The sequence below is a fragment of the Stenotrophomonas sp. STEN021 genome, from assembly GCF_056760175.1.
This window is the reverse complement of record NZ_JBRREH010000039.1, coordinates 1-41,617: the sequence shown is the minus strand read 5'-3', so window position 1 is coordinate 41,617 and position 41,617 is coordinate 1. Positions and strand designations below refer to the sequence as shown.

Genomic DNA, 41,617 nt, shown 5'->3' with positions numbered 1-41,617 from the left:
GCACTACTGGGTTTGCTTGTGAAGCTGCTGCCGAGCATGGCTCGGCACTACTGGGTTTGCTTGTGAAGCTGCTGCCGAGCATGGCTCGGCACTACATTCGCGATATCAGGAACCCTCATGCGCATCGATATCTGGTCTGACGTGGTCTGCCCTTGGTGCTGGATCGGCAAGCATCGCTTCCAGCGCGGTCTGGAACTGCTGGGCGCCAACGCGCCCGAGATCGAGGTGCGCTGGCATCCGTTCCTGCTTGATCCGAATGCGGACACCACGCCGGTGCCGTTGCTGGACGCCTACGCGGCCAAGTTCGGTGGCGCCGAGCGTACCAAACAGATGCTGGCCCAGACCCAGGGCGCGGCCCAGGCTGAAGGCCTGCCGATGGATTTCAGCAAGGGTCAGGTCAAGGTCAGCACACTGCTGGCGCACCGCCTGATGTGGTTGGCTGGCCAGTACGGGGTACAGGAGCAGGTTGGTGAGGCACTGTTCCGGGCGCATTTCGCCGAAGGCCACAATCTGGCTGATCCGCAGGTGTTGATTGCTGCCGCCGCGGCGGGCGAGATCCCGGCCGAGCGGGTGCAGGCGATGCTGGCTTCGGACGAAGGTCTGGCGCAGGTGCAGGCCGGCATCGGCCAGGCGCAGGCGCTGGGCATCCAGTCGGTGCCGACCTTCGTCATCAATGGCCAGTACGCAGTGCAGGGCGGGCAGCCGCCAGAGGTATTCGCCGACGTGCTGCGGAAGATTGCCGCAGAACAAGCGCCGTCAGGCCCTGCCAGCCAGGATGAACAGGCCTGCGGCCCGGACGGTTGCAGCGTCTGAACGCAGGCTCTGACGCGGCGGGCGCCATCTGCGACAATATTCCGCTACGCCGCGGTCTGCGGTGGATTGGAGTCCTTGCATGCTTTTGATCGGCGTTGCCGGCACCGAACTGACTGCCCAGGAGCGTGACTGGCTGCAGCACGACGCCGTGGCCGGGGTGGTGCTGTTCAAGCGCAACTTCGCCTCGCGTGCGCAGGTGGTCGAACTGACCACGGCTATCCGTGCTGCCACCACGCGCCCTCTGCTGATCACTGTCGACCAGGAAGGCGGGCGCGTGCAGCGCTTCCGCGAGGGCTATGCCGATCTGCCGCCGCTGCAAGGCTTCGGTGAGCTGTATGCGAGCGACCCGGACGGCGCCCTGGCGCTGGCCGAGCAGCACGCTTGGCTGATGGCCAGTGAAATCCGTGCCAGCGGCCTGGACCTGAGCTTCGCGCCGGTGGTGGATGTGGGCCATGGCAACCTGGCCATTGGCAACCGTGCCTTTGGCGAAGACCCGCAGGTCGTCGCCGCCTTGACCGCTGCCTATGTGCGCGGCATGCACTCGGTCGGGATGGCTGCCACGCTGAAGCATTTCCCCGGCCATGGCACGGTCCGCGAGGATACGCATGTGGACACCGCGGTGGACCCGCGGCCCCTGGCTGAAATTGAAGCGCATGACCTGATACCGTTCCGGGCCGGCATCGCCGCTGGCGCTGACGCGGTAATGATGGCGCACGTCATCTACCCGCAGGTGGCGCCGGAACCGGCAGGCTACTCGTCGCGCTGGATCAACCAGATCCTGCGCGAGCAGATGGGCTTCCGCGGCGTGGTGTTCTCCGACGACATCGGCATGGCGGCCTCGTTCGCCGCCGGTGGGGTCAAGGCCCGCGTCGATGCACACCTGGATGCCGGCTGCGACGTGGTGCTGGTCTGCCACCCGGAACTGGTCGAAGAATCACTGCAGGCCGTAGCCGGCCGCAGCTTGAATACCGCCGCCCTGTTGAGCCTGATCGGCCGCGGGGCGATGGGCTGGGGCGGCCTGCTGGCCGATGCCCGCCACGCCGATACTCGTAATCATCTGTTTGAAAACCTTGGAAGAACCGCCTGATGTCCAAACTCACTCTTGAACAAGCCGTGGCCCAGGCCGACCTGCTGGTCGACCGTCCCACCATCGACACCGCCATCGCCGGCATCGCCGACGCCATCGCGCGTGACTACAAGGGCGAAGTGCCGGTGTTCATCTCGATCATGAACGGCGCGCTGCCGTTCGCCGGCCAGCTGGCATTGGAGCTGGGCGCGCGCGGCCAGGACGCGCAGTTCGACTACATGCAGGCCTCGCGCTACCACGGCGAGAACGGTGGCGACCTGGTCTGGAAGCACCGCCCGGTGTCGGCCCTGTTCGGCCGCCGGGTGATCCTGGTCGACGACATCCTGGACGAAGGCTTCACCCTGCAGGGTGTGCGCGAATGGTGCCTGGAGCAGGGCGCGACCGACGTGCGCATCGCCGTGCTGACGGTGAAGAAGCACGACCGCTGCCTGCCGGGCGTGAAGGCCGACTACTCCGGCATCGAACTGCCCGACCGCTTCGTGTTCGGCTTCGGCATGGACGTCAACGAGTCGCTGCGTTCGCTGCCGGCGATCTATGCAATGAAGCAGTAATACCGGCGGCCGACGCTTTGCCGTCGGCTTTCGGTTTGATCGCGGCAGGGCCACGCCAAGGGCGTGGCTTGCGCGTGTCCAATGAGAACATCAGGAATGAGCATGGAACCTATCGCCCTGGCCGTTATTGGCGGCACCGGTGTGTACAAGCTGGCCGCGCTGGACGATGTCCAGACCCACGAGGTTGAAACCGCCTACGGCGCCCCCTCCGGTCCGGTCCGGGTTGGCCTGTTGAACGGCCAGCGCGTGGCATTCCTGGCCCGGCATGGCGAAGGCCATTCGATCCCGCCGCACAAGATCAACTACCGCGCCAATCTGGCCGCGCTCAAGCAGCTGGGCGCAACCCGGGTGCTGGCCTTGAACACCGTGGGGGGCATTGGTGATGACTTCGGCCCGCGCGTACTGGCCTGCCCGGACCAGCTGATCGACTACACCTGGGGTCGGATTTCCACGCTCAGTGAGGAGGAGGGCAGCGAGGTCCTGCATGTCGATTTTGGTCATCCGTACACCCCGTCGTTTCGCGCCAAGGTGCTGGCGGCGGCCAAGGCCAAGGGCGTGGTGATGCAGGACGGCGGCTGCTACGGCGCCACCCAGGGCCCGCGCCTGGAAACCAATGCCGAAATCGCCCGGATGCGCCGTGATGGCTGCGATCTGGTTGGCATGACCGGCATGCCCGAGGCCGGGCTGGCGCGCGAATTGGGGCTGGAGTACGCCTGTCTGGCGATCGTCGCCAACTGGGCGGCTGGCTGCGGCGATGCCGAGGAGATCACCATGGCCGAGGTTTTGGCCAATGTGGAGGCAGCTTCGTCCGGTTTGCCGACTTTGGTGGGTGAATTGGCCCGGGGGTGATTGTCATCCCGGCTTAAGGTTTGCATACTCCGCCAGTGCGCTTCATTCAGCGTGCATCAATCCATTCATCGAACAAGGTCTCGCATCACCATGCCGAACGGTACCGTCAAGTGGTTCAACGACGCCAAGGGATTTGGCTTCATCTCACCGGAGGACGGCAGCGCCGATGTCTTCGCGCACTTCTCCGCGATCAATTCCAAGGGCTTCCGCAGCCTGCAGGAAGGCCAGCGCGTCAGCTATGACGTGACCCAGGGCCCGAAGGGTGCCCAGGCTTCGAACATCACGCCGGCCGAGTGATCCACCCGGTTGTGCGGAAGAACCCCGCTTCGGCGGGGTTTTTTTTTAGCAATGGCAGTCGGCCCAGGGAGGGACTGCAATGAGCAAGACACTGGATATCGCCATCGTCGGCTATGGCACGGCCGGTCAGGCGTTGGCGGTACTGCTGTCGCGTGACGGGCACCGGGTGCAGGTGTTCGAGCAGGCTGCAACGCCGGGGCCGGTGGGCGCGGGGTTCCTGCTGCAGCCCAGTGGCTTGCAGGCGCTATGGCAGATGCAGCTGATGCCGCAGGTGCTTGAGCACGGCGCGGTAGTGCGCCGTCTGTACGGCGAAACCCCTTGCGGACGCGCGGTGATGGACATGACCTACACGGGGCTGGATGCGCGCCTGTGTGGCGTGGGCATGCAGCGCGGGGCGCTGTTCTCACTGCTGGATGCGGCCTGGGATGCTGGCCCGTCGCTGCACGTGGACAGCCGCATCAGTGCCATCGACGAATCCTTGCAGCGCGTGCAGGACCAGCACGGGCGCTGGCACGGCCCGTTTGATCTGGTGATCGCTACCGATGGTTCGGGTTCCGGATTGCGCGCGCAGGTGCAGGGCGCCAAGCTGGATCGCGTCTACCCCTGGGGCGCGCTGTGGTGCCTGCTGCCACGCGGTGATTGGCAGCATGGTGACGAGTTGCGCCAGCGCTATGTTGCCGCCCGCAAGATGATTGGCCTGTTGCCGGTGGGCAGCCGCCCGGGCGATGGCGAACAGCGGCTGAGCTTCTTCTGGAGCCTGCCGCGTGATGGCTTCCAGGCTTGGGAACGTGATGGGCTGGAACCGTGGCTGGATGAGATCGCCACACTGTGGCCCGAAGCACGCGAGCGCCTTGCCGGAGTTACGCTGCAGGCGCAACTGGCCCGCGCCAGCTACCGCGATGCGGTGATGCAGCGCTGGTACCGCGGACGGCTGGTGTTGGCTGGTGACGCGGCGCACTCGATGAGCCCGCAGCTGGGGCAGGGCGTCAACATGGCACTGATGGATGCGGTGGCGCTGCGCGATGCCCTGCGTGGCGAGCAGAACCTCGAAGCGGCACTTGCGCGTTACCAGCACCAGCGCAAAGCGCATGTGTGGCTGTATCAGCTCTGGAGCCGCTGGTTGACGCCGATTTTCCAATCCGACCACGATTGGATCGCCCATGGCAGGGACCTGCTGTTCAAGCCAATGGGGCGCATGCCCGGCGGGCGTGGCCATATGCTGCGGGTGCTGAGCGGCACCCAGCACGGCCTGTTTGGCAAGCTCGCGTTGCAGGATGAATTCATCGCTGCGCTGGCCGAGGTCGCGCAGAAGCGCTGAGCGGCGCCCGGACGGAGCGGGCTTGCGGCAGAATCGAGGGCGGTCCTTCCCGAGTCGCCGCCATGCTGCCGCAGCCGCCTCCGTTTGAAACCCACGTCGTCGACAACCAGCCACCGCCGTTCGCCGAGCACGACCTGTGGCAGGACGATCTGGCCTTGCAGCAGTGCGTGCAGCGCGAGGGGGCGGAAGCCTTTGCCGCGGCATTGCAGCACTACGGCGGGCTGGCCGGCGGCGAGCTTTACCGGATCGGCTTCGATGCCAACCGCCAGCGCCCGCTGTTGCGCACGCATGACGCGCAGGGCAACCGGATCGATACCGTTGATTTCCATCCGGCTTACCATCGGCTCATGGCTACGGCGAAGACACGTGGCGTAGCCGGGCTGTCCTGGCGCTCGGCGCAACCCGGTGCGCATGTCGCGCGCGCAGCCTTGAGCTATCTGCACCATCAGGCCGAAGCTGGCACCAGTTGCCCGCTGACCATGACCCACGCTGCAGTGCCGGTGTTGCGCCAGGAGCCTGCGTTGGTGGAGTGGGCCAACAAGGCAGCAGCGCCGTTCTACGACGCCCGCGACCTGCCCATTGGTGACAAGCCGGGTATCACCGTCGGCATGGGCATGACCGAGAAACAGGGCGGCTCCGATGTGCGCAGCAACACGACCATGGCGACACCGCTGGCGGGTGAGGGCGAGTACAGCCTGGTTGGGCACAAGTGGTTTTTCTCCGCGCCGATGTCCGATGGTTGGTTGGTGCTGGCGCAGGCGCCGGGTGGACTGAGCTGCTTTTTGATGCCGCGGCGGCTGGCCTGCGGGCGGCGCAACAACTTCCATCTGATGCGCTTGAAGGACAAGCTCGGCGATTGGGCCAATGCCTCCAGTGAGGTGGAGTTCTGTAGTGCCTGGGCGCGTCGCGTTGGCGAAGAAGGGCGCGGCGTGGCAACCATCATCGAGATGGTGATGCTGACCCGGCTGGATTGCATGCTGGGTTCGGCCGCGCAGATGCGCATGGCCTTGGCGCAGGCGCTGCATCATGCGCGGCACCGGCGCAGCTTCGGCAAGCTCCTGGTCGATCAGCCATTGATGGCCAATGTGTTGAGCGACCTGGCAATCGAGTCGGAAGCGGCGACCACCCTGGCGATGCGTGTGGCGCGTGCCGTGGATGGCGCGCCGCAGGATGCACATGAAGCTGCATTCGCACGGATCGGCACTGCCATCGGCAAATTCTGGATATGCAAGCGCACACCCGCTTTCGTCAACGAGGCACAGGAATGCCTGGGCGGCGCCGGCTATGTGGAAGAGTCGATGCTGCCGCGGTTGTATCGCCAGGCGCCGCTCAACTCGATCTGGGAAGGCAGCGGAAACGTACAGTGCCTGGATGTGCTGCGTGCCTTGCAGCGCGAACCGGAAACGCGTGTGGCGTTGCTGGCCGAGTTGCGACAGGTCGCGGGCCGCAACGATGGCTATGATCGCGCGCTTGAGGCCGCGTTGGGCCAGCTGCAGGGCCCCGAGCTGGCCCAGGCCGATGCGCGCACGCTGGTCAGCGATATCGCGGTATTGCTGCAGGCAGCGGCGTTGCTGCGCGTGGGCAGCCCGTTGGCAGCGTTGTATGTGCAATCACGCCTGCCGCGCGCCGCCGGCGTCTACGGGCTGCTGCAGGCAGCCACGCCGTTCGCGGACATTCTGGCGCGCGCCTTGCCGCAGGCCTGATCAGCCGACGCCATCCAGCGCCGGGTCGAAGCGCAGTACCTGGTTGCGGCCACTGCGCTTGGCCCGGTACAGCGCAGCATCGGCCTTGCGCAGGAGGGTGAGGCCAGCCACGCCATCAACCGGATACGTCGCCACGCCCAACGAGATGGTGATCGGTGGCAGCGTCTTGCCGGAGAACGGCACGCTCATCTGCGACAGGGCAAGGCGCAGTTCCTCGGCCTGGCGCAGGGCATTGCTGCTGTCCGACTCGGGCAGGATCACGGTGAACTCCTCGCCGCCATAGCGGCAGGCGATGTCTTCGCCGCGCAGGCGCGAACCCAGCAGCTGGCCGATGGCTGCCAGCAAGGCATCGCCACCGCCGTGGCCGTGGGTATCGTTGAACTGCTTGAAGTGGTCCACATCCAGCATGATCACCGACAGCGGGAAGTCGCGGCGACCGCAGCGGGCAATTTCGCGGGTCAGTGATTCTTCCAGATAGCGGCGGTTGTACAGGCCGGTCAGTGGGTCACGGATCGACTGCAGGCGCAGCGACTCACGCAGACGCAGATTGCTCAGCGCAAGCGACAGCTGCTCTACTGCCGACTCGGCGATGTTCAGGCGTGGCAGCGGGCCGGGGCCGGCGCCGGAAAGAAACAGAAAACCTATCTGCACGCCCTGCGCCGACATCGGGATGCAGGCAGTGGCCACACTTTGGCCGTGCTCTGGCCGGCTGATATGCGGGCAGCTGGCATCGCGCAGCAGGTCATCAATCACATGCGGTTGCCCGCGCCGCAACGCCCAGCAATCGCTGGGTGGCAGGAAAGCGCTGGTTTCCACCAGCGGCTTGCCCCAGCTGACGATGTTCTCGACGCGATCATTGGAGGCGCGCAGCAGATAGATCGAGCCGGCGATAGTGGGCATCAGCGCTTCCAGCGTGCGCGCGCTGATTTCCAGGGCTTCTTCCGGGTTGGCACAGCTCTGCAGCAGGCCGGTATAGCGGCCCAGGGTCTGCAGGTCGGCGCTGGAACGTTCAATCTGCTCCAGGTTGCCGGCCAGTTGTTGAGTGGCACTGGCAGCGCGCTTCTCGGCACGGCTGCGACGGCGCAGTTCGGACAGCAGAATACCGTAGACCGATGCGACCACGGCCAGGCCGAAGGGGATGCCGGCAAAGGCGAGCCCGAGCAGCAGATCAGCACTGCGGCGCGAACTGGCAGCGCGGTCCACCAGGCGGTCGTGTTCTTCCTCGACCATGGTCCGCACCTGTTCGCGGATGGCGCTGGTGGTGCGGAATGCATTCTGGTTGATTGCCGCGCGCGCGGCTTCCAGACCTTGGCCGTCGTAGATGTCGACGACGTGCTGGATCTGCTGCAGGCGGCGGTTCACCAGCTCGTTGAGCTCGATCGCGTTGCGCGCCTGGTCGGGGTTGTCGGGAACCGATTTGGACAGGCTGCTCAGCAGCAGCGGCAGCCGTTCCACGCTCATCTGGTAGTCCAGCAGATAGGCCTGGCTGCCGGTCAGCAGGTAGCCGCGCTCGGCGGATTCGGCATCAAGCACCATCGACTGGATTTCATCAATCCGGCTGATGACTTCGTGGGTATGGGCGACCAATCGCGCATCGGCAATGAACCTGCGCGCGCCGACGAAGACACCGACGCCAATGGCGACAAACACCAGCGCCGAAAATACCAGCGCGAATTTACTGCCCGTGTGTTTCCGCATCCCGCCCTTGACTGCATGATCGAGGTGATACGCACGTGCTGCCTACGCGCGCGTGATCACATGCCTGCCCGGATGGCGTGCATCCGGCCCCCTGTGGCATCACGCATCCAGCGCGAGCGTCACGCAGCTGTCACCGTCATGACAGCTGCGTGGCGAAGTCTATCAATGCTTGGCAGCGTCTGCCTTTTCGCGGGCTTGCTTGGCTGCATCGTGGGCATGGTCGGCGACCTTCTGCGCCGCGTCGGCGGTAGCGGCACTGGCATCGGCGGCGGCGTCCTTCGCTGCGACGGCGGCATCGTCGGCAGCTTTGGCGGTGGCACTGGCGGCATTGTCCAGGGCCTGCTGCGACTCTGCGGCGGCGTTGCGGGTGGCCGCCGCAGCCTGATCGGCGGCATCGCGGGTTGCATCGGCAGCGGATTCGGCGGCGTTCTTGGCCGCGTCGGCGGCATGGTCAGCAGCAGCGGCCGCGTCCTGTTTGGCCTGCTCGGCGTTACGGTCATTGCAGCCAGCCAACGCCAGCACCAAGCCTGCGGTAAGTACGGGGATGAACAATTTCATTGCACTCTCCTGTGGTGGACCAATGTGCTCACCCTAGAGGTTGGCGTATTCAGATCACGTCAAGACCAGTTGGTTCGGCCAAGGGGCACAGGCCTTTGCATGGGCAATGCGGCCGATGGTGTGTTGCGCCGGCCGGTGCGCGCGGGTCGCGGTCTGCAGGCGGGGTGGGCAAGCTGGTGGGGCAGATCAGCCGTAGTGTGCAGTGTCCAGGTTGGCGGGCGCGCATCGCGGCGTGTCTGCCGCAATCCGTGGCCTTGCCGTGGCAAACCCGGCCCATAAGAAAAGCCGCTGGCGAACCAGCGGCTTTTCAAGACCAGCTTGGAAGCAGAAGTTATTACTTCTTGGCTTCTTCAGCAGCGTCCTTGGCCTGTGCAGCAACGTCTTCAGCAGCCTTGGCAGCGTCGGTAGCGGTGGCAGCAGCAGCGTCGGTGGTGGCAGCAGCGGCTTCGCCAGCAGCCTGGCCAGCAGCGTCAGCAGCGGTGGCGGCGGTGTCAGCAGCAGCCTGGGCAGCGTCAGCGGTAGCAGCGCCAGCGGTGGCAGCAGCGTCAGCAGCGCCCTGGGCTTCGGTTGCAGCGGTGTCAGCGGCAGCGGCGGCGTCAGCAGCCTGCTCCTGCTTCGAGCAGGCGGTCAGGGCCAGACCCAGGGTCATTGCGATCAGCAGCTTGTTGATGCTCATTTGTGAATCCTCGTCGTGAAATTAGGCAACGCGCCATTGCGCGCCGGGAACATGATGACAAGCCCATTTTGACTGTCAAGCGGTCCCGCATTCAGGTTTTGAATTATCTGAAATTTTTCAATCAAATCAATTCAATGGCGATGGCAGTTGCTTCACCGCCGCCGATGCAAAGCGACGCAATGCCACGCTTGAGGCCGCGCGTGCGCAATGCATTTACCAGCGTAACCACCAAGCGGGCACCGGATGCGCCGATGGGATGGCCCAATGCGCAGGCACCACCATTGACGTTGATCTTGGCATGCGGGATGCCCAGCTCACGGATCGGTGCCATTGCCACAACGGCAAAGGCTTCGTTGATCTCGAACAGATCGACATCGGCGATGGTCCAGCCGGCCTTTTCCAGAACCTTGCTGATGGCACCGATCGGCGCAGTGGTGAACCACTCCGGTTCCTGCGAGTGGGTGGCGTGTGCGGCAATGCGTGCCAGCGGCTGCACGCCGCGCTTGGCAGCATCATCGGCCGACAGCAGCACCAGCGCTGCTGCGCCGTCGGAAATGCTGGAGGAGCTGGCGGCGGTGACGCTGCCATCCTTCTTGAACGCCGGGCGCAGGGTCGGGATCTTGCTGACGTCCGACTTGCCCGGCTGCTCGTCCTGGTTGAATTCGACGTCACCCTTGCGGGTGGTGACCGTGACCGCAACGATTTCATCGTTGAACGCGCCGCTGGCCTGTGCAGCCTGAGCGCGGGTCACCGACTCGATGGCATAGGCGTCCTGCTCTTCGCGGGTGAAGCCGAACTTGGCTACGGTGGCCTCGGCAAACACGCCCATGGACTGGCCGTCATAGGGATTGGTCAGGCCGTCCCACGCCATGTGGTCCACTGCCTGGAAGTTGCCGTAGCGGTTGCCGGTACGCGAGTTGGGCAGCATGTGCGGCGCGTTGGACATGGACTCCATGCCACCGGCAACCACGATGCTGGCCGAGCCGGCCTTGATCAGGTCATGGCCAAGCATGATGGCTTTCATGCCCGAGCCGCAGACCTTGTTGAGCGTGGTGGCACCGGCGCTGGTCGGCAGGCCGGCGGCGAGCGCGGCCTGGCGGGCCGGCGCCTGGCCAAGGTTGGCCGGCAGCACGCAGCCCATGATGACTTCGGAAACGTCGCCGGCTGGGATGCCGGACTGTGCCATGGCGGCGCTGATGGCAGTGGCGCCAAGGGTCGGGGTTGGGACGCCGTTGAACTGACCAAGGAAAGAGCCAATGGCGGTACGCTTGGCGGCGGCGATGACGATGTCGGACATGAGCAATCTCGGTTATACCTTGCGGCAATTATCGAACGTCTGCGGGATCAGGCACATTGGACCAACGGCACATCCCCACAGGCAGTGGATTGTCGTTGCAGTATAGAAGGTAGCCGGAGTGCTACCGGGACGGGTTAATACCTGAATTGGCGAATCATCCACAGGAAGGGGAGCAAGGGAATGAGTAGTGCAATGGTGAGCAGCAATTTGGCGCGCGGCGCGTTGGCCGGTTCATTGGCGCTGGCATTGGCAGCCTGCGGCAGTGGTAGCGGTCCCAAATCCGATCCGCCGCCGGTGACCCCGCCGGTAACGCCGCCCCCGACCACGCCGCCGGTAACCCCGCCGGTGACCCCGCAGCCGGCGTTTGATGCGCATCTGGCATTGACCAATACGCAGGCTGCGCACGCCATGGGTCTGACCGGGGCCGGCTATCGCATCGGTGTGATCGACTCCGGGGTGATGCGCAACCATCCAGCGCTGGCCGGGCGGGTCCTGGTCAACCGTAACTACGTCAGTTCGACCCAGAACAATCTGTCGGTGGACGACGTGGTTGGTCATGGCACCACCGTCGCCCAACTTGCCGCGGGTGCTCCGACCGGACGGTGGCCAGGCGGTGTGGCTCCTGGCGCGCAGATCCTGTCCGCCCGCATCATTGCCGACAAAGCGCCAACCGATGATGGTTCCGGCAATGGCAATGAAGTGACCGGAGCGCTGGGCATGGCTGCGATCCATGCCGACCTGATCCGCGACGGCATGCGCATCATGAACAACTCCTGGGGCGGCCTGTACTGGACCCGGCCGAACGTAACGGCGGAGATTGCCAACGAGTACCGTCCTTTCATCAACAACAATGATGGCCTGGTGGTGTTTGCCACCGGCAACGAGTCAAAGCCCAATCCTTCCGACATGGCGGCGTTGCCGAGCAAGGTCGGCAACCCTGGCAGCTATCCGGCGGCCGATCTGGAGCGTGGCTGGTTGGCAGTGGCTGCCTTGGATACCGCCAAGCCGACGGCATTGGCGTCCTATTCCAATGCCTGCGGCGTCGCCAAGAACTACTGCCTGGTAGCGCCCGGTACCGCGGCGTTCCTTGGTCATGACAGTACGGCCAACAATCTGTCGTATTACTACGGCAGTGGTACCTCCTATGCGGCGCCATTGGTGTCGGGGGCGGCAGCAATGGTGTGGCAGGCGTTCCCCTACTTCAACAATGACCTGGTCCGACAGACCCTGCTGGGCACCGCGACCGACCTCGGCGATCCGGGCCCGGATGCGGTGTTCGGCTACGGACTGCTCAACGTTGGCAAGGCGGTGAAGGGGCCGGGCAAGGCTGATTGGGGTGATATCAAGGTCAATGTGAGTCTGCTGGGACTCAATTCGGAATGGAGCAACCCGATCAGCGGTGCCGGCGGTCTGGTGAAATCCGGCAGTGGCTCGTTGGGCCTGTCCGCCGCCAACACCTACGCCGGTGCCACCCGCATCCAGCAGGGCACGCTTGCGCTGCGCGACGGCGGCTCGATCCGTTCCAATGTCAGCATCGACGCGCAGGTCAATCCTTCAACGGCGGCGCTGCAGTTCATGGGTGGCACCACCCGTGTGGTGGGCAACGTGGACAATGGTGCCAGCGTGATCGTGCTCAGCAATGAGGGCTCGGCAACGATCGAAGGCAACTACGTGCAGCGCCCGGGTGCACGCTTGATGGTAGCGCTTGGGTCCAACGCCTTGCAGGTCACAGGAACGGCGAGTCTGGATGGTGGGGTGATGGTCAGCGGGGCGGTCGCCGGCTATGTGCCGCAGGACGGCCGCCGCCAGGACCTGTTGCATGCAGGTGGCGGCGTCAGTGGGCAGTTTTCCACGCCGGCTACGGGTGCCACTGGCGTCACGTTGTTGCAGGCCCAGTATGGCTATGACGCCAACAACGCCTGGTTGCAGTTGGATCGGGTGAGTGTCACCACGGCGGCAAACAGCGCCAGCGTTGGTTTGCGCGCAATGTCGGCCGCGCAGCGGGTGGAGCAGGCGTTTGAACTGCTGGATGGCGATGGTGGCCTGCAGGCCTCAACGTTTGGCGCAGCGGCGGCGTCGGTGCAGGGTGTGGGGGGCGGTTTTGCCGGCCTGGCCCAGAGTCTGGAGAGTCTCTCCGGGCAGGCCCATGCCACCGCCACCGCGATGACCTTTGACAGCATCGATATGAGCCGGCGTGCGCTGTCCAGCCAGTTCGCCGAGGGCGGTGCGCGGTCGGCAGTCAACGGTGTCTGGATGCGCAGCCTTGGTGGCGGCGGGCAGGGCGGATACCTGGGCAGTGACTACAGTGTCGGCGGTTGGATGATGGGCGGCGAAACTGCGCTGACCAGCAATACCGTGCTGGGTTTCGCGTTCGGCGAAACCCGCGCCAATGCCAGCGGCGGTGTGGCACAGGATCGCAGTCGTGACCGTCAGACCCAGTCGCAGCTCTACGCCGGTTGGCAGCGCGGTGATGCCTATGTGCTGGGCCAGGCCGGATTTGGCCAGTACCAGCGCGAGCTGGATCGCGGGCTGTTGTTGGGTTCCGAGCGCGCCGGGGTGCAGGCGCGTTACAGCGGCAACTTCCTGTCCAGCAGCATCGAGGCCGGTTATCGGTTGGGCCATGGCAAGGCGCAGCTGACACCGTACATGGGCGCGGATTACACGCGTATCGACGGAGGTGCTTTCAATGAGCAGGGCGGCTATGGTTTCGGCCTGCGCGCCGATGACTGGAACAGCAGCCGGGTGCGGGCCTTGGCTGGCTTGCGTGGCCAGTACCTGTGGAAACAGGTGGCATTCAATGGTTATGCCGAATGGCAGCAGGCGCTGGGTGGCAATGGCCTGAGCCTGGATGCCAGCTTTGTCGGCGTGGATGCCTGGGCACCGATTACCGGCCTGCAGCCTTCGCGTTCGGGCGGCTTGTTCGGCCTGTCGGTCGAATCGTGGCTGGCCCGCAATACGCGCTTGTCGCTGGGCTATGACCAGCGCTTCGGCCCGCGTGGTGACAACCGGCAGGTGTCGCTGCGTCTGCAGCAGGCGTTCTGATCGGGCAGCTGCTGTAACCGGTAGAAAGCAGAAGGCGGGCGAGAGGATCGCCCGCCTTCCGTGTTTCAGTGGTACCGCTTACTCGCCACGCAGGCGATTCATGCGCGGGACCGAGCGGCCCATCGGCATCTTCAGCTTGCCGATCGCTTCCAGTCGGCTTTCGGCGATGCGGTCGGCCGCGCGCTGCGGCGAGACGTCATCGCGCTCGGACTGGTCGAAGATCTTGCCGAGGTTGTGGTAGATGCTGCGGATCAGGCGCATCGCGCGCTCACGGTTGTAGCCATCGATCTCCAGCGACACGTTCATCACGCCGCCGGCATTGACGGCATAGTCCGGCGCCCACAGCACGCCGCGCTTGTACAGCTCATCGCCCACGGCATGGCTGGCCAGCTGGTTGTTGGCCGTGCCGCAGATGACCTTGGCCTTGAGCCGCTCCAGCGTGCCCATATCGATCGCGCCTTCCATCGCGCAGGGCGCGAACACGTCGGCAGCGACGTCGTAGATGGCATCGGGCTTGACCGCTTCGCAGCCGTATTCAGTAACGGCCTTCTGCACCAGCACCGGGTCCAGGTCGGTGACGTAGAGCTTGGCGCCGCGCTCGCGCAGCAGCTTCACCAGTTCCATGCCGATATGGCCCAGCCCCTGCACCGCGATGCTGAGCTTGCCGATTTCCTCATGGCCGAACTTGCGCTTGACCGAGGCCATCAGTGCCTGCAATGCACCATAAGCGGTAAACGGGGCCGGGTCGCCGGAGCCACCATGGACCTGGTGTACGCCGGTGACGAAGCCGGTTTCCAGGTAGATGTTTTCCATGTCGTTGACGTCGGTACCGACGTCTTCGGCGGTGATGTAGCGGCCGGCCAGTGCTTCGACCTGACGGCCGAAGGCGCGGAACAGTACTTCGCTCTTGGCGGTCCTGGGGTCACCGATGATCACCGCCTTGCCGCCACCCACGTTCAGCCCGGCCAGGGCGTTCTTGTAGGTCATGGTACGGCTCAGGCGCAGGACGTCGCGCAGCGCGTCATCGGTGTTGGCGTAGGGGCGCATACGCACGCCGCCCAGGGCCGGGCCGAGGGTGGTGTTGTGGATGGCGATGATTGCTTTCAGGCCGGCGTCGCGGTTCTGGCAGAACACGACCTGCTCATGGCCGGAAGTCTCGAGGGTTTCGAAAAGCATGCAAGCTCCGATGGCGTATCTGCCACAACGTCAGTGATCGTGTAGCCAAATGGCTGGCCGGAAAACAAAAAATGCGACTTCGTCATTGGCAGGGACGGGGGTCGCGGGCCGCCATTCTAATCCATTCCCGGTAGGGGAGTGTTCAGTCCGGCATGCCGCTGGCGGCGCCTGGTTTTGCCGATACGGGCGACGCTGTGCCCAGCGATAGCGCAAACCGGCAAAAGGTCACGCTGCGCTGCAACCTGACCTGCAGGGGCAGCGGTTCTATGATCGGTTGCAATAGAAACCGGATGTTGCACGGCCCATGAGTACCCCCGCCTCCCAGCTCCCGCAAGCGCAGCCTGAAACCACCCCGCTGCGTTTCGTCACTGCCGCCAGCCTGTTCGATGGCCACGATGCGGCCATCAACATCATGCGCCGCCTGATCCAGGCACAGGGCGCGGAGGTGATTCACCTCGGCCACAACCGCAGCGTGGAAGACGTGGTGCGTGCCGCACTGCAGGAGGATGCCGATGCCATCGCGCTGTCGTCCTACCAGGGCGGGCACGTGGAGTACTTCAAGTACATGGTCGACATGCTGCGCGAACGCGGCGCTGGCCATATCAAGGTATTCGGCGGCGGTGGCGGCACCATCACCCCGGAAGAAATCCGTGAGCTGCAGGCCTATGGCGTGGAGCGCATCTACCACCCCAACGACGGCATGAAGATGGGGCTGGTGGAGATGATTGAGGACGTGGTGGCGCGCGCTGGCAAGGCGCGTGAAGCTGCCGCCCGCGAAGTGCATGCGGAAGCGCCGTCGATCGAGGATGAGATCGGTATCGGCCGGGTGCTGTCGCAGCTGGAAGACGGCAATCACAGTGAGGCCGAACTGGGCTCGCTGCGCAAACAGTGGCAGCTGGCTGCCGGCAAGACACCCGTCATCGGCATCACCGGCACCGGTGGTGCCGGCAAGTCGTCGGTCACCGATGAACTGCTCAACCGCTTCCTGGCCAGCTTCCCGCAGATGCGCATCGCGGTGATCTCAGTCGACCCGACCCGCCGCCGTACCGGTGGCGCGTTGCTGGGTGACCGCATTCGCATGAACTCGCTGCGTTCCAAGCGCGTCTATATGCGTTCGATGGCGACCCGTCGCCAGCATGCGGCGATCAATACCGTGCTGCGCGATTGCATTGGCTTCCTGAAGTCGCTGCATTTCGATCTGGTGATCGTCGAGACTGCCGGTATCGGCCAGAGTGATTCGGAGATCGTCGATCTGGTCGACTTCCCGATGTACGTGATGACCAGCGACTTCGGCGCACCCAGCCAGCTTGAAAAGATCGACATGCTCGATTACGCCGAGCTGGTGGTGCTGAACAAGTTCGACAAGCGCGGCGCCGAAGATGCGCTGCGTGATGTGCGCAAGCAATGGAAGCGCAATCGCGTCGCCTTCAGCATGAAGGACGAGGATGTGCCGGTGTACCCGACCATTGCAAGCCAGTTCAATGATCCGGGCATCAGCTGGATGTTCGCCAACCTGTGCCGTCTGCTGCGCGAGAAGGCCAAGGCAGATGCTGGCCTGCAGCCGCAGATCGACACCACCTTGAAGGAACCACGTGCGACGGTGCTGATCCCGGGCAGCCGCGTGCGCTACCTGGCCGAGATCGCCGAGCAGGGCCGTGGCATCAATGCCCGCATCGAGTCGCAGGCAGAAGTGGCCGAGCGTGCGCAAAGCCTTTGGCAGGCACTGAAGGAGCTGGGTGATGCAGCACAGCCGGGCGCCCTGGATCTGTACGCAGGCGACGCACTCACTGACGTGGGTGTCGACAACAGCATCCGCACTCTGCGCCAGCGCTACAACGACGCCGTGCAGTCGCTGGATTCGGAGGCCCTGCGCCTGCTGCGCGAGTGGCCGGCACGGCTGAAGTCGATCACCGATCCGGTCAACGAATACCAGGTGCGCGGCAAGACCATCCGCGTCGAGAACTACCGCGAATCGCTCAGCCACCAGCAGATCCCCAAGATCGCCGCGCCCACCTACCGCAGCTGGGGCGAGCTGCTGGTATTCCTGCAGAAGGAAAATCTGCCCGGTTCCTATCCGTATACCGGTGGTGTCTATCCGTATCGCCGCAGCGGCGAAGACCCGATCCGCATGTTTGCCGGTGAAGGCACGCCCGAGCGTACCAACCGTCGCTTCCACTACCTGAGCGTTGGCCAGCCGGCTGCGCGTCTGTCGACGGCCTTCGACAGCGTCACCCTGTATGGCGAAGACCCGGCGCCGCGCCCGGACATCTACGGCAAGATCGGTAATTCCGGCGTCAACATCCCCACCCTGGACGACATGAAGAAGCTGTACTCCGGCTTCGACCTGTGCGCGCCGACCACCTCGGTGTCGATGACCATCAATGGCCCGGCACCGATGATCCTGGCGATGTTCATGAATACCGCCGTCGACCAGCAGATCGAGAAGTACCTGCAGGAAGACCCCGCGCGCTGGGCCGAGGCCGAGCAGAAGATTGCGAAACTCTTCGAAGGCCGATCACGTCCGCAGTACCACGGCGAGCTGCCGCCCACCAACAATGGTCTGGGTCTGGCGCTGCTGGGCGTCACCGGCGACCAGCTGGTGGATGCCGACACCTATGCGCGGATCAAGGCCGAGACCCTGTCCACCGTGCGCGGCACCGTGCAGGCCGATATCCTCAAGGAAGACCAGGCGCAGAACACCTGCATTTTCTCCACCGAGTTCGCGCTGCGGATGATGGGTGATATCCAGCAGTACTTCGTCGACCACAAGGTGCGCAACTTCTACTCGGTGTCGATCTCCGGCTATCACATCGCCGAGGCCGGCGCGAACCCGATCAGCCAGCTGGCTTTCACCCTGTCCAATGGTTTCACCATCGTCGAGTACTACCTGGCGCGTGGCATGAAGATCGATGACTTCGCGCCCAACCTGTCGTTCTTCTTCTCCAACGGCATGGACCCGGAGTACACGGTGATCGGCCGCGTGGCCCGACGCATCTGGGCGCGCGCGATGCGCGAGCGCTACGGCGCAAACGAGCGCAGCCAGATGATGAAGTATCACATCCAGACCTCGGGCCGCTCGCTGCACGCGCAGGAAATCCAGTTCAACGACATCCGTACCACGCTGCAGGCGCTGTATGCGCTGTTCGACAACTGCAACAGCCTGCACACCAACGCCTATGACGAAGCCATCACCACGCCAACCGAGGAAAGCGTGCGCCGTGCGGTGGCGATCCAGATGATCATCAACAAGGAGCTGGGGCTGAACTTCTGCGAGAACCCGTGGCAGGGCAGCTTCATCGTCGACAAGCTGACCGATATCGTTGAAGAGGCGGTGTACAAGGAGTTCGAGGCGATCAGCGAGCGCGGTGGCGTGCTCGGCGCGATGGACACCATGTACCAGCGCGGCAAGATCCAGGAAGAGTCGCTGTACTACGAGCACAAGAAGCACGACGGCAGCCTGCCGCTGGTGGGCGTCAACATGTTCCTGCCCAAGGAGCATGCCGGCGAGGTGGCGACCGAGATCGAGCTGATCCGCTCGACCGAGGAAGAGAAGGGTCAACAGATCGAGAACGTGCACAACTGGCAGCGCAACCGCAATGCGCTGGCACCGGCGGGGGAGACCTCGCATGCGCACGAGGTTGAAGGCGCAGCGGCGGATGGCGAAGCGCACGACGGCCACGGTCTTGGCTACCTGCAGAAGACCGCGCGTGATCGTCGCAACGTGTTTGAAGCGCTGATCGAAGCGGTGAAGACCCACAGCCTCGGCCAGATCAGCCACGCCCTGTACGACGTGGGCGGCGAGTACCGTCGCAATATGTAACGGTAGCGCCAAGCCATGCTCGGCAAGCGGCTTTCATGTAGTGCCGAGCCATGCTCGGCAGAGGCGTTCCCGGTAATGCCCCAGCCGAGCATGGCTCGGCTCTACAGGTGGAGCTATCGGCGCAGCCCCAGCCGAGCATGGCTCGGCTCTACCTGGGCTGCTGATAATCTTGGCTGTTACCCTTGGGCGCACATCCCGGGCAACAGGCAGCAACATGGATCGACGTCGTTTTATCGGTGGTACAGCACTGGCAGCGGCCTTGCCGCTGATCGGTATGCAGGGCGCGATGGCTGCCACGCACGGGCAATTGCTGGCGGCCGGCCTCAACAAGGGCGATACAGTCGGCCTGGTCAGCCCGTCCTCGGCCAGCAGCGAGCGGCTCAGCCTGCAGCTGGCGCGCGAGGCGATGGAAGCGCTGGGCTTTGTGGTCAAGACCGGAGCGCATTACGCCGCGCGCCATGGCCACCTGGCCGGCACCGATGCCGAGCGCGCGGGCGATCTCAATGCGATGTTCGGGGACAAGCAGGTCAAGGCCATCATCTGTGTGCGCGGCGGGTCTGGCGCCGCACGCCTGTTGCCGCTGCTCGACTACGACCGGATCCGCGCCAATCCCAAGGTGCTGCTCGGCTATTCGGACATCACCGCGCTGCATTGCGCGATCCAGGCCAAGACCGGGCTGGTGACCTTCCACGGCCAGATCGGCGCAGGCAGTTGGAACCGCTTCAACGTCGATCAGTTCGATCGGTTGTTCTTCAAGCGCGAACTGATGCAGTACCAGAACCGCAGCGACAGCGACGACGAGTTGGTGCCGCGCGAGAACCGCACGCTGACCATCCGTGGCGGCAAGGCGCAAGGCGAACTGATTGGCGGCAACCTGACCGTGCTCACCGCACTGGCCGGCTCGCCCTATCTGCCGGACTTCACTGGCAAGATCCTGTTCCTGGAAGATGTGGCAGAGGCGCCTTACCGAATTGACCGCATGTTCAGCACCTTGAAACTGATGGGCGCGCTGGACAAGATCGCCGGCTTCATCTTCGGTGAGTGCACCGATTGTGCGCCGGGTGATGGTTATGGCTCGCTGAGTCTGGACGAGATCTTCGACGACTACATCCTGCCCTTGAAGATTCCGGCCTACCGCGGCGCGATGATCGGCCACATCAAGGAGCAGTTCATCGTGCCGGTGGGCGGCAAGGCGGAGATGGACGCCGATGCCGGTACGTTCCGGTTGCTGGCGCCGGTGCTGGCCGGCGCTTGATGGTCAGGACGACGTGGCGGGATGCCGTCGCGTCGTCCAATCCCGAGGCTTATTCTTCTTCATCGCTGCTTTCGTCCGCATCTTCATCCTCGGGCGACAGCCACCACGCATGGCCGTCTTCGCGCAGCGGTTGCGGACACTCACGGGTTTCGATGGCGTCGAGGTGACGGCCAGGTTGGCCGGTGACCCAGTCTTTCAACAGTTTCTCGACCGATAGGCGGCTCTGCGCGGCAATGCCGAGATTGCGCTCTACCTGCCATTGTTCCACGTGTTCTTCGTTCGACTCCCGTGCATGGCTGTGCGGCGCGCCGTAGCTGCAACGCAGGCAGTAGTGACGGATGCTGCTGGTCCAGTCTTCGGTGTAACCGATGCCCGGTGCACTGGAACCCAGCAAGGCGTCGAGATCGACGCGACTGTCCGCGCGCACGAACACCACGAAGGTCTGGAACTCGGATGGCTGCAGCCGCTCCAGTTCATTGAAGACATGGACTTCACGCTCGCCGTCGAAGCGCGAGCCGGTGGCCGCGCCGTCATGCAGCACGATATCGCCGAAGCGGTGGCCGCTTTCCGGCAAGGGCACGTTGAGGATGCGTGCGCGCACCGGGTCAATGCGGCGCATGAACACCGTCTCGCCGGCGCTCCAGGGATTCAGGCGCACCACGGCGACGCCGAAGTCGGCATTGATGGGGCCAGCACCTTCAGGAAGGGTGATGTCGCAGGCGGCCCAGAGTTTGCGCACAGTGGTCCACTGACCAAGACCCGTGGCAGCGATGGCTGCGTTCCAGTGCTGGGCTTGGCTGAACTCTTCTGCCAGTTCAATCGCGCGCAGGTTGTCGCGTAGCGAGCCGGCCCATTCCATCTGGTACTTCAGTGCCAGCCCGCGCATGTAGTGGTAGAACGGGTTGTCCGGGTGGTGCTGCAGCAGCAGGTCGAAATTCTGCGTGGCACTTTGCAGCTCGCCGTCTTCAACTGCGGCGTACGCATTGTTGTGGACGCTCTCAAGATCGGGCTGTTCGATGGTCATTGCGTGCGGCAGCGTTGAGGGGGACGACAGATGATCGCATGCGGACTGTGTCCCTGGGCGGCGCATGCAGTCATGTGATTGACATGCCAAATGGTTTTCAGCGGGTTGGGGGCAGCCTGCTGTTTTGGCCGAGCTGCTCGTTAACATGCCAATAACAGGACTATTGCCAGCATCGGCACCGATGCCAATTGAATCCCGTCCTTGGTTTGCTGGAGCAGTGCAATGAGCAACAGGAGCATGTGGTACACAACATCGGCAACAGTGCTGGCACTGACGATAGCGTTGGCAGGCTGTGGCAGGCAGGCGACAGCAGATGGTGCTGCACCGGCGGTTCCGGCGGTAGCGGCGCCAGCAACGGATGACCTCCCGCAAGCCGCCCAGCAAGGGCTCAAGGTTGAAGTGTTCAACCCGGGCGACAGTGGCATCTTCGCGGTGTCTTCCGAGCTTCTCACGGGTGCAACTGAGGCCGTGCTGGTCGATGCGCAGTTCTCCACCGCCGATGCGGCCAAACTGGTCGAGCTGATCAAGGCGTCCGGCAAGAAGCTGACCACCATCTACATCAGTCATGGCGACCCGGATTTCTACTTCGGCCTGGAAACGCTGCATGCCGCGTTCCCGGATGCGCGGATTCTGGCCACGCCGCAGACCATCGCGCATATCCAGGCCAGCAAGGATGAAAAGCTGAAGATCTGGGGACCGCAGCTGGGTGCCAATGCGCCCAAACAGTTGCTGGTGCCTTCTCCCTTGCAGGGAGACAGCCTGCAATTGGAGGGGCAGCAGCTGAAGGTGATCGGCCTGGACGGCGCGAGCCCGCAGCGCACGGCCTTGTGGGTGCCATCCATCAGGACGGTCATGGGCGGGGTGTTGGTGGATGCGGGTTCGCACGTGTTCATGGCCGATACGCAGACGCCGCAGTCGCATCAGGATTGGCTGGCGGCGCTGCAGCAGATCAAGGGCCTGGCACCGGCGCGGGTGATTCCCGGTCACTATGCTGAAGGTGCTTCACAGGACCTGGCGGCGGTTGAGTTCACCGCCAGCTACATCCGCGCCTTCGATGAGGAAGCGGCAAGGGCCAAGGATTCTGGCGCGCTGATAGCGGCGATGAAGCAGCGCTATCCGGGCCTGCCAGGCGAAGCATCGTTGGAACTCAGTGCCAAGGTGGCCAAGGGCGAAATGCCCTGGAAGTAATCGCGCAATGCAGAATGGGTGTCATGCCAGTCTTCAAGGAGGATCATTGTGAAAATTCGCTTTTCTTCAGTTCTCATTGTCAGCCTGCTGGTTGCTGGTATCGCCTGCGCCCACGAGCCCGTTCGCCTGGATGCATCCTCGGATGCCGCAGCTGAGGCCAGCTGGAAAAAAATGATTGAATCGGTCAGTGCTGCGGAAAAGCAGAAGCTGGTGGTGGCCATGCTTCAGATCAATCTGGCCGGTGTGAATTCTGCGTATGAGGTAGCGGGAAATCCTGAGCTGCAAAACCTTGGCATTGCCAGGATAAAAGACAAGGTTGCCGGCCTGAGTGCTGACGAGATCATCGCCTTGGGAAATCGGACGTCCGGCGTCCAGGTCCAGTCGGTCCAATAAGAGCCGGTCACGTAAGCAGACAGCCACCATTCCGTAGACAGGTTTGGTTCGGCTGTTGCTGCACTGGTACAAGCTGGCAGCGCCAGGTTCCGTTGGGTGGCGCTGGTGCCATCTTTACCTTGGCACGCTGCCTCGGCATGCGAAGCGTCACCTGGATCAGGAGATCGGGTTGGAGGCGCGATCCGCAGCGGAGTTGGCAAGGCGTTTCTTCGCCTTGGCTGCATACATGGCGGCATCGGCGTGGCGCAGCAGCGCATCGGCGTCGGCGCCGTCGGCGGGGAAGCAGGCCACGCCCACGCTGGCATCGATCTGTGGAGTGTCGCTGCCCAGGCTCTGCAGCAGCGCCAATCGCGCGCGCAGGGCCGAGGCGATATTCAGTGCGTCATCGGGGCTGGCGCAGGCTGGCAGCACGGCAACGAACTCGTCGCCGCCGACGCGCGCGATCAGGTCATTCTGGCGCAGGCCGTCGCGTAGCTGGCGGGCGGCATCACGCAGCAGGCGATCGCCGGCTTCATGCCCATAGCGATCGTTGGCAGCCTTGAAACCATCCAGATCGATGTAGAGCAATGCCAGCCCGCTGCCGTCACGCGCCGCACGCTCCAGCGCTGCTTCCAGCTCACGCCGCAGGTGATAGCGGTTGGGCAGGCCGGTCAGTGCGTCGTGGCTGGCCAGGTGTTCCAGCTGTCGCTCGACACCACGCAGAGCGGTTACTTCATGGCCGACGCCGATGCGGATGCCGTATTCCGGCAGCCATTTGGCCGACCATTGGATATCGACCACGCTGCCATCCTTGCGGATGTAGCGGTTGCGGAAGTTGGAACGCGGCTTGCCAGCCATTGCATCCAACGCCGACTGCTCGGTGGCTGCGCGGTCCTCCGGATGCACCAGATCCATGATCTGCCTGCCGATGGCCTCGGCCGGGGTGTAGCCGAAGATGGTCTCGAAGGCGGCATTGACCATCAGCAGCTCGCCATCGGGGGCGACCATGCACACCGCGTCAGGCAGCAGATCCAGCACTTCACCCAGCGGTGGCAACTTGAAAGGCATATACAAACAGGACAAGCACGAAGGTTTGGATTATGCCGCGTCCTGACGCCAGCGTATGTCGGGGCGCAGCCGACGGCGGCAGGAGTGTCTGTGAGTGAGCTGGGTAAGGCCGTCGCAGCTGGCCGCAGGGCCGGCACACTGACCGAAGCGCCGAGGACCAAGGCCCTGATCAGCGCCAGATCCGACGGTCGACAGCTTGCCTGCTGCCGCCAGGCTCCCTTTCCCCTGTCGCCGTTGTACGGCAGCTACCAGGGCCGAAAATGCCAATGATTACCGTAAGTTGGCCGAGCTTGCGGGGGCGCTTTCCAGCGTTTGGGATGAAACCTGAAGCGCCGCTTTTGCTACCCTGTACTTCTTTGGGTTCTGGGGTAGCTCCCCACGGTTATTTCCATGGTGTGGTTGCGTGTAGCTCTGATTTTCCCGTTGATCGTGATCAATACGCTGGCCCATTGCCTGCCGTTGTTCGTGGTGGCGCTGTTCAAGGCGGTATTGCCGCTGAAGTCGGTGCGTCGGGCCTGCAATCCGCTGCTCACGGGTTTGGCTGAAAGCTGGATCGCAGTCAACAGCGCAATGATCCATGCCTTCACCGCCACCCGCTTTACGGTCAGCGGTACCGAGGGTTTGGATCGCGACGGGCACTATCTGGTGCTGGCCAACCATCAGAGCTGGGTGGATATCCTGGTCCTGCAGAAAGTATTCAACCGTCGCATCCCGCTGCTGCGCTTCTTCCTGAAGCGCTCGTTGTTCTGGGTGCCGGTGCTGGGCCTGGCCTGGTGGGCCCTGGATTTTCCGTTCATGGGCCGCTACAACCGCAAGCAGATCGCCAAGAACCCGGAGTTGGGGCGGCGCGACATGGAAGTGACCCGCAAGGCCTGTGAGAAATTCGCCAGCATTCCGGTGGCGGTGATGAACTTTGTCGAAGGCACCCGCTTCACGGCCGCCAAGCACGCCGCGCAGGGCTCACCGTTCAAGCACCTGCTCAAGCCCAAGTCCGGTGGCGTGGCCTTCGTGCTGGATGCAATGGGCAAGGGGCTGCATGCCTTGCTGGACGTGACCATCGTCTACCCCAAGGGCATTCCCTCGATGATGGATCTGATGGCCAACCGCTTGCCAGAAGTGAAAGTGCTGGTGCGCAAGCTGCCGATCCCGGCCGAGTTCATCGGCCGCAACTACCAGGAAGATCGTAACTTCCGCGCCCAGTTCCAGCAGTGGATGAATGGCCTGTGGCTGCAGAAGGATGCGGACATCGCGCGCCTGCTTGAGGGCAAGGCCTGAGCTATCCCGTTGGGTTTCGCAGAAGTTCCTCGGTTTTGTAGGAGCGGCGTAAGCTGCGAAGCCGACATTGCTGAAATGCAGGCATTCAAGCTGGCTGAGGATGCGCCAGCTTCGCGGCTTACGCCGCTCCTACGGTGTAAAGTGCGCGCCAACAACCGTATTGAAGAGACCTGTGCATGAGCATTGACGCCGCTTTCTATCCCATTGGTACCCCCGGCCAGGCCTGGGGTGCGCCGGAGCGCGCGCAGTGGCTGGCCCAGCAGAAAGTGCAACGCAGCTATGCCGAAGAAGTGCTGGTCAAGATCGACGCGCTGCGCGATCGTTTCGAGGTGACGCAGTACGGTGAGCTGGACTACCCGTCGGGTCGCTATCCACTGTTTGCTATCCGCAGCCGGAACTGGGACGAGGCCTTGCCGGTGATGTTGGTTACCGGCGGCGTACACGGTTACGAGACCAGTGGCGTGCAGGGCGCGTTGCAGTTCGTCGATCAGCACGCGGCGAGCTACGCCGGCCGCTGCAATCTGCTGGTCGCGCCCTGCGTGAGCCCGTGGGGTTATGAGCGTATCCAGCGTTGGAATGCGTTGGCGCTGGATCCGAATCGCTCCTTCGTGGATAACAGCCCGGCACAGGAATCGGCGGCGTTGATGGCCTTGGTCGCTCCCCTGCTGGGACGCGTGCTGATGCATATCGATCTGCACGAAACCACCGACACCGACGAAACCGAATTCCGGCCGGCACTGGCCGCGCGCGACGGCAAGCCGTTCGAGCCGGGCGAAATTCCGGACGGCTTCTATCTGGTGGATGACACGGAGAACCGCCAGCCGCAGTTCCAACAGGCGGTGAACGCCGAAGTAGCCAAGGTTACCCATCTGGCTCCGGCCGACGAGCGCGGTGAGATCATCGGATCGGCCGTGGTAGCCGAAGGCGTCATCGAGTATCCGCTCAAGGCCCTGGGCCTGTGTGCCAGCGTCAGCGGTGCGCGTTACACCACCACCACCGAGGTCTATCCGGACAGCGCCAAGGCGACGCCGCAGCAATGCAACGAGGCCCAGGTTGCCGCGGTGATCGGTGCCTTGAACTACGCACTGACACATCGCTGAGCCAGCGCAGCAGTAGCTTTGTTGAAAGCCCATCCGCTGCCATCGGGTGGGCTTTTCGTTTGCGCGTTCGGACCTCGGTTTGCCGCCCAGGTAAGCGCAGCGCACCCGGGAAGACGCACAGCTGCTGCGCTGCGGTAGGTAGCCCGCAGCGGGTGCTCCGCATCCCCGGCTTCCACGCCGTGTATTCGGAGGGACGGTGCTGCTTTTCGATGTTCACACTGCCAAGCCGCAGGCCATGCAACATGGCGAACATGAAGTCCTCGATTCTCCTGTTTGCACTGCTGGCACTGGCCGGCCGCCAAGCCTGTGCCGAAGACGCACCGGAATTCGACCGACCTGGCATCGGCTTTGCCACCAGCACGGTTGGCAAGGGCGCGTTCGCCTGGGAGCAGGGCTTGCCTGATGCCAGTCGCGATCGCCGCGATGGCATGACTACCACCTCATGGACCGCGGACACGCTGCTACGCTTCGGGCTTGCCGATACGCTGGAGCTGCAACTGGGCGCGGATAGCTGGAGCGGGCTGCGGCTGCGCAGCCCCGGTATGCGGGTGCAGGAGAGCGGGGGCGGTGATGGCAGTGTGGCACTGAAGTGGGCGCCCCAGCTGGCTGATGAGCAGCTGTCAGTGGCATTCAAAGGCGGGGCCAACCTGCCTTGGGGCAGGGCACCGCTGGGTGATGCGGGGCATGACTACGACCTGGGCGTCACTGTGGCAAGGGCACTGCCACATGACAGCAGTCTGGCCCTGTATGTCGATCGGCAATGGGGCGATGGCGGCAGCGGTTGGATGGTATCGCCCAGCTATGGCTTCGCGTTGCGGCCACAGTTGTCGGCCTATGTCGAAGCCGGCTATGGCACCGGCGCGCAGTACATGCGTGCGGCCGGCGCAGGTGTGACCTGGATGGTAGGCCCGCGCGTGCAGTTGGACGCATCCTTCCTGCGCGGGCTGGATGCCGGCACCACCGATTGGCAGGGTGGTGTCGGCGTGTCGATGTACTTCAATTGAGCGCTGCGTTCAGCGATTGACCGCCGGCCCATATACGCCGCTGTAACCGGCCGCGCAATCGCTGCTGCAATCACTGGTCAGCATGTTGCGCACGATCAGGCCAGCATTGTTCTTCGAGCGGAAATGGCCGACGCCATTGCTGGTATCGCCGCCGCCAAAGTTGTAAGGGCTGCCATCGCTCCAATCCCAGTCAAAACTATAGGCACTGCTACCGGCACCGATGTCGACTTGTGCATAGACGTTGGTGGCGCTGTTGAACAAGGCGCCATCGGCGCAGCCGCTGCTGTAGCTGGTGGTGAAGCAGTGCACCTGGTCACGCGAGCCTGCGGTGATGGTGTAGAAGCGTATGCCGGTGTAGGTAGCCGGGAACGTTCGCAGGCTGCCGCTGCCACTGCCGGTCCAGCGGTTGTAGCCGTAGTAGGTGACGCCAGTGCTCGGGTACAGGCCGAAGGTGTAGTAGGTGTAGGGATAGACATAGGCTTCGGCATTGCAGGTGGGTGCCAGTGCCGATTGATAGCCCGTGCTGCGGCAGGTCTGCAGGCCGCGTAATCCGCCAGCGATGTTGATGAAGCGGCGCACGCTGGTTTGATTGGCGTTGTACTTGATCGATGCCAGCGCCATGGTCGCACCCAGCGAGTGGGTGACGATGTCGACCTGGCTTTTACCGGTGTAGGCCTTGACCTTGTCGATGAAGGTCTTGAGGGTCTGATAGGTGGCCGGCGAGTGGTAGTTGTTCTGCGGCGCGGCGCGCTCGCTGGCGCTGAGGTAGGTGATGCCGAACAGTTCGCAGTCGTTGTAGCCGGCAGCCTTGAGCTCGGCATAGATCGAGCGCGGTGGGGTACTGTAGCCCGTCACTGCACCGGCCGGCATGTCGAAGCTGATGGCGCTGTCACCGTTGCCGGGAATGAATACCACCGGGGTTCTGGTCGCGGTGCAACTGCCGCCACCGAAGCCGCCCTGACCGACGCCAGGACTGAAACCGCCGGCATATTGGTTGGCGCTGCCGCTGCAGGTATAGCCGTTGTTGCTGCCGCACTCCAGTGCCTCGGCGTCACCCGCTGCCAGCATCAGCATGGCACCGGCCAGCGGCGCGGCGAATGCGCTGAGCAGCCATGAGGAAACGACGGTGGCATCACGTGTGTTCGACATCTGGCTGCTCCGGTGGGTGTGCGTTGATCAACCCAGCATCCGCCGGTACCGGCGCCGCAGGCAGTGTCCTTTAGGGAAACTTGCAGTGCAGCAACCCCGCCGTGGTTATTTGCGCTTGCGTATCAGCATGGTTGAAGCCTGCAGGATGGCGCGGGTCAGCAAGGCCATGGTTTTGACCTCGCCCTTCCAGTGCTGCCAATACAGCGGCACGTCTTCCCAGGCACGGGCTTTGACATAGACCAGGCGGCCGCTTTCCAGATGCCGGCGCACCAGCGGCAGCGGATTCATGGTCCAGCCCAGTCCGCCCAGGTTGGCATGTACGAAAGCGCGGGTGGAGGGAATCCACCAGGTCGGTGCGTTGTGCGCTTGTTCAACGCCGGCCAGGCGGCGCGCGTAACGGGCCTGCATATCGTCCTTGCGGTTGAACACCAACACCGGGGCCTGGGCCAGCGCCTGGGCAGTCACGCCCTTGGCGAAGTAGCGGGCGTGGAATTCGGGGGTGCAGGTGGCTGCATAGCGGATGCTGCCCAGCGCATGGATCTGGCAGCCCTGCACCGGCTCGGACAAGGTGGTGACCGCCCCCATGACCGCGCCCTGGCGCAACAGCGCAACGGTATGGTCCTGGTCTTCGGTATGCAGGTCCAGGGTGGTCGAGGTGCTCTGCGAGAACGCCTGCACGGCCTCCGGGAACCAGGTTTCCATGCTGTCGTGGTTGACCGCCACCGGGATGCTGGCCCGCGGCAGCTCGGCATCGCTGAGACCGATCCGCTCGAAGGCGTCGCGCTCGAGCAGGGCGGTCTGCTCGGCCAGCTGTACCAGCACCTGGCCCTCGGGCGTCGCCTCGGTGGGAATGGTGCGCTTGATCAATAGTTTGCCGACTCTGTCCTCAAGCGCCTTGATCCGTTGCGATACCGCCGAGGCGGTGACGTTCAGCGATAGCGCCGCGCGCTCGAAGCTGCCTTCGCGGATGACGGCGGCCAGCGCCCGCAGCTGGGCATGATCGATGCGCATATTAAGTTCTGCTAATGATGGTTAACGAAGTTTAGCTCTACTTCTCCGTGCTGCATTGCGACAATTGCCGCGTCCGGACGTAACCGGTGGGTTCTCCCGCTACGTCCTTCCCCCAGTAACAAGGTTTTTCCTCATGTTCTCGGTTATTTCCGCCCAAGCTGCCGGCAGTGCCTGGCTCAGTGGTGCCGGTATCGGTATTGGTCTGTTCGCCATCGTCGGCGCGCAGAGTGCGTTCATCCTGCGCCAGGGCATCATGCGCCAGCACGTGATTCCGATCATTGCCACGTGTTTCGCCATCGACGCGGTGTTCATCATGGCCAGCGTGGCCGGCCTGCGTCAGCTGACCGCGCAGTTGCCGTGGCTGACGACCGTATTGCTGTGGGGCGGCGTCGCCTTCCTGAGCTGGTACGCGGCGCAGTCGGCGCGGCGTGCAGTGGTGGGCGGTGGTGGCATGAACCTGGATGACAATGGCGAGCAGTCGTTGCGCACGGCGCTGATGGCTGCGGCTGGTTTCTCCATCATCAATCCGCACTTCTGGCTGGACATGATGGTGATTGGTTCCATCGCCGACAACTTCGGTGAGTCGCGCATGGCCTTCGCCATCGGCGTGGTGACCGCCAGCGGTGTATGGCTGACGGTGCAGGGCCTGGGCGCACGGATGCTGGCACCGTTGTTCACCAAGCCGTCCACCTGGCGGATTCTGGATGGCACCATCGCGGTGATCCTGAGCGTGCTGGCCTTGACCCTGGCGATCCGCGGGGTCAACTGAGGTCAGGCTTGATCCGGGCAGGTTGGGTGTGTCCGGGTCATACCGGGGCACGGCCGGCCGGACGCTTCCGCCGCCGTGGCAACGTAGCCCGGGTAAGCGCAGCGCACCCGGGAGTAGAAATCTGTCGTTCTTCCGGAGCGCCAAACAACAGCCCCGGGTGCGTTGCGCTTACCCGGGCTACGGCTGTGGATGCTTTCGCGGCTACGTGGCCGGGCTCCAGCGTGCCGGCCACTGCAGGATGAAGTCCTCTACCTTCGCCAACGGCATTGGTCGTCCAAACACATAGCCCTGGCCCTCGGCACAGTGCTCTTCCTTCAGCTGGTCCAGTTGCGCCTGGGTTTCGACACCTTCGATGGTGGTGCTGATACCCAGCTTTTCGCACAGGTGCGATACCGCACCGATGATGGCGCTGCCCTGGCTTTGTTCGCCCAGGTCGCGGACGAAGGACTTGTCGATCTTGACCTTGTCGAACGGGAACGCGCGCAGGTAGCCGAGCGAGGAATAGCCGGTGCCGAAGTCATCCATCACGATCGACACGCCGGCCATCTTCAGCCGCAGCAGCTGTGCCGATGCCGCCTCGATGTTGGCGATCAGCGCGTTTTCCGTGATCTCCAATTCCAGCCGTGCCGGCGCCAGCCCGGTTGCTGCCAACACCAGTTCGACGTCTTCGGCCAAGGTGGGCTGGGCCAGCTGCGATACCGACAGGTTCACCGCGACCTTCATCTGCTGCGGCCATTGGCTTGCATCCTGCGCGGCCTGGCGCAGCACCCATGCGCCCAGCGGCAGCATCATCCCGATATCTTCGGCCAAGGACAGGAACTCGCTCGGTTCGAGCAGGCCGCGTTGCGGGTGGTTCCAGCGCAACAATGCTTCAAAGCCGGTGACCTGGCGCAGGCGCAGGTCCACCAATGGTTGGTAGTGCAGTTCAAACTGCTGCTGTTGCAGGGCTGCGCGCAACTCGGTTTCCAGCTGCCGGCGGCGTTGCATGCGGGTGTCCATCTCCGCCTCGAAGAAACGATAGCAGCCGCGGCCTTCGTCCTTGGCCCGGTACAGCGCCAGATCGGCATTGCGCATCAAGGTGTCGGCGGCGTTGGCCTGGTTGTCGATGAGGACGATGCCGATGCTGGTGCTGATGGCGAATTGGTGGTTCTCCAGTTCGATACTGCGACCCAGTTCATCCACCAAGCGGGCTGCCAATGATGAGGCCGCCTCGGGCGCGCGGCTCTCCGGTGCCATCAGGATGGCGAATTCGTCGCCGCCCAAGCGTGCGACCAGGTCATTGCCACGGACGCAGCCGAGGATGCGCTGGGCGACTTCCTGCAGCAGGCGGTCGCCGGTGGGATGGCCAAGACTGTCGTTGACCTCCTTGAAACGGTCCAGGTCCAGCAGCAGCAAGGCGCTGTGATGGCCGCGGTGGGCGGCGATCAAGGCCTGGTCCAGCTTCTCGAACAACACGCTGCGGTTTGGCAGCGCGGTCAGTGGATCATGCTGTGCCAGGTAGGCGATGCGCGCCTGTGCCTGGCGCCGCGCATCCACATCCTCCAGCACACCGGCCCAACTGCTCAGGCTGTGGCCGAAGCGGGCGCCACGCGCGCGCAGCCAGCGCCACTTGCCGTATAGGTCCAGTACGCGGAACTCCACGTCCAGGGAGGCGGCGTTGGTGGCAGTGAAGCTCTGTTCCAAGGCGATTTCTATCTGTGGCAGGTCGTCTTCGTTGACCCGCCGCAGCCAGCCTTTGCCCAGTGCATGGTCATCAGGTTGTCCGGTCAGCTCGCGCCAGCCCGTGGCTGAAAGCACCGTTCCATTGCGATCGGATTGCCAGAGCACCAGTGCGCCGGCTTCGGCCACGGCGCGGTAGCGTTGCTCGCTGGCCTTGAGGTCACGGGCCAGATCGCGCGCCTCATCGGCGCTCCGCTTCAATGCATCGACGGTGCCGCTGAGGCTGCTCTGCAGGCTGCGCACTTCGCGGATGCGGGAGGGCTGCGGGTCGGGCAGGGCGGCGATATTGTCGGCAACGCGATTGCTGCGTTGGGCCAAGGCCCGGATCGGCAGCAGGATGCTGCGGGCGATCGCATTGGCCCAGAGCAGGGCGATCACAGCTGCGACAATGCCGCCGAAAATGATCCCCAGCAGCGGCTGTTGCCAACGCGCCTGGAAGCTCTGTTGTGGTTCTCCCACCACCAGAGTCCAGCCCGGCGCGGCCTGCAGCCTGTGGAAGGCGAAGATCACCGGCGTGCCCTCGTTGCTGCTGGCGTCGAACAGCCCGTGCTTGCCGCCACTACGCTGCAACACCCTCCAGTCGGGTACGCGCTTGCCGATGTAGCGCTCTGGTGACAGTGATCGGGCAGCAATGACGCCATTGTTGTCGACCACCGCAGCCAGCAGTTGTTGGTCGTTGCCTGTGGCCATGATGCTGGCAATCAGGCGATTGGAGGGTTGCACCATGGTCAGCACGCGGACGTCGTCGGCATCGCCGAAAGGCAGGGCGATGGCCACTTCCGGGGTGTTGGTGATCGCGTTGGTGAACAGGTCCGAGACCTTTACCTTGTCGTCGTGGCGTGCGTCGTCCAGCAAGCCCGGCGGCAGCGCACGGGCTTGCTCGCTGTCGTCCTGGATCAGCCGTATGTCGGGATTCTCGCGAGCCCATGCCCGCAGCTGCGGAGCGGTTTCCTGCAGCTGCGGTGCCAGCAAAGACAATAGACGCAGTTGGTTGACGTTGTCTTCGATGCCTTGATCGACGGCGCGCGCCAGGGCGGCGGCGGTTTCCTGCAGGCGTTGCTCGGAACCGTGGCGGTAGTCGCGGGCAGCGTTCCAGACCGCTATGGCGCCAATGACCAGCAGCGGCAGCAGCGTGGCAAGGATCAACAGATGCAATCGGGAATGGAGGCCACGGGTACGCGGCAACTGGTCAAGCGTTGCCGATGTGGTAGTTGCCAAGCCTGAGTCTCCGGTTTCCGTTGCAGCCAAGCGCATTGCGCCGCGCTACCTGCGGGATCGCGGGCATGCTGCGGCGCTGTTATGGCACGAACCCTGCATGTTTGTGAAGCGCGGTGCAGCGCAGAGGTGTTCGTTGTGGCCTGCCGGGTCGTACCTGCAACTGTCCAACCCATCCTGTGGAGGGGCGGTGTAGAGGAGACGGCTGATGCGTGATAGGTGTCACGCTATTGCACATCGGTGCCCTTCAATGCCCGAAGGATTGCGAGGCGACGTGACCTGGTCCACTTCGCTGGCCGACGGCGGGGCCCACATCGGGAACGGTTAACGTCGTTGTTGGGCAAACATCCATTCCCACATCGCCGGGTTGCGGTAGGTCGGGTCCCAGGCATTGTGGAAGACATCCGGGTACTCGGTGTAGCGGAAGCCCGCGCCCAGCCGCTGGCTGGCAGCGGCGATGGCGCGATCGTCTGTGGTCGGCACCAGTTCGTCCAGGGCGCCATGGAAGATCCAGGTCGGCACATCGCGCAGGCGGCTGACGGCACTTTGGTAAGGATCTGCGGCATCGGCGACCTGGTCGACCATCAGCCCGGGCCGGTCGGCGCGTGGCGCGCGCAGCGCCCCGCAGATCGGCACCAGCGCGGCGAACTGGGTGGGGCGGGTCAACGCCAGTTCCCAACTGCCATAGCCGCCCATCGAAATGCCGGTCAGGTAGATACGTTGTGGATCAGCAGCGAACTCGGCGCTGGCCGCATCCAGAACCGCCAGCGCCATACGCGCGTTGCGTCCGCGCCATTCTTCGCCTTCCGGCACCTGGGGGAACACCACCAACGCCGGAAAGCTGTCCATGTTCTGGGTCAGCCAGGGGCCCACCCCGGCCAGGGTGGGCTTGAGTCCGTCGTTGCCGCGCTCGCCGGAGCCGTGCAGGAACAGTACCAGCGGGCGCGCAGGCGCCGCTGCGGCTGCAGCAGCGGGGACGAACACCTGGTAACGGAACTGCTGGCCTTCGAACTCGAGTTCCCGCGCGACGAAGTGCCCTTTGTCAGCTGCGGTATTGGCGGTGGAAGTCAGGCTGCTGCAGCCTGGTAATAAAACCAACAGACATAGCGCTATCAGAATACGACCCATTGCATCGGCTCCTTGGCAGAAGTCATCAGCCTAGCCTGATTGTGCGTATGCCAGAATGCTTTTGGATACACCGCCGTGGCGGTCTGGGCTGTTATTGGGAGTTGCGGATGAAGAAGCTGCTGATCGTTGCGTTGGTAACATTATTGGCTGCCTGCAGCCAGGGCCTGAGCGGCACCTGGGCCGATGGCATGGGAATGGTCAGCTACACCTTTGCGTCTGATGGCAAGGTCACGGTTGAGATGCTGGGCAAGGCGCAGCAGACCCGTTACACCCGTGACGGCAACACACTGAAGGTTGCGGTGCCTGGCACCGAAGCGGAGTCGGTGGACTTCATCGTCAACGAGGATGGCTCGCTGCAAGGGCCGATGGGCGTGCGCCTGCACAAACAAAAGAGATGACGCCGTAGCCGCAAATTGTACGGCGCCGATCCTGGCAGCCCATGCGGGTGCGGGCTGCCAAACGCGAACGTCAGGGGTATGCCATCCGAACGCGGCCGCTGATGCCTTCTGCATCAACAGGTGTTGCGGGGCGTTGCTGGAACGCGCTCAAGACAGCTGCAGCAATCCTTCAATTTCTTGCGCGGCTTTACCGACTTGAACGCTCAGTGCCGCTTTCATGTCTGCGGGCAATACCGAGCGCGGGACCATGATGCTGATCGATGCCAGCACATTGCCGCCACGGCCACGCAACGGGTAGGCCACCGCCGAGACGCCGGGCTGATAAAACGATTCGCTGATGGCGTGGCCGCGTGCACTGTCGTTGCCCAGCAGCTCAATCAGTTCCCGCGGTGTCTTTGGCCCCTGTTCGGAGGTGAGCGTAAATGCCGCTTCCGGGTACAGGGAGCTCAACTCCTGCTCCGGTATTGCCATCAGCAGCACGCGGCCTGTTGCGGTGCAATGGGCGGGTAGACGGGTGCCGACACTGACCCCCGTAGGCAGCTCGCCGACCGCGCTGGCACGGGCTACATACACGACGTCGCGGCCATCGAGTACGCACAGTTGGGCCGAGTAGCTGGTGGTGTCTCGTAGCCGCTGGATGATGGGTTGCCCGATCTGCACTATGTGCATCGCTGATAGATAATCAAAACCCAGTCGCAGAACGCTGATGCCAAGCCTGTAGCCGCCGCTGGCGTGGTTACGATCCAGAAAACGCATCTGTTCCAGCGTCTGTATGGTGCGATAGGCCGATGCTTTGGGCATGCCTGTGCGTTGGCAGACCTGGGTGAAGCTCAGTTCGCCACGTTGCCGTCCGAACAACAGCAACATGTTCAGGCCCTTCTCCAGTGCCGGCACCATGTAGCGATTGGATTCTTTTGCAGGTGTAGATTGGGCTGTGGACATATCCATCCTCCCTTTAGTTGAAGACAGGCCGCCATTGGCGGGCAGGCACTGCCCGCTGACGAAATCCGAAAGGGCTGACAGGTGGTGCATCACAATCGTATCGATGGCGATGGGATAGTGCGGACGCTGCAAGGAGCGCTGTTTTCGTACGTAGCGTGGCATTCGGCAGGAGCTTGTTCGCTTGCCTGGTGCAGGGGGAGCCTCGGCGCGATTGCAATGGGGCAGTAAACGCCGGAGCGCAATACATGCGCCATTGACCTCGATACGTCCGATTTACCTATCGGCCGCCTTGATCGTGCGGGGGTATTCATCAGGTGTCTTTGGTTGAGTGTCGTAGTTTCCCGGTTCATGGCGTCTTCGCGCCCGCTGACGGCGGGGGTTTTATGGTTGAAACTAACTATGTTTCCCGGGTTGATGATTAAACATAACAGCGTCAAGGATGCTGGCAATAAGGAAAGCTGCCATTCGCATGTGCTGTTATTCACAGATTTGACGCTCAACGCGAATTCTTTGTTGATTGGAGTGGCGGGCTTTGGCTCCGCATGTCCGCTGAATGTAAAGTTTGTTCAACTGGTGAAACCCGGGTGCTCTTTTTGATTGTCGATGCTTGCTTGATGCCATGGTCGACTGGGTATTGGCCGCACCTGGATGAGTGGCGTGCGGAGCCCCACTGTGGATAGGGATGTTGTGGTTTTATTGGTGTTCTGTATTTCTGTTTTGCTGCGTTGGGGTGCTGGGTATGCCTTCGGACTTTTCCTGAAATCCACGGGCGCCGAGTAAGTTGAAATTGGCAGGATGGTGGTGCCGCACTCATTCAAGCTGCGGATCGCGAGTTGTCCGGAGTGTGGCTTGGGCTAAAGAAGTGTCGGCGCTGGCCGATACTCCGGGCAGCTTTCCGTGCGGACCATTTTGTATTTGCCATGGTGATTATTTCGGCAGTGATTGCAGCAGTGGTTGCCGGAGGCGTGGTTTGGCTCTGGCAGCGACGCAATGGCGATGCGGCACCTTCGCAACGGGGGCTGCGTGTGCCACCGTCGGTGGGTGCGGCGGTAGCCGAGGATGCTGCGGTCGTCGTCAGCGTTGACGATCTGCAGCGGCGCTTTCTGCTCAGCGCGCTGGGCGCCGCCGATACGCCGACCGATGCGCTGCGCGTACAGCGTGCGGTGGTGGACGACGTGGTTGCGGCACTGAGCCGCGCGGACATGTCCTCGCGCTACACGCCGCGGCGACCGAATCTGCTGCCGCAGTTGATCCAAAGCGTGAATGACAGTGCCGCGTCGTCGCGTTCCATCGCCCGCATCATCGGCAGCGATGCGGTGCTCGCGGCAACCTTGCTGCGTATCGCCAACAGCCCGTTGTACCGGCTGCAGCGGCAGGATGTGCAGAGCATCGAGCGGGCGGTGACGCTGATTGGCAACGATGGCATCCGTCAGATCATTTCCGCCGCGTTGGTGCAGCCGGTCATGGAGTCGGCCAGCGGCATTGATGCCGAATTTGCGCGCTTGCTTTGGGAATACACCTTGCGGGTATCGTTGGCTGCTGCCGACCATGCGCGCAGCGTGGAGCGCGAGGATGGCTTCGCTGCGCAGCTGGCTGGTCTGCTGCTGGGCCTGAGCGCGGCCATGGCAATGCAGGCCGCCGCCGATGTGCTGGCGCGGCCGCCGCTGCGGGCACGCGAGCCGGGCACCTTGCTGGAAGTGTTGGAGCGCTGCAGCGCGCCGACCGCGGTGCGGATTGCCGGGCATTGGAAGTTGTCGGCGCCGATCGTGCAGGCACTCAAGCAGGTGGAGACGCCTGTCGCCACGGGTTTGGGGCGCTCGTTGCAGATCGGGCAGGTGGCCGCCAGCGCCGCGATGCTGCATGCGCAGGGCCTGATCAGCGAGGCCGAGGCCAATGCGGCGCTTGCCAGCCAGATGCCCGAACACGTGGCGGCATGGTTGTGGAAACGGATGACGCAGACGGACGGCACATTGCAGTGAGGCATGCAGCGTCGGGCCGCGGCGCGTACCGGGTCTGCATTCGGATATGTTCGGGAACATCGCCCCGCAGTGTCGTCTGCTCAGGCTAGAGCTGTGACTCCAGCGGCAACCAACTGATCACCTGGGTGCTGGCGCGCTGCATCAGCCCGGTGTCCGGTTCGGTACGCAGACTGATCGGCGGTGTGCTCGCGCGGTCCAGCCAGCGTAGCTCGTGATCCTTGTTGAGATATATCCAGTAACTCAACTCCGCACTGGACAGGCGCAGGTATTCCTCGCGCAGGCGTGCGGCCAGTACCGGGTCATCGAACAGCGCGCCCATTTCAGTGTTGAGGTAGGCCGAGCGCGGGTCGAGGTTGAACGAACCGACGAAGCCACGGCGGTCATCCACCACGAAGGCTTTGGTGTGCAGGCTGGCACCGCTGCTGCCGAAGGTGGATGCCTTCTCTACGTGTCCACGGGCTTTGAGTTCGTACAGCTGCACGCCACCGGCCAGCAGCGGACGCCGGTAATGCATATAGCCGCTATGCACGGCGGGTACGTCGTTGGCGGCCAGCGAATTGGTGATGATGCCGACCTGCACACCGTTGTGCACCTGCTGGATCAAGCCTTTGGTGCCGACTGCGCCGGGCACGAAGTAGGGCGAGATCAGCAGTGATTTGTGCTTGGCGCTGCCCAATACGTCGACCAGCTGGCTGACCAGCCATTGGCTGCTGTCGCCGCCGCTGGGCTTGCGCGGAGGATCGGAGCGGATCCTCACGCCGTCGGTCCAATGCAGGTCAAGTTGCTTGCTGAGGTAGGCATCGGTGAAATGCACTCGCACCCGCTGCAGGTAGGGTTCGGCCTCCTTCTGGCGCGCGTCCAGTTCGGCCTGGCTGATGAAGTTGGCCATCTGCTGGTCGGTACTTTGATGCAGGGCGGCGATCGGGACCACCGCATCGCTGTTCCAGAATTCGTCGAAGATGCTGCTGGCATCGCTGGCGACCGGGCCGGCCAGCAGCAGATCAAGATCACGGAAGTTCACATCCGGGCGGGCGTCGAAGTACTCGGCGCCGATATTGCGGCCACCAACGATGGCCACGCGGCCGTCGGCGATCCATGCCTTGTTGTGCATGCGGTGGTTGATGCTGAAGACACGCTGCACCATCTCGACCAATCGCCACAGTCCGTCGCGGTTGCGGAACGGGTTGTAGAGGCGGATCTCGATGTTGGGGTGCTGGTCCAGCGCCAGCATCTGCGGGTCCAGGCCGGCGGCGTTCATGTCATCCAGCAGCAAGCGTACGCGCACGCCGCGTTCGGCGGCCTGGTAAACGTCATGGGCCAGCAGGTGGCCGAGCAGATCGTCGTGCCACATGTAGTACTGCAGGTCCAGGCTGCGTCCGGCCTGGCGGGTGATGATGGCGCGCGCGGCGTAGGCCTCCAGTCCGTCGGACAGGTAGACCGCGCCGCTTTTGCCCGGGTGGTCGGCCAGCAAGGGTTGCAGTTGGCGGTCGATCAGGGTCTGCTGCGCCTGTAGTGGCAGAGCCTGCGAAGGTGTGCCGACGGCCTTCGGGGTGAGGTGGTCACCCAGCAGCAGGCCGCTGCCGATCAGCAGCAGCACAACGGCCAGCAGATAGGCCAGGAACCGCAGCAGGCGTTTGGGGCGATGCTTGTTTTCCATGCGCGCATCCTAACGGTGTTGGTGACCTGGCGGCAGTTTGTCCTGATTCCATGACGTTCCGGGGGTGCGGGGAGCGCCCCCGGTGGGCGAGAATCGGGGTTTGCGTTTGCCGCGAGCCCTGTAATGACCGAACGTTCTTCCTCCTTCCGAGCGCCCAGTCTGGTGCTGCAGATTGTCATCGGCCTGATCGCAGGCATCGTGCTGGCGATGCTCTGGCCTGCCGGCGCGGCCGCCGTGGGCCTGCTCGGCACGGTATTCATTTCCGCGTTGAAGGCGGTGGCGCCCATCCTCGTGCTGGTACTGGTCACGGCCTCCATCGCCAATCATCAGCAGGGGCAGAAGACCCATATCCGGATGATCCTGGTGCTGTACCTGATCGGCACCCTGGCTGCGGCCATGGTCGGGGTGGCAGCCAGCTTCCTGTTTCCCAGCACGTTGACACTGAAGGCTGCCGAGGCTGGCATGAGCGCGCCTGGCGGTATTGGCGAAGTGCTCAAGACCTTGCTGATGCAGATCGTCGACAACCCGGTGCACGCGCTGCTCAACGCGAACTACATCGGCTTGCTGGCATGGGCGGTGGGCCTGGGCCTGGCGCTGCGCCATGCCAGCCAGACCACCCGCAGCCTGGTCAGTGATTTCTCCGATGCTGTTACCTGGGTGGTGCGCTTGGTGATCAAGCTGGCGCCGTTGGGCGTGTTCGGTATCGTTGCCTCGCTGTTGGCCGAGTCTGGTCTGGGGGCACTGAAGGACTACCTGCACCTGCTGGCGGTGCTGATTGGCGCGATGCTGTTCATGGCCTTCGTCGGCAATCCGCTGATCGTGGCCGTGGTGACTCGCCGCAACCCTTATCCGCTGGTCCTGCGCTGCCTGCGCGAGAGTGGCATCACAGCGTTCTTCACCCGTTCCTCGGCGGCAAACATCCCGGTCAACATGGAACTGTGCCGCAAGCTCGGCCTGCATGAGGACACCTATTCGGTGGCGGTGCCGCTGGGTGCGACCATCAACATGGCCGGTGCGGCGATCACCATCTCGGTGCTGACCCTGGCGGCGGTAAATACCCTGGGTTATGCGGTGGACCTGCCAACCGCGCTGCTGCTCAGCGTGGTTGCCGCGGTTGGTGCCTGCGGTGCCTCCGGTGTGCCAGGTGGTTCGCTGTTGCTGATTCCGCTGGCCTGCGGCCTGTTCGGCATTCCCAACGAGATCGCCATGCAGGTGGTCGGTGTCGGCTTCATTGTCGGCGTGGTGCAGGACTCGGCTGAAACCGCCTTGAACTCATCCACCGATGTGGTGTTTGTCGCGGCGGCCGAACAAGCGCGCGGACGCGCCTGATGGCCATGGCCGCGCGCATCACGCCAGCGGTACGCATCGGTGCGTCGATAGCGATTGCGACTGGGCTGTATGGCATTTCGTTTGGTGCGCTGGCGGTGGCATCGGGTTTCAGCGTGGCGCAGACCGCCGCGCTGAGCCTGTTGATGTTCACCGGTGGCTCGCAGTTCGCCTTCATCGGGGTGATCGGTGCAGGCGGTGCGGGTGCGGCGGCGTTTGGCGCGGCCACGTTGCTGGGCATCCGCAACGCGGTATATGGCGCGCAGATCAACCGCATGCTGCGCCCGCGCGGTTGGATGAGACCGCTGGCGGCGCAGGTCACCATCGACGAGTCGGCGGCCACTGCGGCCAGCCAGCGTGATCCGCAGGAGCAGCGGCGCGGCTTTTGGGTTGCCGGGCTGGGCGTTTATTTGTGCTGGAACCTGTTCACCCTGCTGGGTGCCGTACTTGGTGATGCGCTGGGCGATCCGCGCCAATGGGGCCTGGATGGTGCTGCTGTTGCCGCCTTCCTTGGCTTGCTGTGGCCGCGTCTGCGCTCACGTGAACCGGTGGCAATAGCCGTGGTCTGCGCCTTGGTGACGGTGCTGGCGCTGCCATGGGTGCCGCCGGGTGTGCCGATTCTTCTGGCCGCAGCGGTCGCTGCTGTCTGGGGTTGGTTTGGGCATGGCCCGGCAGATGAGGGGTTGGAGCCTGATGTTGTGCCGAAGGTCGAGCAGGAGTCGCTGCGATGACGCTGTGGGCGTGGATCGTACTGGGCTGCGTTGCCGCTTGGGCAATCAAGTTCGCCGGCTATCTGGTGCCGGTGCGCTGGCTGGAATCGCCACGCATGAACCGCGTGGCTGGCTGCCTGACGATAGGCCTGCTGGCCTCGTTGACGGCAATGAACACCGTGTCGGCCGGGCAGGGCCTGGCCTTCGACGCGCGCATTGCCGCGTTGTTGGCGGCAGCAGTTGCGTTGATGCTGCGCCTGCCGTTTCTGTTGGTGGTGATTGTGGGCGCGGCAGCGGCGGCGGTAGTCCGTTTGCTGTGAACGCAGTTGGGGGTTGTGGGGGCGGCGTCAGCCGCGAAACTGGCAATACATCTGGCCACACCACAAAAACGGCATCACGCGATGTGCAGTCACAGGCGTTCCGCGCGCTGTCGGTTCACCGGC

At 63.8% G+C, this 41,617-nt stretch carries 34 protein-coding genes; 21 read left to right on the top strand and 13 right to left on the bottom strand.

Features of this window, described 5'->3' with window-relative positions:
• The first annotated feature begins 117 nt into the window (after positions 1–117).
• The 7 genes from ACVOL0_RS10405 to ACVOL0_RS10375 all read left to right on the top strand — a co-directional run bounded on the left by ACVOL0_RS10405 (position 118) and on the right by ACVOL0_RS10375 (position 6,618).
• A complete protein-coding gene (locus ACVOL0_RS10405; RefSeq protein ID WP_481549029.1) occupies positions 118–813 on the top strand; it encodes a DsbA family oxidoreductase in 696 nt (231 codons plus the stop codon).
• A 79-nt stretch (positions 814–892) separates the two neighbouring features.
• On the top strand, positions 893–1,900 hold the full coding sequence (nagZ, locus tag ACVOL0_RS10400; RefSeq protein ID WP_481549028.1) for a beta-N-acetylhexosaminidase: 1,008 nt from the start codon (positions 893–895) through the stop codon (positions 1,898–1,900).
• The gene (locus ACVOL0_RS10395) at positions 1,900–2,451 is read left to right on the top strand and encodes a hypoxanthine-guanine phosphoribosyltransferase (protein ID WP_481549027.1); all 552 of its coding nucleotides are present in this window, start codon (positions 1,900–1,902) and stop codon (positions 2,449–2,451) included. The genes nagZ and ACVOL0_RS10395 overlap by 1 nt, the downstream gene beginning before the upstream one ends.
• A gap of 96 nt (positions 2,452–2,547) precedes the next feature.
• Positions 2,548–3,300, top strand: a complete 753-nt coding sequence (locus ACVOL0_RS10390) for an S-methyl-5'-thioinosine phosphorylase (RefSeq protein ID WP_481549026.1) — start codon at positions 2,548–2,550, stop codon at positions 3,298–3,300.
• A 90-nt stretch (positions 3,301–3,390) separates the two neighbouring features.
• Positions 3,391–3,597 carry a transcription antiterminator/RNA stability regulator CspE gene (gene cspE / locus ACVOL0_RS10385; RefSeq protein WP_057506519.1) on the top strand — a complete coding sequence of 69 codons (207 nt, stop codon included), beginning with the start codon at positions 3,391–3,393 and terminating at the stop codon, positions 3,595–3,597.
• Between the two features lie 79 nt (positions 3,598–3,676).
• Positions 3,677–4,915, top strand: a complete 1,239-nt coding sequence (locus tag ACVOL0_RS10380) for an FAD-dependent oxidoreductase (protein WP_481549025.1) — start codon at positions 3,677–3,679, stop codon at positions 4,913–4,915.
• A 62-nt stretch (positions 4,916–4,977) separates the two neighbouring features.
• A complete protein-coding gene (locus tag ACVOL0_RS10375; RefSeq protein ID WP_481549024.1) occupies positions 4,978–6,618 on the top strand; it encodes an acyl-CoA dehydrogenase family protein in 1,641 nt (546 codons plus the stop codon).
• On the opposite strand, the gene ACVOL0_RS10370 is transcribed toward ACVOL0_RS10375, so the two are convergent.
• From ACVOL0_RS10370 to ACVOL0_RS10355, 4 genes are all read right to left on the bottom strand, one after another.
• Positions 6,619–8,316 (bottom strand): diguanylate cyclase, encoded by a 1,698-nt coding sequence (locus ACVOL0_RS10370; protein WP_481549023.1) that lies wholly within the window; start codon positions 8,314–8,316, stop codon positions 6,619–6,621. It abuts the gene before it with no gap.
• 162 nt (positions 8,317–8,478) lie between these two features.
• The gene (locus ACVOL0_RS10365) at positions 8,479–8,874 is read right to left on the bottom strand and encodes a hypothetical protein (protein ID WP_481549022.1); all 396 of its coding nucleotides are present in this window, start codon (positions 8,872–8,874) and stop codon (positions 8,479–8,481) included.
• Positions 8,875–9,208: 334 nt separating this feature from the next.
• Positions 9,209–9,550 (bottom strand): hypothetical protein, encoded by a 342-nt coding sequence (locus ACVOL0_RS10360; protein ID WP_481549021.1) that lies wholly within the window; start codon positions 9,548–9,550, stop codon positions 9,209–9,211.
• Between the two features lie 121 nt (positions 9,551–9,671).
• The gene (locus ACVOL0_RS10355) at positions 9,672–10,847 is read right to left on the bottom strand and encodes a thiolase family protein (protein ID WP_481549020.1); all 1,176 of its coding nucleotides are present in this window, start codon (positions 10,845–10,847) and stop codon (positions 9,672–9,674) included.
• Between the two features lie 192 nt (positions 10,848–11,039).
• On the opposite strand from ACVOL0_RS10355, the gene ACVOL0_RS10350 reads away from it, so the two are divergent.
• Positions 11,040–13,889: a S8 family serine peptidase gene (locus tag ACVOL0_RS10350; protein WP_481549019.1), complete on the top strand. Its 2,850-nt coding sequence runs from the start codon at positions 11,040–11,042 to the stop codon at positions 13,887–13,889.
• Positions 13,890–13,967: 78 nt separating this feature from the next.
• Here ACVOL0_RS10350 and ACVOL0_RS10345 read toward each other — a convergent pair whose 3' ends face one another.
• Positions 13,968–15,065, bottom strand: coding sequence for a Glu/Leu/Phe/Val family dehydrogenase (locus ACVOL0_RS10345; protein WP_481549018.1), 1,098 nt, complete (start codon positions 15,063–15,065; stop codon positions 13,968–13,970).
• A 304-nt stretch (positions 15,066–15,369) separates the two neighbouring features.
• Between ACVOL0_RS10345 and ACVOL0_RS10340 the strand changes: the two genes are divergently transcribed.
• The gene (locus tag ACVOL0_RS10340; protein ID WP_481549017.1) at positions 15,370–18,885 is read left to right on the top strand and encodes a methylmalonyl-CoA mutase family protein; all 3,516 of its coding nucleotides are present in this window, start codon (positions 15,370–15,372) and stop codon (positions 18,883–18,885) included.
• Positions 18,886–19,099: 214 nt separating this feature from the next.
• Positions 19,100–20,140, top strand: coding sequence for a S66 peptidase family protein (locus ACVOL0_RS10335; RefSeq protein WP_481549016.1), 1,041 nt, complete (start codon positions 19,100–19,102; stop codon positions 20,138–20,140).
• A gap of 49 nt (positions 20,141–20,189) precedes the next feature.
• On the opposite strand, the gene ACVOL0_RS10330 is transcribed toward ACVOL0_RS10335, so the two are convergent.
• Positions 20,190–21,164, bottom strand: a complete 975-nt coding sequence (locus tag ACVOL0_RS10330) for a tetratricopeptide repeat protein (RefSeq protein WP_481549015.1) — start codon at positions 21,162–21,164, stop codon at positions 20,190–20,192.
• 222 nt (positions 21,165–21,386) lie between these two features.
• On the opposite strand from ACVOL0_RS10330, the gene ACVOL0_RS10325 reads away from it, so the two are divergent.
• Positions 21,387–22,352, top strand: a complete 966-nt coding sequence (locus ACVOL0_RS10325) for an MBL fold metallo-hydrolase (protein WP_481549014.1) — start codon at positions 21,387–21,389, stop codon at positions 22,350–22,352.
• A gap of 48 nt (positions 22,353–22,400) precedes the next feature.
• Positions 22,401–22,745, top strand: coding sequence for a DUF6694 family lipoprotein (locus tag ACVOL0_RS10320; RefSeq protein ID WP_481549013.1), 345 nt, complete (start codon positions 22,401–22,403; stop codon positions 22,743–22,745).
• A gap of 156 nt (positions 22,746–22,901) precedes the next feature.
• On the opposite strand, the gene ACVOL0_RS10315 is transcribed toward ACVOL0_RS10320, so the two are convergent.
• Positions 22,902–23,792, bottom strand: a complete 891-nt coding sequence (locus tag ACVOL0_RS10315; RefSeq protein WP_481549012.1) for a diguanylate cyclase domain-containing protein — start codon at positions 23,790–23,792, stop codon at positions 22,902–22,904.
• Between the two features lie 390 nt (positions 23,793–24,182).
• On the opposite strand from ACVOL0_RS10315, the gene ACVOL0_RS10310 reads away from it, so the two are divergent.
• From ACVOL0_RS10310 to ACVOL0_RS10300, 3 genes are all read left to right on the top strand, one after another.
• Entirely contained in the window at positions 24,183–25,067 is an 885-nt protein-coding gene (locus ACVOL0_RS10310) for an acyltransferase (protein WP_481549011.1), read from the top strand.
• Between the two features lie 176 nt (positions 25,068–25,243).
• Entirely contained in the window at positions 25,244–26,167 is a 924-nt protein-coding gene (locus tag ACVOL0_RS10305) for a M14 family metallopeptidase (RefSeq protein ID WP_481549010.1), read from the top strand.
• Between the two features lie 242 nt (positions 26,168–26,409).
• Entirely contained in the window at positions 26,410–27,171 is a 762-nt protein-coding gene (locus ACVOL0_RS10300; protein ID WP_481549009.1) for a transporter, read from the top strand.
• Between the two features lie 9 nt (positions 27,172–27,180).
• Here the strand turns inward: ACVOL0_RS10300 and phaZ7 are convergent, their stop codons facing one another.
• Positions 27,181–28,320: an extracellular native short-chain-length polyhydroxyalkanoate depolymerase PhaZ7 gene (gene phaZ7 / locus ACVOL0_RS10295; protein ID WP_481549008.1), complete on the bottom strand. Its 1,140-nt coding sequence runs from the start codon at positions 28,318–28,320 to the stop codon at positions 27,181–27,183.
• 105 nt (positions 28,321–28,425) lie between these two features.
• Positions 28,426–29,331: a LysR family transcriptional regulator ArgP gene (locus ACVOL0_RS10290; protein ID WP_481549007.1), complete on the bottom strand. Its 906-nt coding sequence runs from the start codon at positions 29,329–29,331 to the stop codon at positions 28,426–28,428.
• Between the two features lie 133 nt (positions 29,332–29,464).
• Between ACVOL0_RS10290 and ACVOL0_RS10285 the strand changes: the two genes are divergently transcribed.
• Complete coding sequence (locus tag ACVOL0_RS10285) at positions 29,465–30,100, top strand: LysE/ArgO family amino acid transporter (protein ID WP_481549006.1); 636 nt, start codon at positions 29,465–29,467, stop codon at positions 30,098–30,100.
• 201 nt (positions 30,101–30,301) lie between these two features.
• Here ACVOL0_RS10285 and ACVOL0_RS10280 read toward each other — a convergent pair whose 3' ends face one another.
• Both ACVOL0_RS10280 and ACVOL0_RS10275 read right to left on the bottom strand, forming a co-directional pair.
• A complete protein-coding gene (locus ACVOL0_RS10280) occupies positions 30,302–33,037 on the bottom strand; it encodes a bifunctional diguanylate cyclase/phosphodiesterase (RefSeq protein ID WP_481549005.1) in 2,736 nt (911 codons plus the stop codon).
• Between the two features lie 321 nt (positions 33,038–33,358).
• Entirely contained in the window at positions 33,359–34,162 is an 804-nt protein-coding gene (locus ACVOL0_RS10275) for a carboxylesterase family protein (protein ID WP_481549004.1), read from the bottom strand.
• Positions 34,163–34,269: 107 nt separating this feature from the next.
• Here ACVOL0_RS10275 and ACVOL0_RS10270 point away from each other — a divergent pair, with 107 nt between their 5' ends.
• Positions 34,270–34,560: a hypothetical protein gene (locus ACVOL0_RS10270; protein WP_481549003.1), complete on the top strand. Its 291-nt coding sequence runs from the start codon at positions 34,270–34,272 to the stop codon at positions 34,558–34,560.
• A 147-nt stretch (positions 34,561–34,707) separates the two neighbouring features.
• On the opposite strand, the gene ACVOL0_RS10265 is transcribed toward ACVOL0_RS10270, so the two are convergent.
• Positions 34,708–35,634 (bottom strand): IclR family transcriptional regulator, encoded by a 927-nt coding sequence (locus ACVOL0_RS10265; protein WP_481549002.1) that lies wholly within the window; start codon positions 35,632–35,634, stop codon positions 34,708–34,710.
• A 788-nt stretch (positions 35,635–36,422) separates the two neighbouring features.
• On the opposite strand from ACVOL0_RS10265, the gene ACVOL0_RS10260 reads away from it, so the two are divergent.
• Positions 36,423–37,481, top strand: coding sequence for an HDOD domain-containing protein (locus ACVOL0_RS10260; protein ID WP_481549001.1), 1,059 nt, complete (start codon positions 36,423–36,425; stop codon positions 37,479–37,481).
• 85 nt (positions 37,482–37,566) lie between these two features.
• Here the strand turns inward: ACVOL0_RS10260 and ACVOL0_RS10255 are convergent, their stop codons facing one another.
• Positions 37,567–39,138, bottom strand: a complete 1,572-nt coding sequence (locus ACVOL0_RS10255) for a phospholipase D family protein (protein ID WP_481549000.1) — start codon at positions 39,136–39,138, stop codon at positions 37,567–37,569.
• 123 nt (positions 39,139–39,261) lie between these two features.
• Here ACVOL0_RS10255 and sstT point away from each other — a divergent pair, with 123 nt between their 5' ends.
• The 3 genes from sstT to ACVOL0_RS10240 are packed head-to-tail and all read left to right on the top strand — an operon-like array spanning position 39,262 to position 41,494.
• The gene (gene sstT, locus ACVOL0_RS10250) at positions 39,262–40,467 is read left to right on the top strand and encodes a serine/threonine transporter SstT (protein WP_481548999.1); all 1,206 of its coding nucleotides are present in this window, start codon (positions 39,262–39,264) and stop codon (positions 40,465–40,467) included.
• A complete protein-coding gene (locus ACVOL0_RS10245; RefSeq protein WP_481548998.1) occupies positions 40,467–41,195 on the top strand; it encodes an AzlC family ABC transporter permease in 729 nt (242 codons plus the stop codon). The genes sstT and ACVOL0_RS10245 overlap by 1 nt, the downstream gene beginning before the upstream one ends.
• Positions 41,192–41,494 (top strand): AzlD domain-containing protein, encoded by a 303-nt coding sequence (locus tag ACVOL0_RS10240; RefSeq protein WP_481548997.1) that lies wholly within the window; start codon positions 41,192–41,194, stop codon positions 41,492–41,494. Before ACVOL0_RS10245 ends, ACVOL0_RS10240 begins: the two co-directional genes overlap by 4 nt.
• Positions 41,495–41,617: the final 123 nt, after the last annotated feature.

Coding starts and splice junctions, on each gene's coding strand:
- ACVOL0_RS10405 (WP_481549029.1), top strand. CDS start 118: ATGCGCATCGATATCTGGTCTGACGTGGTCTGCCCTTGGTGCTGGATC.
- nagZ (WP_481549028.1), top strand. CDS start 893: ATGCTTTTGATCGGCGTTGCCGGCACCGAACTGACTGCCCAGGAGCGT.
- ACVOL0_RS10395 (WP_481549027.1), top strand. CDS start 1,900: ATGTCCAAACTCACTCTTGAACAAGCCGTGGCCCAGGCCGACCTGCTG.
- ACVOL0_RS10390 (WP_481549026.1), top strand. CDS start 2,548: ATGAGCATGGAACCTATCGCCCTGGCCGTTATTGGCGGCACCGGTGTG.
- cspE (WP_057506519.1), top strand. CDS start 3,391: ATGCCGAACGGTACCGTCAAGTGGTTCAACGACGCCAAGGGATTTGGC.
- ACVOL0_RS10380 (WP_481549025.1), top strand. CDS start 3,677: ATGAGCAAGACACTGGATATCGCCATCGTCGGCTATGGCACGGCCGGT.
- ACVOL0_RS10375 (WP_481549024.1), top strand. CDS start 4,978: ATGCTGCCGCAGCCGCCTCCGTTTGAAACCCACGTCGTCGACAACCAG.
- ACVOL0_RS10370 (WP_481549023.1), bottom strand. CDS start 8,316: ATGCGGAAACACACGGGCAGTAAATTCGCGCTGGTATTTTCGGCGCTG.
- ACVOL0_RS10365 (WP_481549022.1), bottom strand. CDS start 8,874: ATGAAATTGTTCATCCCCGTACTTACCGCAGGCTTGGTGCTGGCGTTG.
- ACVOL0_RS10360 (WP_481549021.1), bottom strand. CDS start 9,550: ATGAGCATCAACAAGCTGCTGATCGCAATGACCCTGGGTCTGGCCCTG.
- ACVOL0_RS10355 (WP_481549020.1), bottom strand. CDS start 10,847: ATGTCCGACATCGTCATCGCCGCCGCCAAGCGTACCGCCATTGGCTCT.
- ACVOL0_RS10350 (WP_481549019.1), top strand. CDS start 11,040: ATGGTGAGCAGCAATTTGGCGCGCGGCGCGTTGGCCGGTTCATTGGCG.
- ACVOL0_RS10345 (WP_481549018.1), bottom strand. CDS start 15,065: ATGCTTTTCGAAACCCTCGAGACTTCCGGCCATGAGCAGGTCGTGTTC.
- ACVOL0_RS10340 (WP_481549017.1), top strand. CDS start 15,370: ATGAGTACCCCCGCCTCCCAGCTCCCGCAAGCGCAGCCTGAAACCACC.
- ACVOL0_RS10335 (WP_481549016.1), top strand. CDS start 19,100: ATGGATCGACGTCGTTTTATCGGTGGTACAGCACTGGCAGCGGCCTTG.
- ACVOL0_RS10330 (WP_481549015.1), bottom strand. CDS start 21,164: ATGACCATCGAACAGCCCGATCTTGAGAGCGTCCACAACAATGCGTAC.
- ACVOL0_RS10325 (WP_481549014.1), top strand. CDS start 21,387: ATGAGCAACAGGAGCATGTGGTACACAACATCGGCAACAGTGCTGGCA.
- ACVOL0_RS10315 (WP_481549012.1), bottom strand. CDS start 23,792: ATGCCTTTCAAGTTGCCACCGCTGGGTGAAGTGCTGGATCTGCTGCCT.
- ACVOL0_RS10310 (WP_481549011.1), top strand. CDS start 24,183: ATGGTGTGGTTGCGTGTAGCTCTGATTTTCCCGTTGATCGTGATCAAT.
- ACVOL0_RS10305 (WP_481549010.1), top strand. CDS start 25,244: ATGAGCATTGACGCCGCTTTCTATCCCATTGGTACCCCCGGCCAGGCC.
- ACVOL0_RS10300 (WP_481549009.1), top strand. CDS start 26,410: ATGGCGAACATGAAGTCCTCGATTCTCCTGTTTGCACTGCTGGCACTG.
- phaZ7 (WP_481549008.1), bottom strand. CDS start 28,320: ATGTCGAACACACGTGATGCCACCGTCGTTTCCTCATGGCTGCTCAGC.
- ACVOL0_RS10290 (WP_481549007.1), bottom strand. CDS start 29,331: ATGCGCATCGATCATGCCCAGCTGCGGGCGCTGGCCGCCGTCATCCGC.
- ACVOL0_RS10285 (WP_481549006.1), top strand. CDS start 29,465: ATGTTCTCGGTTATTTCCGCCCAAGCTGCCGGCAGTGCCTGGCTCAGT.
- ACVOL0_RS10275 (WP_481549004.1), bottom strand. CDS start 34,162: ATGGGTCGTATTCTGATAGCGCTATGTCTGTTGGTTTTATTACCAGGC.
- ACVOL0_RS10270 (WP_481549003.1), top strand. CDS start 34,270: ATGAAGAAGCTGCTGATCGTTGCGTTGGTAACATTATTGGCTGCCTGC.
- ACVOL0_RS10260 (WP_481549001.1), top strand. CDS start 36,423: ATGGTGATTATTTCGGCAGTGATTGCAGCAGTGGTTGCCGGAGGCGTG.
- ACVOL0_RS10255 (WP_481549000.1), bottom strand. CDS start 39,138: ATGGAAAACAAGCATCGCCCCAAACGCCTGCTGCGGTTCCTGGCCTAT.
- sstT (WP_481548999.1), top strand. CDS start 39,262: ATGACCGAACGTTCTTCCTCCTTCCGAGCGCCCAGTCTGGTGCTGCAG.
- ACVOL0_RS10245 (WP_481548998.1), top strand. CDS start 40,467: ATGGCCATGGCCGCGCGCATCACGCCAGCGGTACGCATCGGTGCGTCG.
- ACVOL0_RS10240 (WP_481548997.1), top strand. CDS start 41,192: ATGACGCTGTGGGCGTGGATCGTACTGGGCTGCGTTGCCGCTTGGGCA.